The organism is Microbacterium sp. bgisy207, assembly GCF_057706855.1.
On sequence record NZ_JBYIPB010000011.1, the window covers coordinates 1 to 57,671 of the forward strand.

The 57,671-nt window shown below is 68.7% G+C and carries 53 protein-coding genes; 39 read left to right on the forward strand and 14 right to left on the reverse strand.

Going from position 1 to position 57,671, the window contains the following annotated elements; genetic code table 11:
- From AC3ENO_RS11245 to AC3ENO_RS11265, 5 genes are all read right to left on the reverse strand, one after another.
- Positions 1-987: zinc-binding metallopeptidase family protein (locus AC3ENO_RS11245; RefSeq protein ID WP_434970711.1), on the reverse strand; the 987-nt coding region annotated here is incomplete at its 3' end.
- A gap of 140 nt (positions 988-1,127) precedes the next feature.
- Positions 1,128-2,000, reverse strand: coding sequence for a transglutaminase family protein (locus tag AC3ENO_RS11250; RefSeq protein ID WP_488185776.1), 873 nt, complete (start codon positions 1,998-2,000; stop codon positions 1,128-1,130).
- 97 nt (positions 2,001-2,097) lie between these two features.
- Positions 2,098-4,614 carry a circularly permuted type 2 ATP-grasp protein gene (locus tag AC3ENO_RS11255; protein ID WP_434970713.1) on the reverse strand — a complete coding sequence of 839 codons (2,517 nt, stop codon included), beginning with the start codon at positions 4,612-4,614 and terminating at the stop codon, positions 2,098-2,100.
- Positions 4,611-7,883, reverse strand: coding sequence for a transglutaminase family protein (locus AC3ENO_RS11260; RefSeq protein ID WP_434970714.1), 3,273 nt, complete (start codon positions 7,881-7,883; stop codon positions 4,611-4,613). The genes AC3ENO_RS11255 and AC3ENO_RS11260 overlap by 4 nt, the downstream gene beginning before the upstream one ends.
- 72 nt (positions 7,884-7,955) lie before the next feature.
- Positions 7,956-8,612 (reverse strand): alpha/beta hydrolase, encoded by a 657-nt coding sequence (locus tag AC3ENO_RS11265; RefSeq protein WP_434970715.1) that lies wholly within the window; start codon positions 8,610-8,612, stop codon positions 7,956-7,958.
- Positions 8,613-8,634: 22 nt separating this feature from the next.
- Here AC3ENO_RS11265 and AC3ENO_RS11270 point away from each other — a divergent pair, with 22 nt between their 5' ends.
- Genes AC3ENO_RS11270 through AC3ENO_RS11285 form a run of 4 tightly spaced genes read left to right on the forward strand, consistent with a single transcriptional unit; the run spans position 8,635 to position 12,009 of the window.
- Positions 8,635-9,303 (forward strand): NUDIX hydrolase family protein, encoded by a 669-nt coding sequence (locus AC3ENO_RS11270; protein WP_434970716.1) that lies wholly within the window; start codon positions 8,635-8,637, stop codon positions 9,301-9,303.
- Positions 9,304-9,315: 12 nt separating this feature from the next.
- The gene (locus AC3ENO_RS11275; protein WP_434970717.1) at positions 9,316-10,158 is read left to right on the forward strand and encodes an AlbA family DNA-binding domain-containing protein; all 843 of its coding nucleotides are present in this window, start codon (positions 9,316-9,318) and stop codon (positions 10,156-10,158) included.
- Between the two features lie 49 nt (positions 10,159-10,207).
- A complete protein-coding gene (locus AC3ENO_RS11280) occupies positions 10,208-11,485 on the forward strand; it encodes a DivIVA domain-containing protein (RefSeq protein ID WP_488185777.1) in 1,278 nt (425 codons plus the stop codon).
- Between the two features lie 32 nt (positions 11,486-11,517).
- The gene (locus AC3ENO_RS11285; protein WP_434970719.1) at positions 11,518-12,009 is read left to right on the forward strand and encodes a bifunctional nuclease family protein; all 492 of its coding nucleotides are present in this window, start codon (positions 11,518-11,520) and stop codon (positions 12,007-12,009) included.
- Here the strand turns inward: AC3ENO_RS11285 and AC3ENO_RS11290 are convergent.
- A complete protein-coding gene (locus tag AC3ENO_RS11290; RefSeq protein WP_434970720.1) occupies positions 11,963-13,027 on the reverse strand; it encodes a LacI family DNA-binding transcriptional regulator in 1,065 nt (354 codons plus the stop codon). The two genes, AC3ENO_RS11285 and AC3ENO_RS11290, sit on opposite strands and share 47 nt — an antisense overlap.
- A gap of 91 nt (positions 13,028-13,118) precedes the next feature.
- On the opposite strand from AC3ENO_RS11290, the gene AC3ENO_RS11295 reads away from it, so the two are divergent.
- Genes AC3ENO_RS11295 through AC3ENO_RS11310 form a run of 4 tightly spaced genes read left to right on the forward strand, consistent with a single transcriptional unit; the run spans position 13,119 to position 17,584 of the window.
- Entirely contained in the window at positions 13,119-14,306 is a 1,188-nt protein-coding gene (locus AC3ENO_RS11295) for a Gfo/Idh/MocA family protein (protein ID WP_434970808.1), read from the forward strand.
- Positions 14,303-15,010: a ThuA domain-containing protein gene (locus tag AC3ENO_RS11300; RefSeq protein ID WP_434970721.1), complete on the forward strand. Its 708-nt coding sequence runs from the start codon at positions 14,303-14,305 to the stop codon at positions 15,008-15,010. The genes AC3ENO_RS11295 and AC3ENO_RS11300 overlap by 4 nt, the downstream gene beginning before the upstream one ends.
- Positions 14,983-16,065 (forward strand): Gfo/Idh/MocA family protein, encoded by a 1,083-nt coding sequence (locus tag AC3ENO_RS11305; protein ID WP_434970722.1) that lies wholly within the window; start codon positions 14,983-14,985, stop codon positions 16,063-16,065. The genes AC3ENO_RS11300 and AC3ENO_RS11305 overlap by 28 nt, the downstream gene beginning before the upstream one ends.
- Before the next feature lie 4 nt (positions 16,066-16,069).
- The gene (locus AC3ENO_RS11310) at positions 16,070-17,584 is read left to right on the forward strand and encodes an alpha-N-arabinofuranosidase (protein ID WP_434970723.1); all 1,515 of its coding nucleotides are present in this window, start codon (positions 16,070-16,072) and stop codon (positions 17,582-17,584) included.
- A gap of 30 nt (positions 17,585-17,614) precedes the next feature.
- Here AC3ENO_RS11310 and AC3ENO_RS11315 read toward each other — a convergent pair whose 3' ends face one another.
- Together AC3ENO_RS11315 and AC3ENO_RS11320 are read right to left on the reverse strand one after the other, a co-directional pair.
- Positions 17,615-18,679 (reverse strand): threonine aldolase family protein, encoded by a 1,065-nt coding sequence (locus AC3ENO_RS11315; protein WP_434970724.1) that lies wholly within the window; start codon positions 18,677-18,679, stop codon positions 17,615-17,617.
- Positions 18,680-18,754: 75 nt separating this feature from the next.
- Entirely contained in the window at positions 18,755-20,179 is a 1,425-nt protein-coding gene (locus AC3ENO_RS11320; protein ID WP_434970725.1) for a DUF6421 family protein, read from the reverse strand.
- A 109-nt stretch (positions 20,180-20,288) separates the two neighbouring features.
- Here AC3ENO_RS11320 and AC3ENO_RS11325 point away from each other — a divergent pair, with 109 nt between their 5' ends.
- The 6 genes from AC3ENO_RS11325 (at position 20,289) to AC3ENO_RS11350 (ending at position 26,678) form a co-directional block, all read left to right on the forward strand.
- Positions 20,289-20,780, forward strand: a complete 492-nt coding sequence (locus AC3ENO_RS11325; protein ID WP_434970726.1) for an Lrp/AsnC family transcriptional regulator — start codon at positions 20,289-20,291, stop codon at positions 20,778-20,780.
- A 54-nt stretch (positions 20,781-20,834) separates the two neighbouring features.
- Positions 20,835-22,373, forward strand: coding sequence for an MFS transporter (locus tag AC3ENO_RS11330; RefSeq protein WP_434970727.1), 1,539 nt, complete (start codon positions 20,835-20,837; stop codon positions 22,371-22,373).
- Positions 22,370-23,581: a sensor histidine kinase gene (locus AC3ENO_RS11335; protein WP_434970728.1), complete on the forward strand. Its 1,212-nt coding sequence runs from the start codon at positions 22,370-22,372 to the stop codon at positions 23,579-23,581. The genes AC3ENO_RS11330 and AC3ENO_RS11335 overlap by 4 nt, the downstream gene beginning before the upstream one ends.
- A gap of 38 nt (positions 23,582-23,619) precedes the next feature.
- Positions 23,620-24,258 (forward strand): response regulator, encoded by a 639-nt coding sequence (locus tag AC3ENO_RS11340; RefSeq protein ID WP_434970809.1) that lies wholly within the window; start codon positions 23,620-23,622, stop codon positions 24,256-24,258.
- Between the two features lie 138 nt (positions 24,259-24,396).
- Positions 24,397-25,209: an ABC transporter ATP-binding protein gene (locus AC3ENO_RS11345; RefSeq protein WP_434970729.1), complete on the forward strand. Its 813-nt coding sequence runs from the start codon at positions 24,397-24,399 to the stop codon at positions 25,207-25,209.
- Positions 25,206-26,678: an ABC transporter permease gene (locus AC3ENO_RS11350; RefSeq protein ID WP_434970730.1), complete on the forward strand. Its 1,473-nt coding sequence runs from the start codon at positions 25,206-25,208 to the stop codon at positions 26,676-26,678. Before AC3ENO_RS11345 ends, AC3ENO_RS11350 begins: the two co-directional genes overlap by 4 nt.
- Positions 26,679-26,711: 33 nt before the next feature.
- On the opposite strand, the gene AC3ENO_RS11355 is transcribed toward AC3ENO_RS11350, so the two are convergent.
- On the reverse strand, positions 26,712-27,236 hold the full coding sequence (locus AC3ENO_RS11355) for a hypothetical protein (RefSeq protein ID WP_434970731.1): 525 nt from the start codon (positions 27,234-27,236) through the stop codon (positions 26,712-26,714).
- A gap of 40 nt (positions 27,237-27,276) precedes the next feature.
- On the opposite strand from AC3ENO_RS11355, the gene AC3ENO_RS11360 reads away from it, so the two are divergent.
- Positions 27,277-27,813 carry a 2-phosphosulfolactate phosphatase gene (locus AC3ENO_RS11360; protein WP_434970732.1) on the forward strand — a complete coding sequence of 179 codons (537 nt, stop codon included), beginning with the start codon at positions 27,277-27,279 and terminating at the stop codon, positions 27,811-27,813.
- Here the strand turns inward: AC3ENO_RS11360 and AC3ENO_RS11365 are convergent.
- From AC3ENO_RS11365 to AC3ENO_RS11385, 5 genes are all read right to left on the reverse strand, one after another.
- On the reverse strand, positions 27,804-27,956 hold the full coding sequence (locus tag AC3ENO_RS11365; protein WP_434970733.1) for a hypothetical protein: 153 nt from the start codon (positions 27,954-27,956) through the stop codon (positions 27,804-27,806). The two genes, AC3ENO_RS11360 and AC3ENO_RS11365, sit on opposite strands and share 10 nt — an antisense overlap.
- A 25-nt stretch (positions 27,957-27,981) precedes the next feature.
- Positions 27,982-29,445 (reverse strand): NAD(P)/FAD-dependent oxidoreductase, encoded by a 1,464-nt coding sequence (locus tag AC3ENO_RS11370; protein ID WP_434970734.1) that lies wholly within the window; start codon positions 29,443-29,445, stop codon positions 27,982-27,984.
- Between the two features lie 94 nt (positions 29,446-29,539).
- Positions 29,540-30,028: a SprT-like domain-containing protein gene (locus AC3ENO_RS11375; protein WP_434970735.1), complete on the reverse strand. Its 489-nt coding sequence runs from the start codon at positions 30,026-30,028 to the stop codon at positions 29,540-29,542.
- 36 nt (positions 30,029-30,064) lie between these two features.
- Positions 30,065-30,598, reverse strand: coding sequence for a hypothetical protein (locus tag AC3ENO_RS11380; protein ID WP_434970810.1), 534 nt, complete (start codon positions 30,596-30,598; stop codon positions 30,065-30,067).
- Positions 30,599-30,730: 132 nt separating this feature from the next.
- Complete coding sequence (locus AC3ENO_RS11385) at positions 30,731-31,606, reverse strand: spermidine synthase (RefSeq protein WP_434970736.1); 876 nt, start codon at positions 31,604-31,606, stop codon at positions 30,731-30,733.
- Between the two features lie 33 nt (positions 31,607-31,639).
- Here AC3ENO_RS11385 and AC3ENO_RS11390 point away from each other — a divergent pair, with 33 nt between their 5' ends.
- From AC3ENO_RS11390 to rpmC, 24 genes are all read left to right on the forward strand, one after another.
- On the forward strand, positions 31,640-32,395 hold the full coding sequence (locus tag AC3ENO_RS11390; RefSeq protein ID WP_434970737.1) for a 5-oxoprolinase subunit PxpA: 756 nt from the start codon (positions 31,640-31,642) through the stop codon (positions 32,393-32,395).
- Positions 32,396-32,417: 22 nt separating this feature from the next.
- Positions 32,418-34,148, forward strand: a complete 1,731-nt coding sequence (locus AC3ENO_RS11395; RefSeq protein WP_434970738.1) for a 5-oxoprolinase subunit B/C family protein — start codon at positions 32,418-32,420, stop codon at positions 34,146-34,148.
- 297 nt (positions 34,149-34,445) lie between these two features.
- The gene (rpoB, locus tag AC3ENO_RS11400; RefSeq protein WP_434970739.1) at positions 34,446-37,940 is read left to right on the forward strand and encodes a DNA-directed RNA polymerase subunit beta; all 3,495 of its coding nucleotides are present in this window, start codon (positions 34,446-34,448) and stop codon (positions 37,938-37,940) included.
- A gap of 45 nt (positions 37,941-37,985) precedes the next feature.
- Entirely contained in the window at positions 37,986-41,858 is a 3,873-nt protein-coding gene (gene rpoC / locus AC3ENO_RS11405; protein WP_434970740.1) for a DNA-directed RNA polymerase subunit beta', read from the forward strand.
- A 329-nt stretch (positions 41,859-42,187) separates the two neighbouring features.
- Positions 42,188-42,805 (forward strand): hypothetical protein, encoded by a 618-nt coding sequence (locus AC3ENO_RS11410; RefSeq protein WP_434970741.1) that lies wholly within the window; start codon positions 42,188-42,190, stop codon positions 42,803-42,805.
- A 132-nt stretch (positions 42,806-42,937) separates the two neighbouring features.
- A complete protein-coding gene (locus tag AC3ENO_RS11415; RefSeq protein WP_434970742.1) occupies positions 42,938-43,879 on the forward strand; it encodes an ABC transporter in 942 nt (313 codons plus the stop codon).
- Between the two features lie 46 nt (positions 43,880-43,925).
- Positions 43,926-44,384, forward strand: coding sequence for a DUF6121 family protein (locus AC3ENO_RS11420; RefSeq protein WP_434970743.1), 459 nt, complete (start codon positions 43,926-43,928; stop codon positions 44,382-44,384).
- 66 nt (positions 44,385-44,450) lie between these two features.
- The gene (locus tag AC3ENO_RS11425) at positions 44,451-45,107 is read left to right on the forward strand and encodes a spermidine/putrescine ABC transporter substrate-binding protein (protein WP_434970744.1); all 657 of its coding nucleotides are present in this window, start codon (positions 44,451-44,453) and stop codon (positions 45,105-45,107) included.
- A gap of 56 nt (positions 45,108-45,163) precedes the next feature.
- Positions 45,164-46,630, forward strand: coding sequence for a DUF5684 domain-containing protein (locus tag AC3ENO_RS11430; RefSeq protein WP_434970745.1), 1,467 nt, complete (start codon positions 45,164-45,166; stop codon positions 46,628-46,630).
- 260 nt (positions 46,631-46,890) lie between these two features.
- A complete protein-coding gene (rpsL, locus tag AC3ENO_RS11435) occupies positions 46,891-47,259 on the forward strand; it encodes a 30S ribosomal protein S12 (protein WP_013584051.1) in 369 nt (122 codons plus the stop codon).
- Between the two features lie 5 nt (positions 47,260-47,264).
- Complete coding sequence (gene rpsG, locus AC3ENO_RS11440; protein ID WP_434970746.1) at positions 47,265-47,735, forward strand: 30S ribosomal protein S7; 471 nt, start codon at positions 47,265-47,267, stop codon at positions 47,733-47,735.
- A gap of 81 nt (positions 47,736-47,816) precedes the next feature.
- Positions 47,817-49,931, forward strand: a complete 2,115-nt coding sequence (gene fusA, locus AC3ENO_RS11445) for an elongation factor G (protein ID WP_434970747.1) — start codon at positions 47,817-47,819, stop codon at positions 49,929-49,931.
- A 162-nt stretch (positions 49,932-50,093) separates the two neighbouring features.
- The gene (gene tuf / locus AC3ENO_RS11450) at positions 50,094-51,287 is read left to right on the forward strand and encodes an elongation factor Tu (protein WP_434970748.1); all 1,194 of its coding nucleotides are present in this window, start codon (positions 50,094-50,096) and stop codon (positions 51,285-51,287) included.
- A 336-nt stretch (positions 51,288-51,623) separates the two neighbouring features.
- Positions 51,624-52,145: a hypothetical protein gene (locus tag AC3ENO_RS11455; protein WP_434970749.1), complete on the forward strand. Its 522-nt coding sequence runs from the start codon at positions 51,624-51,626 to the stop codon at positions 52,143-52,145.
- 468 nt (positions 52,146-52,613) lie between these two features.
- Positions 52,614-52,922 (forward strand): 30S ribosomal protein S10, encoded by a 309-nt coding sequence (rpsJ, locus tag AC3ENO_RS11460; RefSeq protein WP_013584016.1) that lies wholly within the window; start codon positions 52,614-52,616, stop codon positions 52,920-52,922.
- A gap of 11 nt (positions 52,923-52,933) precedes the next feature.
- Entirely contained in the window at positions 52,934-53,593 is a 660-nt protein-coding gene (gene rplC / locus AC3ENO_RS11465) for a 50S ribosomal protein L3 (RefSeq protein ID WP_434970750.1), read from the forward strand.
- A gap of 2 nt (positions 53,594-53,595) precedes the next feature.
- Entirely contained in the window at positions 53,596-54,258 is a 663-nt protein-coding gene (rplD, locus tag AC3ENO_RS11470) for a 50S ribosomal protein L4 (protein WP_434970751.1), read from the forward strand.
- The gene (rplW, locus tag AC3ENO_RS11475) at positions 54,255-54,554 is read left to right on the forward strand and encodes a 50S ribosomal protein L23 (protein WP_434970752.1); all 300 of its coding nucleotides are present in this window, start codon (positions 54,255-54,257) and stop codon (positions 54,552-54,554) included. The genes rplD and rplW overlap by 4 nt, the downstream gene beginning before the upstream one ends.
- A 24-nt stretch (positions 54,555-54,578) precedes the next feature.
- On the forward strand, positions 54,579-55,418 hold the full coding sequence (gene rplB / locus AC3ENO_RS11480) for a 50S ribosomal protein L2 (protein ID WP_434970753.1): 840 nt from the start codon (positions 54,579-54,581) through the stop codon (positions 55,416-55,418).
- 13 nt (positions 55,419-55,431) lie between these two features.
- Entirely contained in the window at positions 55,432-55,713 is a 282-nt protein-coding gene (gene rpsS, locus AC3ENO_RS11485) for a 30S ribosomal protein S19 (RefSeq protein WP_194423760.1), read from the forward strand.
- Positions 55,714-55,738: 25 nt separating this feature from the next.
- The gene (gene rplV, locus AC3ENO_RS11490) at positions 55,739-56,137 is read left to right on the forward strand and encodes a 50S ribosomal protein L22 (RefSeq protein ID WP_434970754.1); all 399 of its coding nucleotides are present in this window, start codon (positions 55,739-55,741) and stop codon (positions 56,135-56,137) included.
- Positions 56,137-56,895, forward strand: a complete 759-nt coding sequence (gene rpsC, locus AC3ENO_RS11495; protein ID WP_195692938.1) for a 30S ribosomal protein S3 — start codon at positions 56,137-56,139, stop codon at positions 56,893-56,895. The genes rplV and rpsC overlap by 1 nt, the downstream gene beginning before the upstream one ends.
- Positions 56,895-57,314 (forward strand): 50S ribosomal protein L16, encoded by a 420-nt coding sequence (gene rplP / locus AC3ENO_RS11500; protein ID WP_195692939.1) that lies wholly within the window; start codon positions 56,895-56,897, stop codon positions 57,312-57,314. Before rpsC ends, rplP begins: the two co-directional genes overlap by 1 nt.
- On the forward strand, positions 57,314-57,625 hold the full coding sequence (gene rpmC / locus AC3ENO_RS11505) for a 50S ribosomal protein L29 (RefSeq protein ID WP_434970755.1): 312 nt from the start codon (positions 57,314-57,316) through the stop codon (positions 57,623-57,625). The genes rplP and rpmC overlap by 1 nt, the downstream gene beginning before the upstream one ends.
- Positions 57,626-57,671: the final 46 nt, after the last annotated feature.

Consider the following 57,671-nt stretch of genomic DNA (forward strand, 5'->3'; position numbering starts at 1 on the left):
CGGCTCTCCCGAGGCAGCCGCGAGTTCGGCGACGAACTCGAGCTTGTCGAGCACGGGCGTCGACAGCAAGAACGGGTAGAGGTCGTCGTTGCCCATCGACCGGTTCATCATGTTGAGCGCGGTCGACAGCGGCATCCATGTCCCGGTCACCCGCTCGCGGAATGATGCGGCCGTCGCGGGGCGGAGCAGGCCGAACTCCTCGGCGGTCTGGATGCTGTCGCTGATATGCAGGTAGTGCGCCCAAGTCTCGGCGAAGTCCTCCCAGGGATGCATCGTCGCGTACCGGGAGATGTAGTGCTCCTGCCAGTCCGCCGGGGCACCTTCCGCGTAATGCCGGTCGATCGCTGCCTGGTAGTCCTCGGTCTCGTCACCGAAGAGCTCCCGGGCGCGGGCGCGAGTGTCGTCATCCGTGATGAGGAACGACTCGTAGTAGTGGCCGATCTCGTGCCGGAAATGGCCGAGCATCGTGCGGTAGGGCTCGTCGAGCATCGCCCGCACCTTCTCACGGTGCGCATCCTCGGATTCGGCCAGATCGATCGTGATGATCCCGTCGGCGTGCCCGATCGTGACGGGTTCGGCGACGCTCGAGAGCAGATCGAACGCGACCCCGCGCGGGTCGGCGCTCCGGTCGAGGATCGGGATGCCGAGCTCGTCGAGTTCCGCGACGAGGTGACGTTTGGCGCGCTCGGCGGGGGCGTAGTTCGAGATTCCCTCGAGATCCGTGTCGTTGGGGCGGGTGCGGGTCAGGCCGCAGCTGAAGCACAGCCCGCCGGATTCGGCGGTGAGCCAGGTGCAGCCCGACAGCCCGAGGTTCGCGCAGACGTGCCAGACCGTGCCGTCGGCATCCGTGTAGGTGCGATCGCCGCGGTCGAGCGGCACGAGATCGTGCTCGGCGCGGGAGTAGCCGAGCGGTGTGTCACACGCGACGCAGACGGAGTTCTCGAAGAACAGGCGATTGCCGCAGACCCGGCAGGTGTAGGACCTCACGCGCCGAATCTTCGCACACGAACGCGTCATCTCCGGAGGGGTTGCGCTCGCCGCATCCCCGTTCGTTTGCCGCAACACGCCGTGGCTGCGCGGGAAGATCGTCGTTCGGGGCAATCGAAGCCCCTCGCCCTGGTCTGCCGTCAGGATGCCGGGGCCGGGGCGACATCGACCGAGACGCGCAGGGTCGAACGTTTGGCCGTCGTGAAGATGATGCCCTTGACGGGGGAAACATCGCCGTAGTCGCGCCCCCAGGCGACGGTCACGTACCGGTCGTTCGCCCACTGGTCGTTAGTCGGATCGATCGCGAGCCACTCGTCGGACCCGGGCAGCCAGACCGCGAGCCACGCGTGGGAGGCGTCCGCGCCGACGACGCGCTCCCGGCCGGGTGGGGGCTGGGTCGCGAGGTAGCCGCTGACGTAGCGCGCCGCAACACCGTGGCTGCGCAGACACGCGAGGGCCAGGTGCGCGAAGTCCTGACACACGCCCGCGCGCGTGCGCAGGACCTCGGCCACAGAGCTCGTGACCGTCGTCGCCGTCTTGTCGTAGTCGAAGTCGGCCTTGATGCGGTGCATGAGATCGGTCGCGGCCTCGCCGATGGGGCGTCCCGGTGCGAGGGACGCCGCGGCATACTCGTGAGCTGCCGCGACGTGTTCGGCCTTGGGTGAGGCGACGGCGAACTCCGCGGCCGCCCACGCCCCGGGCATCTCAGGGTGATGCAGCGGGCGGGACTGCTCCCACGGCAGAGCCAGGGCGGCGTCGTCGTAGTGCGGCGCATCGACCGTGACATCCGTGCGTGCATCCACCACCAAGCGCGTGTGGGGCGCCGTGACGTGGAAGTAGGTCACGACGTTGCCGAACGCGTCGAGCTCGTGGCTCACGTCGTTCGGTTCCGGGTCGATCGTCACCGCGTGCGACGCGATCTGCTGCCACGCGACGGGACGCGGCGCGACGTGGGCGAGGCCGAGGCTGTTGCGGACGTCGTCACTGTATTCGTAGACCGTCCGGTGGGACACGAGGTACTTCATCGGGCGGCCTTTGCGACAGGACCTTTCACGACAGTGGACATGACGGGACCCCGTCCCACGACACTGCCATTCACGACAGTGCCATTCATGACAGGGCCCCCGTGAGCTCCGTCAGCGAGAGCGACGCGTAGGTCTGCGGCGGTGGTCCTGCGGAGAAGTGCAGTGCCTCGATCGCGCGCGCGATCTCCCGAAGCTGGGCGTCGGCATCCTCGAGCGTGTCCTGGAGCACTGACCGGTGGTTGTCGACCGCCATAGCGAGGTCGGCGACCTGCACCTGGGCCAGCTGTGCCTCGAGCTGGTCGAGCAACCGCTCCGGGCGCGTCGATCCGGTCGACAACGGCTGCGCGGTGAGGTGTTCCCGGATGCGGGCGACGGCGAATCGGAGCGAGCGCGGGTTCTCGGCGTCGCGCACCAACAGGTCGATGACGCCGCTCGCATAGAGTGCGCCGCGGTACCGGCGCCGATGCGTGACGACGCTCTCGCTTGCGCGCAGCACGGCGTCGAGCACTTCCTGTTCCACGTCGCCCACGAGCCGGTCGACCATCGTCGCGCGCAGCAGGATGCCGACCTGTAGCGCCCTCTCGATCGCTCGGCCGGTCTCGATCATGTGCCAGCCGGCGTCGCGGATCATGTTCGCCGAGGTGCCCTGCAGCGCCAGAAGCGCCGTGAGCATCTGGCCCGCGGACTCGCCGATCCCGTGGGCGTGCGGCGTGATCCGCAGCGAGGAGCCCGCCCGGTCGGTTGCGGCGAAGACGCGCCACGTGTCGGAGGAGAGCTGATCGCGCACACCCTCGAGGGTCGTGCGCAGGCGGGAGAGGGAATGGGCGACAGAACCGGGGCGCGTGGCATCGAGCAGGACGGATCGGAACTCGTCGTCGAGGTCACGCCACCGCGTACCGCACAGGCGCTGCACGGCCCCGACGAGCACGCGCGTGCTCTGCGTCGCCGTCGGGCCCGGCGCGGACAGCTGATCGGCATCCGAGCGGATCGCGAGCACGAGACGCAGAAGATCCTCGGCCCGCTCCGCGTAGCGGCCCGACCAGAACAGATCGTCCAGGGCGCGGGGTGCGACTTCGGGCACCGACTGGACGACGGTGACCGCCGTGCCATCCGGCAGTCCCTGGTCGAGCTCGGCCGGATCCGACTTGAGAACCCAGACGTCTTTCGAGGCGGTCGGCAGTGTGCCATCGGCGACGGCAGTGGCAAGCCCCCCGATGAAGGGTCGGTACGTCGACTGGTGGTGGACCGTGAAGGTGCGCAGCACGATGGCTCGGGCATCCACATATCCCGGCGCCCGCCACGTCGGAGCTTGCGAAAGCGCGAGCACCTCCTGCACGGCGAACCGATGGGGAGTCGTGCGGATGCGGTCCACCAGGCTCGCCGGATCGGATGCCTCCAGCGGCGTCCGCGGCCCGTCGATCGTTCTGACCACGAGGCTCGGGTCGGCCTCGAGCAGCCGCGGCGTGACCTCGCCCAGGGCGTCAGGGTCCCCGCACCACCACGTCGGCGTGGAGGCGAGGCGAAGCTGCTCGCCCAGGAGCCGTTCGCACAGCGCGGGCAGGAACGGCAGGAGCGCGGGGTTTTCGAGGACGCCCGCTCCCAGGCCGTTCACGAGTCTCACGCTGCCACGGCGAACCGCCTCGGTGAGCCCCGCGACGCCCAGCTGCGAGTCGCCGCGCAACTCGAGCGGATCGCACCATTCGGCATCCACGCGGCGCAGGATGACATCGACGCGTTCGCGGGGCGTTGCCTCGGGCCAGCCCGCCGGTTTCATCCACACCTTCCCGTCGCGCACGACCAGGTCCGCGCCCTGAACGAGCGGGAACCCGAGCATGCCGGCGAGGAACGCTTGGTCGTAGGCGGTCTCGGAGAAAGCGCCGGGGCTGAGCACGACGACGCGCGCGTCGGCTCGGGCATCCGGCGCCGCGGCGACCAGCGCCTCGCGGAGCGCGTCGACGTAGGGCTCGACGCGGTGCAGCGTCGCGCCGTGGAACAGCTCCGGAAGGACCTGCGACACGATCCGCCGATTCTCCATCGCGTAGCCGAGCCCGGAGGGGGCCTGCACGCGGTCGGAGATGACCCGCCATTCGCCGTCGGCGCCTCTCCCGAGATCCGTCGCGCTCAGCAGCAGCGGATGCCGGTCCGTCGCGCCGGTCCGCGCCACGGCACGGACGTACCCCGCGTGCCCCAGCACCGTGGCCGCCGGCAGGATGCCCTCGCGCAGCATCCGTCGCTCGCCGTACAGGTCGACCAGGAGCGCGTTGAGCAGCTCGGCCCGCTGCGCGAGGCCCACGTCGAGCTTCGTCCACGTGGCGCCCTCGAGTACGAGGGGCAGCGGGTCGAGTCGCCACGGCTGCGGATCGGTGCCCGCGGGGTTGTAGGTCACGCCCTCGTCGGCCAGGAGCGTCGAGACCTCACGGTCCAGACGCGAGAGGTCACCGACGGTGAGGGAGAGTGCGCCCGGCGCGATAGCGCGCCAGGCGGGGCGCAGGGTGCCATCCGGTGCGATGACCTCGTCGAAGCGCGCCGACGATCCCCGGGGTGAAGCGAAGGGCAGCGTGGGTTGGGTGACCGAAGCGGCGTAGTCGCGCAGGACGCTCACGCCGGGGCGGTCCTGCGCAGGTCGAGGGTGTGCGGGTAGTCGCCGGATGCGGCGCGTCGCCCTCGCTCACGGAGGGCGCCGACGTCGACGTGCCCGGCAGTGTGACCGTGGGTCTCGAAGCGGCTGGCGCGCCGCGCTTCGGCTTCGAAGGCGTTCACCGGCGGGCGGTCGTACGCGCGTCCGCCCGGATGCACGACGTGGTAGGTCGCACCGCCGAGGCTCGCCTCGGCCCGGGTGTCGATGACCTCGAACGTCAGCGGCGAGTGCACCGCGATCGACGGATGCAGCGCTGACCACGGCTGCCACGCGCGGTAGCGCACGCCCGCGTAGTACTGGCCGAGCGTGCCGGTCGAAGTGAGAGGCACAGGTACACCATTGCACGTCACGAGGTGTCGGCGCTCGTCGATGCCGCGCACGGTGACCTGCATCCGCTCGACGGAGGAGTCCACGTAGCGCGCGGTACCGGAGCCGGTCGCCTCCTCGCCGAGCACGTGCCAGGGCTCGATCGCCTGCCGTAACTCGAGTTCGATGCGGGCGCCGGGGGCCGAGATACGCGCGACGCCGACGCGGGGGAAGCGGAACTCCGCGAACGCATCGAGCCAGGACTGTTCGAACGGGATGCCTGCGCGTCCCAGGTCGTCGATGACGCCTTCGATGTCGAGAAGGGTGCCCTGGGGCAGGAGGAACTCGTCGTGCAGGCGGGTCCCCCACCGGATGAGGGGTTCGTCGTACGGGGTCTCCCAGAACCAGGCGATCAGGCTGCGCACCAGGAGCGCCTGGACGAGGGCGAGCTCCGGATGCGGGGGCATCTCGAACCCTCGCAGCTCGAGCAGTCCGAGCCGTCCCCGGCTGGAATCCGGGCTGTAGAGCTTGTCGATACAGAACTCCGCCCGGTGGGTGTTGCCGGTCATGTCGGTCAGGAGGTGCCGCAATGCCCGATCGACCGTCCAGGGACGCGCCGTGCCGCCGGATGCCGCGGCCTCGGCATCCATTCGGCGCAGCTCGCGCAGGGCGACCTCCATCTCGTGCACGGCCTCGGGTCTGCCCTCGTCGAACCTCGGTGCTTGACTGGTCGGACCGATGAATCGTCCCGAGAACAGGTAGGACAGGCTGGGGTGGCGCTGCCAGTAGGTGATGAGGCTTGCGAGCAGATCCGGTCGGCGCAGCAGCGGCGAGTCGATCGGTTGGATGCCCCCGATCGTGATGTGGTTGCCGCCGCCGGTGCCGGTGTGCACGCCGTCGAGGTCGAACTTCTCGGTGGCCAGCCGACTCCGTCGAGCCAGGTCGTAGAGGGTCATCGTCAGTTCCCGCTGCTGTGCCCAGGACGACACGGGCTGCACGTTCACCTCGATGACGCCCGGGTCGGGGGTGACCACGAGCTGCTCGAGGCGCGTGTCAGGCGGCGGGGGGTAACCCTCGATGACCAGACGGATGCCGCGCGCTGCTGCTGCCTGTTCCAGGACATAGAGCAGGTCGGCATAGTCCTCGAGGTAGGCGACCGGCGGAAGGAAGACGTGGACGTGACCGTCGCGGGCCTCGAACGCGATCGCGGTGGTCGCGGTCGCCGCGACCCCCTGCAGTGAGACGTCCGGAACCGCCGGCTCGCGCAGGGGGCCCTCTTCCAGGTACGACGGCTCCGCCGTCGGCTCCGGCGGGGTCCACGACACCGAGTCCAGCGGCAGTCGCAGCCCGATGGGACTCGTCCCGGGGGTGAGAACGAGTCGACCGCGACGGAACGTCCACACCGGGCTCGTCCAGTGCCCGTCGGTCGTGAGCGGAAGCACCCAGCCGCGGGGCGAGGAGAGATCACGATCGAGCGCGGCGAGGTCGTGTTCGTCGAAGCCTTCGACATCGGTCGGTTCGCCGACGGGCTTTCGGACCTCGGCGGCCAGCGCGGCAAGCGGATCTTCGTAGGCCGGGAGGAGCCGGCTGTGCGGGATGCCGAGGGTCTGCGTGACTCGACGCGCGAGCGTCTCGGCATCCGCGTGCGCGTGAGGGTTCGGCTCGTCTGACCACGGGTCGGCGAACAGCGACGGATCGTGCCACAGCGGCACGCCATCCTTACGCCACTGCAGTGCGATGTTCCAGCGGGGAAGTGGCTCGCCCGGGTACCACTTGCCCTGGCCGCGATGCACGATGCCGCCACCGGCATACTTCTCGCGTAGCTTGTGTGCGAGGGCATCTGCGAGTTCGCGCTTGTGCTCGCCGTCGGCATCCGTGTTCCACTCCGGCGCCGTGGCGTCATCCATCGAGACGAACGTCGGTTCCCCGCCCATCGTGAGTCGCACGTCGCCGGCGGCGAGCCGCTGATCGACGGCCTCGCCGAGCGCGTCGATCCGCTGCCACTGGGCATCCGTGTAGGGGCGGGTCGTCCGTGGGTCTTCGTGGATGCGGCGCACGGTGTTGTGGAACGAGAACTCCACCTCGACGGCCTCGGTCGCACCCGAGATCGGCGCGGCGGAGGAGGGCTCCGGTGTCGCGCTGAGGGGGATGTGACCTTCGCCGGCGAACAAGCCGCTCGTGGCATCCAGCCCGATCCATCCCGCTCCGGGAATGTACACCTCGGCCCACGCGTGGAGGTCCGTGAAGTCCGCGGCGGGTCCGCTCGGGCCATCGAGGGATTCCTGGTCGGGCGCGAGCTGGATCAGATAGCCCGAGACGAAGCGCGCCGCGAGGCCGTACTGGCGTAGCAGGCTCACCAGCAGCCACGCGCTGTCGCGGCACGATCCGATGCCGGTGCGCAGCGTGTGGTTCGGGGTCTGCACTCCCGCTTCCATCCGCACGCTGTAGGCCACACGCCGTTGCACGGCCCGGTTCAGGTCCGCGAGGAAGGTCACCGTGGGTACGCCCGCGTGCGGCAGCGGAGGCAGGCTCTCGCGCCACTTCCGGGCACGGCCGCTGCCGGGCACCGGTCGCAGGTACGGCGCGAGATCGGATGCCAGGTCGGGGCGGTACTCGAAGGGGAACCGCTCGGCGTACTCCTCGACGAAGAAGTCGAGCGGGTTGATCACCATCATGTCGGCGACCAGGCCGACGGTGATCTCCAGCCGCTCGACCTTGTCGGGGAACACGAGGCGTGCGACCCAGTTACCGAAGGGGTCCTGCTGCCAGTTGACGAAGTGGTTCTTCGGCGTGACCTCGAGGGAGTACGCCTCGATCGGGGTGCGCGAGTGCGGAGCCGGTCTCAGCCGTACCAGGTGGGGGGCGACCGAGATGGGCCGGGCGAACTCATACGCAGTGCGGTGTTCGAGAGCCACCTTGATCGACATGGACCCCAGCGTGTCGGATAACTGTTGCGTGCGGGTTACGGTTTTCCGACCAGGAAGACCCCGCCGTGACCGTTAGAGCGTGGCCAGCTGTGCGTCGAGGAAGTCGCGCACGTCGGCGAGCTCTTGCTCCGAGACGCTATGGGTGAGCCCGGGATACACGCGACCCGACAGTGCGGCGTGGCTGGGAAGCCACTGCGCCGTGTGCTCCACGAGCGTGCGCGGGATGACGTCGTCGTGCGACCCGCGGCCCCAGAACACAGGCGGCTTGCGTTCGGCCATCGCCGCGTCGCCGTCGAGGTCGCCGGGTGCGACGTAGCCGCTGAGGTTGACGGCGAAGGAGAATCGCTGCGGCGCGAGGCGCATCGCCTGCATAGAGACGGCTGCGCCCTGCGAAAACCCCAGCAGTCCCACCGGTTCGTCCCCGGGCAGGCCGTCGATCCACTCGATCAGCCTGGTCGCGGCATCCGTGACCCGCGAGGGATCGCGGCTTTCGAGACCTTCGATCGGGTACCAGGAGTAGCCCGGCGACGGCCAGGGAGGCGTGAGGGGAGCGCGGAGCGCGGCGACCGTGAGATCGGCGGGCAGATAGGGTCGCAGGCCGAAGAGGTCGCGCTCATCGGATCCGTACCCGTGCAGCAGCACGAGCAGCGGCCGCCCGGACCGGTCGTCGGGGGCGGTGGACCAGAGCACGGCGTCGTCAGCGAGCGCCGGCGTGTCGATCTCGCTCATGGCCTCAGGGTATACAAGAGACATGCCGGTACGGACCCCAGACCCCGACCCCAACGAGCGCGACGACGACGAGACGTCCCGCGATCCGCTCGGCGGAGTCGGGAGTTCCTTCGGTCGCGCGGGTCGACCCGTCGGTGACGGGAGCTTCGGTTCCCCCGTCCCCGGCAGCGCATCCAATCCCGGGTGGCTGACCGACATCGAACTCGCCGAGGCGCGCCGGCGTCTGCCGATGCTCTACGTCGAGGCCCTCCCGGTGCGCACCGACGGCGTGGGACTGGTCACCGAGGTCGGCATCCTGCTGCGGGCCACGCCCCTCGGCGAGATCACGCGTTCTCTCGTCTCGGGTCGGGTGCGCTACGGCGAAACCGTGCGCGACGCGCTGTTCCGCCACCTCGAGAACGACCTCGGGCCGATGGCGTTCCCCCTCCTGCCGCCCCAGCCCGTGCCGTTCACGGTCGCCGAGTACTTCCCGATTCCCGGGGTGAGTCCGTTCTTCGATGACCGCCAGCACGCCGTGTCGCTGGCCTTCGTCGTGCCCGTCACCGGCACCTGCGAGCCGCGCCAGGACGCGCTCGAGGTCACATGGATGTCGCCGGAGGAGGCGGCGTCCGACTCGCTGGCCGCCGAGATGGAGGGCGGTCGCGGCACGCTCGTGCGCCTCGCGCTCGCGAGCGTCGGCGCGCTTCGCTGATCCGTTCCCGCCATGCCTGCCAACATCCAACTCGTCGAGTTCGCGGTCGGGCTCCCGATCGCGCTGCTGATCTCGTACCTCATCGCGCTCGCGATGCGACGCGTGTTCCGCTCTCGTCTCCCGTTGTCTCTGCCGGTCATGATCCTCACCTCGGTCGTGGGGACCGCGATCGGGCTCTTCATCGCGGGCTGGTTCATCTCCGGACTACGGCTGTGGATGCCGACGACCCTGCTGATCGCGTTCGGATCCAGCATCCTGGTGACCTTCCTGGTCTCGACACTGTTCGCGGGTCTGCGCCGCGACCCGGGCGAGGTCGATGTCGCAGCACTGTTGGCCGCGGGCGAATCCGACCGCGTCGAGCTGAAAGAGACAGCGCGGTGGAACGTCCGCGAAGACAAGAAGGACCCGCGGATGGAGCAGGTGGTGGCCAAGACGGTCGCCGCGTTCCTCAACAGCGGTGGCGGGACGCTGGTGGTGGGGGCCAACGACGCCGGTGAGGCGCTGGGGCTTGACCGGGATCTCGCGACGCTCCGCGTCGCGGATGTCGATCGCTTCGAGCTCTGGCTGCGAGACCTGCTTTCGACGCTTCTCGGCCGGAATGCCGCCGCGTTGCCGATCGTCCGGTTCCCTGCCGCTCCCAACGGCAAGGTCGTCTGCGTGATCGTGTGTCCGCCGTCACCACGGCCGGTGTTCATGACGCATGCGAAGGACGGGTCATCGACCGAGTTGTGGGTTCGGGTGGGCAACTCCACCCGTTCCTTCGCCGTTGACGAGGCTGTCGAGTACGTTTCCCGCCACTGGGGTGGCCGGCGCACCTGGCAACGCTCGGCGGATCCCAAGCATCCGGCTACCTGATCGTCATCTGGGAGAGGTAGCGTGTGATCGCTCGGGGGAGTTTGCGACTATGCACGTCCCGGAGGAACGGATGCCAGAGAACGCCTCAGCCCCCCGCACGGAGGCCCCGCCGGCCTCGCCGTTCGATGAGCTGATGAGTGCGGCCGCGGTCGCCGAGGCGGTGCCGGCACGCGGCGTGGCATTCGCGACGGCGTTTCGCGGGTACGACCGTGACGACGTGGATGCTGCAGTCGCGCGCCTGAGTGCCGACCTCGCCGCCGAGTCCCACCGCGCGAACGAGAGCGCCGCGCGCGCCGACGCGGCCCACGAGCGGCTCGCGCGTGTCGAGGGCGAGCTCACCGCTGTGCGTGCACAGCTCGCTGAGGCCGAGAGTCGGATCGCCGTGCTGACCGAGGAGCTCGCGGACGGGACTGCCGCATCGCCGAACCGGCGCCACTTCGAAGAGGTGCTGCGTGTGGCGGAAGAGCAGTCGAGCACCATCATCCACAACGCCACCGTGCAAGCCGACAAGCTCTTGCAGGCAGCAAGCGCCGAGGGGGACCACCGGCGCGCCGAAGCCGAGGCCGAGGCCGCGCAGATCATCGCGCGGGCAGGCAGCGACGCCGAGCAGATCCGCCTCCGGATGCAGACGGAGTTGACCGCCCATACCGCTCGCCTCGAGCGGGAGGCCGCGGCATCGGCCGACGCCGTCGTGCAGGCCGAGCAGGAGGCCGCCGCGATCCGCACCGAGGCCGAGAAGGCAGCCGCGACCACCCGTGCCATCGTCGCGCGGGAGACGGAGCAGTCCCGAGCCGCTGCGGAGGAGGCGGTGCGCGAGCTGCGGATGCGTGCGGCGGAGTTCGAGGAGTCGCTCACCCGCCGTCAGGATGATGCGCAGCAGGAGTTCCTGGTGCTGCACAACCAGGCTGTCGCGCACGCGGAGCGCATCACGACGGATGCGAACGCGCAGGTCGCGGCCGCGCTCGAGCACGCACAGCGGATCACCGCGAAGGCCGACGACTTCGACAGGCTCATGCGGTCGCAGGCGCAGCAGATCGAGGCTGATGCGAGGATGCGCGCCGCCGAGCACCTCGACCGCGCTCGTGAGAAGGCGCAGCGCATCATCGATGCGGTCTCGACGCACGCGGACACGGTGCTGCGCGACGCGGAGGATCGCACGCGGCAGCTGCGCTGGCAGCAACACCAGCTGACGAGCTTCATGGCGGAGGTCCGGGAGATGATTCGGCCCGAGGGCGCGGTGGCGACGATCGAGGTATCCGACGCAGACTCCGCGACAGAGGATGCCGAAAGCGTCCCCGCCGAGGACGGTGGCCCCGAGCGCGCGTAATGTGGGCCACAGACCCGCGAGGGAGGCTCGGCATGGTTCAGGTACGCGTCGCCGGGGTGGCGATGGACTCGTTGGGGCAGCATGTCATCCTGCTCAAGCCCGTCGGGGAGGCTCCATCGAGCGGATCGGTCGTGCCGATCTGGATCGGGGCGCAGGAGGCGACATCGATACTCGTTGCCGTGGAGAACGCGGTGACTCCCAGGCCGCTGGCACATGACCTCATGAAGTCTTTGCTCGAGAGTCTTGACGCACAGGTGACGCGAGTCGAGGTGACCCGTATCGAGGACGGCACGTTCTACGCCGAAGTGACCGTCGTGCGGGCCGATGCGGTCCACGTCATCGATGCGCGACCCTCCGATGCGATTGCGCTCGCGTCACGGGTGGGTGCGGCCATGTGGGTCGCTGACGCCGTTGTCGCGGAGGCGGGAATGCCCGACATGATCGACACGGACGATGAGGAGGCCTCGGTCGACGAGTTCAAGCGCTTCCTCGACGAGGTCGATCCCGAGGATTTCCGCGGCTGACCCCGTTCTCGGGGGCGGGCGTTGCCCCGGTCGAACCGCGCACGACGAGGGTCGTGGGAAGCTCGATGATGCGGCGGGCCGGGTTCGCTCCGTGGGCGATCGCGGCGAGTTCATCGATCGCCGCGCCGGCCATTTCACGGATCGGCTGACGGATCGTCGTCAGTGCGGGGTGTACCCACCTCGCCGCCCGGACGTCGTCAAAACCGACCACCAGAATGTCGCGTCCCACGCGAAGCCCCAGGTCGGCGGCGGCGCGGTAGACGCCGATCGCCATCTCGTCTGACAGGGCGAAGACGCCGATCGGCGCCGTGTCGGAGGCTCCCGCCAGCGCGGGCAGACTCACGAGCCGTGCGGTCGGGGCAGTCCAGTCGGCGCGCACCCGGTCGACGGCGGCATCCGGATGCCGCGCGCGCACGGCTTTTTCGAACCCCTCCACGCGGCCGCGTCCGAAACGGTAGGAGGGTGCGGCGTCGACGATGAGGAACCGCTCGGCGCCCGCGTCCATGAGGTGCTCGGCGGCGGCGGCGCCGCCGGCGACGTCTGTCGTGCGCACGCTCGTGAGCGGGACGTCGGCATCGGCGCGAGGATCCATCAGCACGATGGGGATCCCGGCGTTGTGCAGCATCGCGATCTGTGCGGCCGTCGGCAGGATCAGTCCCAGGACGACTCCCGCCGAGCCCCGTGCCCGAATCCGTGTCGGCCAGTCATCGTCGGGAGTGTCGCTCTCGGCGGTGAGGACGAGATCGAAGCGGTGTCGCGCGGCGGCAAGGTGCGCGCCCGCCGTGACTTCATCGGCGTACGGGTCGTGGAAGCGCCCGAGCACGAGGTCGAACAGGCGCGAGGTCCCCGAGCGGGGGCGACCACGTCGCACCCCGGTGGCCGAGTACCCGTGTCGCTGAGCGGCGGCGAGGACGCGAGCACGGGTCTCCGGGGCCATCTCGCCGCGTCCGCGTAGCGCACGCGACGCGGTCGAGACACTCACACCGCTCTCCGCGGCGATCTGAGCGAGGGAGGTCACGACGTCGAGTTTTGCGCAAAAACTGATGGGCCCGCCAGTCGGGGTGGCATCCTGGTGCGCGGATCGCAAGAGAAAGGCGATGTCGATGGTGATGTCCAGTCGCCCCGCGCTGCGGGTGGCCCTCATCGGGACCGGGTTCATGGGCAGGATGCACGCCCACGCGTGGCGCACTGCCCACCGCTTCTTCCGCCTGGACGTCGCTCCGCAGATCGCCGTCGTCGTGGGGCGGGATGCCGAGCGCACCGACGCGGCAGCGCAGGAGTTCGGGGCCGGTGCCGCGGCCACGGACTGGCGAGAGGTCGTGCAGCGCCCCGACATCGATGTGATCGACATCTGTACCCCGGGGGACACACATGCCGAGATCACTCTGGCATCGCTGGCCGCGGGAAAGCACGTGCTGTGCGAGAAGCCGCTGGCCAACAGTGTCGCGGAGGCCGAGCGCATGGTGGCTGCGGCGCAGGCCGCCCCCGAACTGGTCGCGATGTGCGGGTTCAGCTACCGCCGCACTCCTGCCCTCTCGCTCGCGCGCGAGATGATCGCGGACGGACGCCTGGGCGAGATCCGGCATGTCCGGGCCCAGTATCTGCAGGACTGGCTGAGCGATCCGGACGCGCCGTTCACGTGGCGGCTCGACAAGACGCGCGCGGGCTCCGGCACGCTCGGCGACATCGGCGCGCACAGCATCGACACGGCGCAGTGGCTCACCGGTGACCTCATCACGACGGTCTCGGCCGTCTTGCGCACGTTCGTCGCGGATCGGCCCGACTCCGAGGGGCGCGGTGTGGGCCTGGGCGGCAGTGCGGTCCACGGTGCCCCGCGTCGCGAGGTCACGGTCGACGACGCCGCCGCGTTCACCGCGACTTTTGCCGGAGGAGCGCTGGGGGTGTTCGACGCCACGCGCATGGCCACCGGCCGACGCAACGCCAACCGCGTCGAGATCAACGGGACGCGTGGATCGATCGCCTTCGACTTCGAGCGCATGAACGAGGTGGAGTTCTACGACGCCACCGATCCCGCAGGCGCACAGGGGTTCCGCCGCATCCAGGTGACGGAGCCGGAGCATCCCTACGCGGGTGCCTGGTGGCCCGCGGGCCACGGACTGGGGTACGAGCACGGCTTCACGCATCAGATCGTCGATTTCGTCCGGGCGATCAGCGAGGGCGCGCCGGTCTCGCCCTCGTTCGCGGAGGCGGCGCAGGTCCAGCGGGTCCTCGAGGCCGTCGGCGACAGCGCCGCACACGACAGCGTGTCGACCCCGGTGAAAGGAACCGAGTCATGAGAACCAGGCAGGCTCTGGTGGTGCGCGGCGGGTGGGACGGGCACCATCCGATCGAGGCCACCGATCTGTTCGTCCCGTTCCTGGAGGCGAGCGGATTCACAGTGAGGATCGAAGGGTCCAACGAGATCTACGCCGACGACGCCGTCATGGCCGACACCGATCTGGTCGTGCAGTGCGTCACGATGTCGGAGATCTCGAGCGAGGCCTTCGCCGGGCTGCAGGCGGCGGTGCGCGCCGGGACGGGGTTGGCCGGCTGGCACGGGGGAATCGCCGATTCCTATCGCAACAACTCGGACTACCTGCAGCTGATCGGCGGGCAGTTCGCGACGCATCCGTCCAAGAGTCCCGATCGCTGCAGCGGAGATCAGAGTGATAACTACCTGCCCCACACGATCGAGATGACCGAGCTGGGGCGCACACACGAGATCACGGCGGGCATCGGCGACGTCGAGCTGACCACCGAGCAGTACTGGGTTCTCCACGACGACCTCAACGATGTGCTGGCGACGACGACCCACCCGACCCAGCCCTACCACCCGTGGCATCGCCCGATCACCTCGCCGGCGATCTGGACCCGGCTGTGGGGACAAGGGCGCATCTTCGTCGCCACGCCCGGTCACAGTCTCGACGTGCTCGAGAACCCCGCCGTACGCACCATCATCGAGAGGGGGATGCTGTGGGCAGCACGCACGGCGTCGGAGTAGTCGGACTCGGCGTCATCTTCGGGCAGTACCGGGAGACCCTCCGGGATCAGAAGGACGTCACGATCGTCGCGGTGGCCGATCTCGACCACGCGCGTGCCGAGGCGGTCGCTGCCACGCTTCCCGGATGCCGCGCCCTCAGTGTCTCCGAGCTGACGGCAGACCCGGCGGTCGACACCGTGCTGAACCTCACGATCCCCGCGGCGCACGCCGAGATCGCGCTCGCTGCGCTCGAGCGCGGCAAGAACGTCTTCGGCGAGAAACCCCTCGCGGCAACGCTCCCCGCGGCCGAGGCGGTCATGGCGGCGCGCGGACAGTCGTGGGTCGGAGGCGCGCCCGACACGGTGCTCGGCACCGGCGTCCAGACCGCCCGCGCCGTCGTGGACTCCGGCCGCATCGGTCGGCCGCGTGCCGCAGTAGCCACCTGGGTGTCCCCTGGGCACGAATCGTGGCATCCGAACCCGGACTTCTACTACCGCGAAGGCGGCGGCCCCCTGATGGATATGGGACCGTACTACCTCACGGCCCTCGTCCACCTGCTCGGTCCCGTCACGGGCGTCAGCGGTGCCGCGTCGCGCAGTCGCGACACGCGGACGATCGCGTCGGGTCCGCGGGCCGGTGAGCACATCCCGGTCGAGGTCGACACCTACGTGACGGGCATCCTGCACCACGCGGGCGGTGCCATCTCGACCGTCGTGTTCAGCTTCGACAGCGTCGCCACCCATGCCTCCCCCATCGAGGTGCACGGCGACACCGGCTCTCTCGAGGTCCCCGACCCGAACATGTTCGACGGCGACGTCCTGATCCGCGCGCTCGGATCGACCGAGTGGGAGCGCGTTCCCCCGTCGGCCGGCTACGTCGACGCCGGGCGCGGGATCGGCCTCGTCGATCACGTGCGCACCGGTGCCGGTCGCGCAAGCGGAGCACTCGCTCTGCACGTCCTCGAGATCATGACCGCCCTGTTGCGCTCGGCCCACGAGAACACCCACGTCGCCCTCACGACGACAGTGCAGCGTCCGAGCCTCGTCCCCCTGACACCCGCATCCGACTGGAGATGATCCCATGACCGCAACCGCACGCGCCGTCGTCGACCTCGACGTGACCGGACCCGTCATCAGCCGCCACCTCTACGGGCACTTCGCCGAGCACCTCGGCCGCTGCATCTACGACGGCTTCTGGGTCGGAGAGGACTCGCCGATCCCCCACGAGCGCGGCATCCGTCTCGACATCGTCGAGGCCCTCCGCGCCGTGAACATCCCGAACCTGCGGTGGCCGGGCGGATGCTTCGCCGACGAGTACCACTGGCGAGACGGCATCGGCCCCCGCGACCAGCGCCCGCGCATGGCCAACACCCACTGGGGCGACGTGATCGAGAACAACCACTTCGGCACGCACGAATTCATGGATCTCTGCGAGATGCTCGGAGCCGAGCCCTATGTCAACGGCAACCTCGGCAGCGGGACCGTTCAGGAGATGGCGGACTGGGTCGAATACCTCACCCGCGACGACGACAGCCCGATGGCGAGGCTTCGCCGGGAGAACGGACGGGATGAGCCGTGGCGCGTTCCATTCTGGGGTCTCGGAAACGAGGCATGGGGGTGTGGCGGCAACATGTCGCCCGAACACTACGCCCAGGAGGCGCGACGGTACGCGACCTTCTGCCGCAACCACGGGGGCAACCAGCTGACCCGGATCGCCGCCGGCGCCAACGAGGGAGACCTGCGCTGGACGCGCGCGCTCATGGAAGCCGTGAACTGTCTCGGGTGCACGAAGGACGACAACCCGGTCTACCAGGCCATCTCGTTCCACTACTACACGCACTCCGGAACGGGCATCAACACCGAGGATGCGACCGGCTTCACCGACGAGCAGTACTACCGCACGCTGGCGTACGCGGCCGACATCGAACGGATCCTGAAGGCCCACATCGCGGTCATGGATGCCTACGACCCGCGCGGGCGCATCGATCTCGTCTGCGACGAGTGGGGAACCTGGTGGAACGTGGAGGAGGGCACCAACCCGGGCTTCCTGTTCCAGCAGAACACGGTGCGCGATGCCCTGGTGGCCGGCCTCCACTTCGACATCTTCCACCGCCACGCTCGCCGGCTCACGATGGCGAACATCGCGCAGACCGTGAATGTGCTGCAGGCGATGGTGCTCACCGACGGGGAGAGTCTCGTGCTCACGCCGACGTACCATGTCTTCGAGATGAACAAGGGGCACCAGGATGCGTTGCAGCTGGCGGCCCACATCCTCGAGGCACCGTCCGAGAGCGTCGGCGGAGAGGACCTGCCGTTGCTGTCGTTCTCGGCATCGACCACGGGCCAGCGGGCGCTCGTCTCCCTCACGCACCTCTCGGCCCACGATGATCTCGATGTCACCATCGATCTGCGCGGTCGCGCCGCGACGGTCGCCGGTGCGCGCGTGCTCAGCGGCGAAAGCGCCTCGGCGTTCAACGACCCGACGTCGCCCGATCGCGTGGCGCCGGTGGCGCTGGACGCGCAGATCGTCGACGGAGTGCTGTCGGTGTGCCTTCCCGCTCACTCCTTCGCGACGGTCGAGCTCGACCTCGTCTGAGCTCGACCTCGCCTGAGCTCGAGCTCGAGCTCAGGCCTGTGTCGCGCGGGTGACCGCGTCGATGAGCGCGTCGATGTCGGCTTCCGTCGTATCGAAGCTGCACACCCACCGGACCTCGCCGATCGAGGCGTCCCAGTCATAGAACCGGAAGCTCTCGCGTACCTTGTCGGCGACCCCGGGCGGGAGAGTCGCAAAGATCCCGTTGGCCTGCGTCTGCTGGCTGAACCCCACACCGCGGATGCGGCCCTCGGCGATCACGGCCTCCAGTCCCTGCCGCAGACGAGCCGCCATGGCGTTGGCGTGGCGGGCGTTGCGCAGGTACAGATCCCCCTCGTAGAGGGCGACGAGCTGCGCGGAGACGAATCGCATCTTGGAGGCCAGTTGCATGTTGACCTTGCGCAGGTAGTGCAATCCGACCGATGCCGAGTCCTCGAGCACGACGATCGCTTCGGCGGCGAGCGCGCCGTTCTTGGTTCCCCCGACGCTCACGACATCCACGCCGACATCCGTCGTGAACGCGTGTAGGGGCAGGTCCAGGGCTGCGGCGGCGTTCGAGATGCGGGCGCCGTCCATGTAGAGCAGCATCCCGCGCTCGTGGACGTGGTCGGCGATCGCGCGGATCTCGGCTGGCGTGTAGAGGGTGCCGAGTTCGGTCGACTGCGTGATGGCCACGACCAGGGGCTGCGCGCGGTGCTCGTCGCCCCAGCCCCACGCTTCCGTGTCGATCAGGTCGGGGGTCAGCTTGCCGTCCGGGGTCGCCACTGTCAGGAGCTTGATGCCGCCGACCTTCTCGGGCGCGCCGCCTTCATCGCTGTTGACGTGGGCCGTGGATGCGGCGATCACCGCTCCCCATCGAGGCAGCATCGACTGCAGCGCCGTCACGTTCGCGCCCGTGCCGTTGAAGACCGGGAAGACCTCTACGGGCTTTCCGAAGTGGCCGGCGAACACCTCGCGGAGCCGACCGGTGACGGTGTCGGCGCCGTACGCCGGTTCGTGACCGACATTCGCCGCGGCGATCGCCGCGAGGACGTCGGGGTGGATGCCGGAGTAGTTGTCGGATGCGAATCCGCGGGCGCGATCGGGAGAGCTGCTCACCGTCTCAGCCTACGGTTCGCCGGTGTGCCGGGCCGCGCCGGGAGAGCCCCGCGCCGGCGGGGTGGGAGCGCGCTCTCATGCGTCGGAGGCGCGGATGCCGGTGGTCGAGGCGATGATCGGGCGCATCTTCTTCTCGAGGGCTTCGTAGAACATCGAGAGGGGGAACTCGTCGTCCAGTACCGCATCCGTGTAGCCCGACAGCGGACCGGCCAGCACCTCGTCCGGCAGACCCCGGTTCCACCGCGAGGCCGGATGCGGTTCGAGCGTCTCGCGCACGAGGTCGTACGCGGCCAGCCAGTGCACGGGCTTGGGCCTGTCGATCGAGGCCCAGTACAGCTCGTCGATGCGGTCGGCCAGCGCGACGACGGCGGCGGGGACGTCGTCCCAATCGACCGCGAGCGCCGTATCCGTCCAATGGAGGACGCCGCGCCGGTGCAACCACGCGAACAGCAGCTGGCCACCCAGACCGTCGTAGTTGCGCACCCGGGACCCGGTGATCGCGAACCGGAAGATCCGATCGAACACGACGGCATACTGCACGAGCTTCGCGTGCTGGAGCGTCTCCTCATCGAGGACGCTCAGCGATTCTCCGGCCTCCCGACGGCGTCGCAGCTGCTCGTGGATCCGAACGCTCTCACGGAACGCCGTCAGGTCGCACCGCAACTCCTCGAGGGAGTAGAGGAAGTACGGCATCCGCTGCTTGATCATGAAGGGGTCGAACGGCAGGTCCCCTCGCATGTGGGTGCGATCGTGGATGAGGTCCCACATGACGAAGGTCCGCTCGGCGAGAGTCAGGTCATCGATCATCCGGGCGGCCTCAGGGGGCAGCTCGAGCTTCGTGATCTCGGCAGCTGCCCGCACGACGCGACGGTACCGGGCGGCCTCTCGGTCCTGGAAGATCGCTCCCCACGTGAGGGTGGGGACCTCTCGCATCGCGACGGTCTCGGGAAACAGGACAGCTGAGTTCGTGTCGTAGCCGGACGTGAAGTCGATCAGGCGGAGCGAAACGAACAGGGGGTTGCCGAAATCGCCTGCCTCGAGCTCCGCCACGAAGTCGGGCCAGATCACCTCGGCCAGCACGGCCTCGACGTGACGCCGGTTCGATCCGTTCTGCGTGTACATCGGGAAGACCACCAGATGACGGATGCCGTCCACGCGATGCTGCTGCGGCTGGAACTGCACCAGCGAATCGAGGAAGTCGGGCACGCCGAAGCCCTCGTCGCTCCAGCGGCGGAAGTCGCCCGGCAGCGCCTCGAGGTACGCGGCATCGTGCGGGAACGCCGGCGCGAGCTCCTCGATCGCGTCCACGATCGCCGCGACGTGCGCCCGGGCGGTCTCATGATGCGCGGCATCCGGGATGGAGCCATCTGCCGCCTGCAACGGATGCAGCGCCTCAGCGGCCGCCTTCAGCGACCGCCAGGCGGGTGTGGTCTCGGCTGACGCGGCGGTCGAGGTGGCCGCGGTGGGGGCGAGGGGTGCGGGGGACGACAGGGTAGACATGAGGCCTCCGAACGTGTACTGGTTCGAAAGTCTAGATATTCTCCGGGCCGCTCGCTGTTTGGTAGGAATTTTTCCGGCCATCGAGGGTTGCTCTCGCTAGGCTCGGGGCATGACGACGGATGCGCTGACCCCTCGCCTCGACGACGACATGGATGCTCGCATCCTGCGGGCACTGTCTACGAACGCCCGGGCGACTCTCGCCGACCTGTCGGCGGCGGTGGGTCTGTCGGTGTCCGCCGTGCAGGCGCGGGTGCGGCGTCTGGAGAGCCGGGGGATCATCACGGGGTACCGCGTCGTCGTCGATCCCGAGGCCGTCGGCAAGCCGCTCGCCGCGTTCGTGGAGATCACCCCGCTGGATCCGGCGCAACCCGATACGGCGCCCGAGATGCTCGCTCACCTGGAGGAGATCGAGGCGTGCCACTCGATCGCCGGCGCCGCCAGCTACCTGCTGCTCGTGCGTGTCGCGACCCCTCGTCACTTGGAGGCGCTGCTGCGTGACATCCGGGCCGCCGCGGGCGTGAGTACGCGAACGACGATCGTGCTTCAGACCTTCTATGAGAACCGCACCGTGGCACCCGCGTCGGTTCCGCCGCGATCCTGAGCGCGACTCCGGAGCGCAGTGTCGGATGTCGGTCCCCGCGGCTACGCTCACCATATGAGCGCACCCGCTCCGACGGATTCCTCAGCCGAGCCGGCACGGACCAGACTGTGGCGCACCCCTGCGGAACGGACGTTCATCCACGTGCTCGTGAACACCGCCGCAGCGAACATCACGACGAGCTACCTGTGGTTCGCCCTCACCTTTTGGGTCTACCTCGAGACCCGCTCGGTCCTGGCCACGGGCATCATCGGCGGCACCTACATGCTGCTGCTCGCCGTGTTCGCGATGTGGTTCGGTACGCTCGTCGACCGGCACCGTAAGCACCGGGTCATGGTTTTCTCGGCGGCCGCCACTCTCGTGGCGTTCCTCATCGCCGGCGCGCTCTCCCTCGCGCAGCCCGAATCCGCCCTCGTCGACATCACCGGTCCGTGGTTCTGGCTGTTCGCCGGCATCATCCTGCTGGGTTCGATCGTCGAGAACATGCGCAACATCGCGCTGTCGACCACGGTCACGCTCCTCGTCCCCGAAGAGCGGCACGCGAACGCCAACGGGCTGGTCGGGACGGTGCAGGGCATTGCGTTCATCATCACGAGCGTCTTCAGCGGGCTCTCCGTCGGTCTGCTCGGGATGGGGTGGACGCTGCTGATCGCGATCGTCGCGACCGCACTCGCCGGAGTCCATCTCCTCCTGCTGCGGATCCCCGAGGATCAGCCGACGGGATCGGTCGGGCGCGGTGTCGACCTGCGCGGTGCGATCGCGGCCGTGAGGCTGGCGCCGGGGCTGTTCGCACTCATCATCTTCTCCACCTTCAACAACCTGATCGGCGGTGTCTACATCGCCCTCATGGACCCGTACGGTCTCACGCTGTTCTCGGTCGAGGCCTGGGGGATCGTGTTCGGTGTCGCGGCGACGGGTTTCATCGTGGGGGGCCTCGTGATCGCCAGGTTCGGCCTCGGCCGCAACCCCATTCGCACGATGCTGCTCGTGGTCGCCGGGATGGGGCTGCTCGGCGCGCTCTTCACGATCCGGGAGTGGTGGTTGCTCTACGCCGTCGGGATCTGGCTCTATATGGCTCTTGTCCCGGCGGTCGAGGCGGCCGAGCAGACGGTCATCCAGAAGGTCGTGCCCTACGGCTCGCAGGGTCGGGTCTTCGGTTTCGCCGCCGCGTTCGAATCGGCAGCGGCACCCGTCACGGCGTTCCTGATCGCCCCGATCGCCGAGTTCTGGATCATCCCGTACATGGAGTCTCCCGGCGGGCAGCAGACCTGGGGCTGGCTGCTCGGCGACGGGGACGCGCGCGGGATCGCGCTCGTCTTCGTGTTCGCAGGGCTCGCGATGGTCGCGATCTCGCTCCTCGCGTTCGCGACCCGGTCGTATCGGCTCATCACCGCGCAGTACCGGGCGGCGCCCGAAGCCGCGGCGACGGACGTGGATCCCGGTGCGAGCCCCGCGCCCGACCCCACCTCGGCCCCCGGCGGGCCCGTCGACCCCCGGGCTGCCACGCACCCGCCGGCCTCGCCCGAGTCGTCCGGGCGAATACATCTGGAGGCGGACGCGGGAGGGGACAGCCACTCCGTACCGTGGTCTGAATGAGAAGCTCCGGGATCTTTCGGCCACTGCTGCCCTACCAGGTCGCCGTCGATGTGACCGTCGCGGGGGTCTTCGGCCTGTTGTGCATCCCGGTCGAGCTGACGGTCGTCGGATGGGGCCGGGATGACGTACTGGGGACCGTCATCATGTGTCTGCTGTTCGCGGCAGCGCTCGCGTTGCGTCGCCTGTCCCCGCTTCTTGCGCTGGGCACCGCATGGGTCGCGGCGATCACGCAGATGGCGCTCGTCCGGCCGCCCTCGATCGTGGACATCGCCATCTTCGCTGTGCTATACGCCACCGCGGCCTACGGGTCGGTGCGGGTGTACTGGCTCGGCTTCGCCTCGGCGATCGTGGGAGCGGGCGTCATCACCGCGTACCTGTTCGGCGAGCAGCTGCTCTCCGTCTCGTCGTGGGCGCTGCTGCCGCTGGCGGCTGCGGTGCTCGTTGCCGCCGGATTCGCGCTGTTGCTGGCGTGGACCGTCGGCGCCCTCGTACGGACGTCGTTGCGCGCTCGGCAGACCCAGCGCGATCGCGAGCGCGCGGAGCGGGAACGCGTCCAGGAGCAGGAGCGCGGCCGGATCGCGCGCGACATGCATGACGTCGTCGGGCATTCGCTCGCGGTCATCATCGCGCAGGCCGATGGCGCCCGCTACGCCGCACGCGGCGAACCTGAAGCGACGCAGGCTGCGCTCGCGACGATCTCGGCGACCGCCCGCAGCGCGCTCGCCGACGTGCGGCTGCTGCTCGCGCAGTTGCGGCACAGCGAGAGCAGCGCGCCGCAGCCCATGCTCGCCGATCTCGAAGGGCTGTACGCGCAGGTGCGTGCGGCCGGGCTCGCGCTTCGTGTGGATGTCGACCCGATGCCGCCGGCCGATGTCCCCGCCGCGCTGCAGCTGGCCGTCTACCGCGTGCTGCAGGAGGCTCTGACCAACGCGATCCGCCACGGCAGCGGGGGAGTGGATGTCACGATGCGGTGGCTTCCCGACCGGCTCCACCTGTGGGTGTCGAACCCGGTTGCCGGGCCCGCGGCGCCCTCTGTTGAGCCTTGGGACGCGGGGCAGGCCGCGGAAGGCGCGCTCGGAGCCGGCCACGGTATCGTCGGGATGCGCGAGCGGGCACGACTGGTCGGCGGTGCGTTGGAGGCGGGGATGGTCGGCGAGGCCTGGATCGTTCGCGCCACGTTCCCCTTCGCGATGGAGCCATCCGCGTGACCGGCGGTCTCGGTGCTGCCGGAACGTTCGACCCGGCGATCATCCGGGTCGCGCTCGTCGATGATCAGGCACTGTTTCGCGCCGGCATCCGCATGGTGATCGATTCGCAGGACGACATGGCGGTCGTGGGCGAGGCCGGGGACGGACTGGCCGCCCTGTCGATGGTGCGGGAGGTGCACCCCGACGTCGTGCTGATGGACATCCGGATGCCGGTCATGGACGGAATCGAGGCGACCGCGCGACTGCTGCAGGAGCCTGCCGCGCCCCGCATCGTGATGCTCACGACGTTCGACCTCGACGAGGCTGCCGCCCGCGCCATCCGGGGCGGAGCGAGCGGATTCCTGCTCAAGGACGCCGAACCGGAGTTCGTGCTCGCCGCGATCCGCAGTGTCCACTCCGGCTCCGCGGTCATCGCCGCGACGGCGACAGCTCACCTCTTCGCCCACTTCAGTGATGCGCAGGCCCGTCCGGTCCCGCCCGCCTTCGCCGAGCTCACCGAGCGCGAGCGGGAGATCTTCGCCCTGGCCGCGCGCGGCCTCTCCAACGCCGAGATCGCCGCGCGCGAGTACCTCTCGGAGGCGACAGTGAAGACGCACGTGAGCCGTATCCTCGGCAAGCTCGGGCTGCGCGATCGCGTCCAGCTCGTCGTCTTCGCTTACGAGCACGGTCTCGTCTGATATCGCGGTGACCGCTCTCGCGCACCGATGCCGACCACGGGGCGCTGAAGGGCGATGGCGAAGATCATCCTTCGGATGTACGCGAGCGGGCCTGGGGGCTGACGCGGCGGCGGGGGTCATGTTCCTAGCGTCGAAGGCATGAAGATCACCACGACACAGATGGGCCTGGCTGCCCGCGTAGAGAACCTCGGCAAGACCTACGGCACGGGTAGCGGCGCCGTGAGCGCCTTGGAGAACGTGACCGTCGGCATCCGTCGGGGGGAGTTCACCGCGATCATGGGGCCCTCCGGCTCGGGGAAGTCGACCCTCATGCACATCATGGCCGGGCTGGATGCGCCGACCTCGGGTCGCGCGTGGATCGGCGATACCGAGATCACCGGGTTGCGAGACCTCGACCTGACGATCCTGCGCCGCCGCCGCGTCGGGTTCGTTTTCCAGTCGTTCAATCTCGTCCCGACTCTCGACGCGCTCGGCAACATCCTCCTTCCCTTCAGCCTGGACGGTCGCGAGCCCACCGTCTTGGAGCGCGCTCGCATCGATGGGCTCATCGACACGCTCGGCCTGCGCGCCCGTCTGAGCCACCGCCCCCATGAGCTCTCAGGCGGGCAGCAGCAGCGCGTCGCGATCGCCCGGGCACTGGCGACCGCTCCCGACCTGCTCTTTGCCGACGAACCCACCGGCAACCTCGACTCGCGCTCCGGCCGCGAAGTGCTCGCGCTCCTGGCAGATGCCAGCAAGACACGAGGTCAGTCCATCGCCATGGTCACGCACGACCCGGTCGCCGCCAGCCACGCCGATCGCGTCCTGTTCCTCGGCGACGGTCGCCTGGTCGCCGACAAGCCGGCCCAGACGGCGGAGCAGATCGCGGCCCACATGCTCGCCGCCGACGGTGGCGACCCCGTGTCCACCCGCGCGGCGGCCTCGGTTGTCGGTGCGGAGGCACGCGCATGAGCGCCGTACCTGCCACGCTCGATTCTCCCGCCATGCGGATGCCGCGGGTCAGCGCGCGGCTGGGGTGGCTCCGCGAGCGCGGCATGGGGGCGAGTATTCTCGTCGCGGCCATCTCGACCGCCTTCGGCGTCGTGCTCATCGCCACGACCGACTTCCTCGCCGCGATGCTGCGCGCCGACCCCTACATCGGCGACAGCGGGACTCTCGCGTTCGTCCTCGGCTTCCTGACCCTCCTGCTCGTCGGAGTCGCGGTCTATGTCGCAGGCATCGTCACCGCGAACACCTTCGCAACGGTCGTCGCGGGCCGCTCGCGTCAGATCGCGCTGCTGCGGCTGATCGGTGCGTCGGCCCGCTCGCAGCGGGCTCGGGTGGCGTCGCAGGGGCTCATCGTCGGTGTCCTCGGCGCGGCGATCGGCGGGCTCCTCGGTGTCGTCGTCTCGGCTGCGGGGGCCCAGATCGCGATCGTCCGGTTCGACCTGGCAGATGTCCCGGTCGCTCCCGTGGCGCTGACGATGCTGCTGCCCGCCGCAATCGTTGCGCTCACGACCTGGCTCGCGGCCTGGATCGGGTCTCGCCGCGTGCTCGAGGTCACCCCCCTGCAGGCGATCTCCGGATCGGTCGCGCTGGCTCCCGACGAAGTTGCCGCCCGCCGGGGCCGACACGTCGTGGCCGGCATCCTGTTCGCCCTCGGTGCCGTGGCCCTGGCCGTCGGCATCCTGCTGGGCCTTGTCACACCGCTGGGCGTCGTCGTGGCCTTCTTCGGCGGTGTGCTCTCGTTCACGGGTATCACGATGGCCGCAGCTCTCATCATGCCGCCGGCGCTGCGCCTGGTCGGCAGGGCATTCGGCCGTTCGGCTCCCGCTCGCCTGGCGGTGCAGAACGCCGAGCGTCACCCCGAGCGGTCCGCCCGCACGACCATCGGGATCGTCATCGGGGTGACGCTCGTGACGATGTTCGCCGTCGCCATCGAGTCGGTGAAGGCGGTCATGACCGCGAACGCAGGAGGACGGCTGGAGCCCGAGCTGTCGAGCATCCTGGACACGTTCGCGGCGATCATGATGGGGCTCGTCGCGATCTCGGCGGTCATCGCCGGGGTCGGGCTCGTCAACCTGCTGACCCTCGGCATCATCCAGCGCACCCGCGAGCTGGGGCTGCTCCGCGCCCTCGGGGTGTCCATCTCGCAGATTCGGCGGATGGTGCTGCTCGAGGCGGTGCACGTCACGGTCACCGCGACCCTGCTGGGTGTGCTGCTGGGCATCGCCTACGGATGGGCAGGCGCCCAGTCTCTCCTCGGTAGCGTCCCCACCAATCCCGACGGGATCGCCCGCGCGGGCGTCGTGTGGCCTGCCGTCCCGCTCGGGCCGCTCCTGGTGATCGCTGCGGCCACCGCTCTGCTCACGGTGATCGCGTCGCTCGCGCCGACGCGGCTGGCCACTCGTGTTGCACCGGTGGCCGCGCTCAGCGAGTAGCCGATCGCGCACCGTGCCCGCGGCGCGGACGCGTCACGCGGTGGCGGTCGAGTCGGAATCTGACGGCTCGGCCGCCGCCTCCGTGTCGTGTGCCCAGGAGGGCGCGATCTGACGGATGCGAGCGGCCCGCCACTGCCACACCGCCCAGAGCCCCGGCCAGATCAGCGGTGCCGCGGTTCCACCGATCACGAGGCGCTCACGCCAGAGCGTCCGGCCGTCCGGGAGGGGCGAGACAGCCATCTGGTGGTCCCAGACATCGAGAATCGCGAGCGGACCGGTCAGCGGCATCCCCGAATCCCGGATGATCCGCACCCGCACTCCGTTGAGCTCGCGCTCCGCATCCGTGATCGAGATGAGTTGTCGGCCGAGTGGGATGAGCCCGCCGAGACTCAGCCCGACGGCGGCGTTGTGCCCGTGCTCCCACTGCGTCGGGATCGCCTCGAGCGGCTGCATGTCCAGGAACGGGCCGTAGACCTCGGCGAGCACGCGCGGGGAGTGCAGGGCGCGCCAGGCGGCGTCGGTGTCGCAGTCGATGACGAATTTGCTGAGCACGCGCATGCGGCAAGTCTGACATCCGGTCTCGATCTACGCTGGACGGATGCCGACACCACTGGACCAGAGCCGCTATCAGGTGCGTTTCGACTGGGGTTCGACCGGCCTGGCGCGGCTCGCGCCCGGTGATGTCACCGTGGTCGTCGATGTGCTCGTGGACACCGACACGGATGCCGACCGCATCGGCGCCGAGGCTTCCGGCGCGGGCAGTACGGTTCTGCGCGGCGGTCTTCGCTGCGCAGGAGCACTGGCGGAGGCTGTCATCGCAGAGCAGCACCGACGTCAGGCGCGCACCAGCGTCGTCGTGATCGCCTGCGGCGCCGCGGACGCCGGGGGCGGCACGCGGTTCGCGGTGGAGGATCTGCTGGGTGCCGGCGCCGTGATCGACGCGCTCGCCGCACGCGGCATCGACCATACCTCGCCCGAGGCCGCGGCAGCGTGCGAGGCGTTCCGCGGGCTTCGGCCGGCACTGCGGCACCTGCTGACGGCGAGCGGGACCGGCCAGACCTGGGCGGAGGCCGGCCGGCGGGAGGACGTCCTCGCCGCCGCGTCGGTGGACGCCGACTCCTCGGCTCAGTGCTGAGCGAGTCGGAACATCCCCCAGCCGAGCACGATGAAGCGGAAGAACTGCACGAAGAGGTTCTTGCGGCGCCGCAACTCGGCGTCGGTCGGCAGTGGGGCGGCATCGACCTTCCGCTGGGCGGAGGAGTCCACGGGTGCGCTCATCGCGATGCTCCTTTCAGGTGAGTGATCATTCCGGGATGAGGTACCAGAGCGGATACGCCTTGGCCTTGTAGAGGAATGCCGTGTGGAGCATGCGCTTGAGCCAGTGTGCGGCCAGTCCCACTTCTCCGCTGGTGTGGTCGGGGTCGCGGCCGTGGGTAGCGGGCCGGGCGTCGAAGTCCGGGACGATCGGAGTCATCGTCATGGCGACGGCGCTCCCGCGCGCGAAACCCGTGCCGGTCGAGGCGATGCACGCGGCCGGAAGCTCGGCCATCGAAGCGGAGTGCCGCGCCGCATCCGTCCCGGTGCGCACCATCTCGGCGATGTTCATCGCGGCAGCCTTGCCCATCGCACCCGAGGGCATGCCGGTGCGGGGCGGGGCGGGAGCGATCGCAACGCCGTCCGGTGTGGCAAGCGGTTCGGAGATCGCGTGGGGCGGGGCGAACGCGATGCCGACGGCGAACATGTTCGGGTACCCGGGGACCTGATAGGTGGTCGGCCAATCCTTGGCCGACCACTGGGCGTACGGCTTGGGGGAGTAGTCCGCATCGACCCACATGAACCCATTGGGCGCGAAGAACCGGTCCGACACGTCATTGCCGGCGCGGTCGTACGCGGTCAGTGCGACGCCGCGGAACGGCGGCAGCAGCATTGCGAAGTCGAACTCGAGTACCTGAGGGGAACCGTCCTCCTGGACGAAGTGAATCGTGCCCGGCTCGATCGCGGTGACGGCAGCCCGCGTGATGGCGCGGATGCGGCGCTCGTGGAACAGGCTCGACATCCACTGCTCACCAGAGACGTCGCCGTGTTTCGTGCGGAACGACATCCCGCCGACACCGAAGTCCCCCAATTCGGGCTCGTTGCTCAGGTACACGAGCTCCACGTTCTCGCGCACTCCCGCCTGCTCGAGCTTCTGCTCGACGTTGAAGGCATATTCGAAGGCGGCGCCCTCGCAGGTGCACTGGCCATGGCCGACGCCGACGACGAACCGCAGCTTCTCGCCCGCGCGGGCGCGCTCGATCGCGGTGTCCAGCCGCGCGGCGGCGTCGACAGCATGCCCGGGTGTGCAGACGGATGCCGTGTACCCGCCGTCGGGTCCGAGCCCGGGGGTGGCCGCGAAGTTCAGTGCGGGACCGGTCGCGTTGATCAGGTAGTCGTAGCGGAGACGTGCGGTCTGGCCCGCTCGACCCGGCTCCGTGTACTCGATGTCCACGGCGCCACGGGAGGACTCGGCATCGCCGTCGGGCCAGATCGTCGTCGCCTTCGCCTGATGGAAGTCGACCCTCTTGCGGGCGTAGACCGGCGCGAGGGGGAAGACGACATCCTCCCGTGTCATCCGTCCGACGCCGACCCAGATGTTCGACGGGATCCAGTTCCACGTCGAGTTGGGGGAGACGACGACGACCTCGTGTTCCCTGCCGAGCTTGCGGCGCAGTGTCAACGCGGCAGTGTGCCCCGCGACGCCTGCGCCGAGAACGATGACACGTGACATCCCTCTCCTCGCTTCCTGGCCGCTCTGGCCTCACGTCGCACGATACCCCCGGGGGTACGGCGCGGTAGGGACTAAAGACCGTGGGGAAACGGGGTCAGCGGGGGGTCATAGCCGCGAGTCGGACCGATGCCGTGATCTCCCGGCGCGACCAGGTGAGCAGATACCGCTCGTCGAAGCGCGGGGCGCAGCGGGCGCAGGAGGTCTGACGGCTCGCGCGGCGATGCCGGTAGGCCACGTGACCGGCCGGACACACGCCGACCCAGGGCGCGAGCTCGGTCGCCGTCTCGCCATGGTGGGTCGTGCCCCCGACGTAGCCGAGGTCCCGCGCGATCGCTTTCCACCGCGGGCCGTGCCCTGCCGCCGCCCCCGCCAGGGCATGAGCCACTTCGTGGAGGAGCGTCTGGTGGTTGCTGTCGTCGTCATGGCGGGCGGCGAGGTATCTCGAGACGGTGATGCGCTTGCGCGTGAAGTCACACAGGCCGACGCGCCGCTTCGCGTTGTCGAACCCGAAGCTCCACTCGGGGCTCAGGTGTGTCGCAAGGAGGGCCTCGGCCCAGTGGCGAACGCGGTGAAGCTCGGACATGACGACAGCGTAAGAGGGGCTCCCGACACCGGCCGGTCAGCTCGCGACGGCAGCGCCGGCCTCCGCCCGGCGGCGCTCCGCTGCGTCGATCGCGAGGAGCGTCGACTCGAGCTGGTCGTCGGGTGCGGCGATGCTCTGCCGGGCGAACAGTGCGCGCTTGAAGTCCGCGCGCGCCGCGTCGAAGTCTTCGGCGTCATAGTGGACCTTGCCGCGGTGCTGATAGGCGAATGCGGCGATCGAGGCCCAGCCCGCCCCCTCGGCCTCAAGAGCGCACGTCGTCAGTTCCTGCTCGGCGGCTGCGAGAGAGCCGCGGAACTGCAGCACGGTCGCGTGCAGGATGCGGGCGCGCAGCAGATCCTTCCGCGTACCGGCCATCCGCGCCGTTCGCACCGTCAGATCCGCGACCTCGAGTGCGTCGTCGAGGCGGCCGAGGACCTTGAGGAGCCAGACCCGCTCGAGCAACGCCGGGAGCGAGCGCTGGTCGCCCAGTTCCTCGAGCCGGTCGCGGCACTCGCGCTCGACGACCACTTCACGCAGCGTCACGGGGTCGTAGCCGTGGATGTAGCTCACTCGCACTCCTTCCCGCTCGAGGTGGTCGGCGCGCAGTCCCGCCGCGATCGCCACCTGGTCGCTGCACGCGCCCCACACGCGATGCGGTCCTATTGTGGCCGCGAACCCGTCGCGTCCCGCTCTCCCACGCCGTCAGCGTTCGAACAGCGATGCCGACGGTGCCGGGGAGGGGAGAGCATCGGCATCCGTCACGATGCGCGCGCCCGCGACGAAGGCCTCGACCTCGGCGCCCTGGGCGACCTTCGCCGGATGCGGTCCGGCTGCCATGAGGCGCGGCAGCCAGGACGTCGGCAGGGGGGTGCGGGATGCCGCGATCACGATGTTGCCGAAGCGTCGGCCCTTGAGAACCTGCACCTCTGCAAGAAGCGCGACGTGGGCGAGCTCGCTACGCACGGTCGCTGCCTGGCGACGTGCAAAGGCGAGGCCGGCGCCGTCGGCGACGTTCACCAGGAGCACGCCGTCCTCGGCGAGATACTGAGCCGCGAGGCGATAGAACTCGACGCTCGTGACATGCGCCGGGGTGCGGGCCCCGTGGAAGATGTCCGAGATCAGGAGGTCCGCCCGACCGCGGATTCCCGCCGGCATCCGCTCGAGCACGGCACGCGCGTCTCCGGTGCGCGTGCGGATCGATCCGCCGGCTCGCGACCCCGAGGGCAGGGGCAGATGCTCGCGCACGAGTGCGACCAGCGCCGGCTCCAGCTCGATGACCTGCTGACGAGAGCCCGGCCGCGTCGCGTCGACGTAGCGCGGGAGCGTGTAGGCGCCCGCGCCCAGATGGATCGCCGTGAGCGGCGCTTCCGGCGAGGCGAGCTGGTCGATCACGGCGCCCATCCGCGCGACGTACTCGAAGTGGAGGTGGGTGGGGTCATCGAGGTCCACGTGGGACTGCGGAGTGCCGTCCACCTCGAGTTCCCAACCGCTCGCGAACGCCGACGGTACGATCCGCGCCAGCGATCCGTCCGACAGGCGTGCCTGCGGCGGTGGGGCTTCGACATGCGCGCGGGCCACGCTTCCACCGTAGACCGGGCGTACCGTGGGTGCATGACCACCATCGACCTCAACGCCGACCTCGGCGAGACGGTCGACGGTGTGCCGACGGCGGATGATGAGGCGCTGTTCGCGGTCATTTCCAGCGCGAATGTCGCCTGCGGCGGGCACGCCGGCGACGCGAGATCGATGGGCCAGGCCGTCGAACGGGCCGCACGGTTCGGCGTCGCGATCGGCGCCCACCCCTCCTATCCCGACCGGTCGGGATTCGGCCGACGGGCCGTTGCGATGTCGGGGGCGGACCTGCGTGCCGCGGTGGGCGCGCAGCTGCACGCTCTCGCAGACGTCGGCGCTGACATCCGCTACGTCAAGCCCCACGGTGCGCTGTACCACGCCGTCAGGACGGATGCCGCGCACGCGGATGCGCTCGCGGCCGCGGTGTCCGATCTCGCACGTCGGCTCGGCCGCGCCCTGCCGATCCTCGGGATGTCCGGTGCGATCACGACGGCCGCGGCGGGGCACGGTCTCGAGGTCGTGGAAGAGGCGTTCTTGGACCGCGGGTACGCGGCGGATGGCACGCTCGTTCCCCGAGACCGCCCGGGCGCGCTCATCGAGGATCCCGAGGCCGCGGCGTCACGGGCCGTGCAGCTGGCCCACGAGGGCACGGTTGTCGCGATCGACGGCGCGACCGTCCCCGTGCGGGCGGCATCGCTGTGCGTGCACGGGGACTCGCCCGCCTCTGTGGCCGCGGCCCGAGCGGTGCGCGCGGCGCTGGCGGCGGCATCCGTGACGGTCCGCGCTCCGTGGTGAGGGCGATGGCTCCGGGGGCGTTGTGAGAGAAGCTGCAGCCCACACAGATGCTCCAGCCGGCCGCATCCGCCCCTTCGGCGACACCGGCCTGCTCGTCGAGGTTCCCGTCGATCTCGACGCGACAGCTGCGCTGCGGGCGGTCGTATGGCTGCGGGAGCGGTGGGAGCGCTCGCTCTCTGAGCAGTCGGACATCTCGCTTCGCGAGGGCGTGACCGACCTCGTTCCCGCCGCCCGTACGGTGCTCGTGCGGTTCGATCCGCAGCGTGTGCCGCCTTCGGCCGTGCGCGCGTGGCTCGACCGGGACCTGGCCGATCCGCTCGACCCGTTGCGTCGCGGCGCTGCCATCCCGACACGTGTGGCGCCGGCCGAGCCGGATGTCGAGATCGGCATCCGCTACGACGGGCCGGACCTCCGCGAGACGGCGGATCTGCTCGGCATCCCTCCTGAACGCCTGGTGTCTGCGCATCTGGCCGCGACGTGGACCGTCGCGTTCACGGGGTTCGCGCCCGGGTTCGGCTACCTCGTGAGCGAGGACTGGCCGTTCGATGTCCCCCGCCTGCCGAGCCCCCGCACCCGCGTTCCGGCGGGGTCCGTCGGTGTTGCCGGCGTCTTCTCGGGCGCTTATCCGCGCTCGACCCCGGGCGGATGGCGGCTCATCGGTTCGACGTCCGCGCCCCTGTTCGACCCGGATGCGGTGTCTCCCGCGCTGCTGCGCCCCGGTATGCGGGTGAGGTTCCGTGAGGAAGGGGACCTCTCCGATGCCGGCGGGGTTCTCGGCCGCGATCGCCGCGAGGGCGGCGACGTCGTGCGCGGGCGGCACGAGAGGGCGCGGCTCCCGCACGACACCGGCGCCGCGAGAGGGCGCGAGGCGCCGCGTGCCCGGAGCGCCCCCGTGCTGCGGGTGGCGTCTCCAGGGCTGCTCACGACGATCCAGGATGCCGGCCGGCTCGGAGCCGCGTCGCTCGGCGTATCGGTCTCGGGCGCGCTCGACCGGGGCGCGCTGCGGACGGCGAACCGCCTCGTCGGCAACGAGGAGTCCGCTGCTGCGCTGGAAATCACCGCGGGTGGTTTCGAGGCCGACGCGCGGGCGGACGCGTGGATCGCGGTGACCGGCGCGTGGGGCGTCCTCTCTGTCGACGGACGCGAGATCGATCATGGCGTCGCTCACCGCTGGCGGCGCGGGGAACGTCTGCGGGTCGACTGGTTCTCGGCCGGCGCCCGCGCGTACCTGGCCATCCGGGGTGGCCTGGAGGCGCCGCGCGTCCTCGGCTCGGCGGCCACCGACACGCTCGCCGGTCTCGGACCGGCACCGCTGCGGACCGGAGACCTCCTCACGCTCGCGTCCGCCGAGGCCGGTGAGGTCCCGCCCTCCGATCTTGCGCCGTGGAGTCCGCCCCCGTCCGAGATCGAGGTGCGCCTGGTTCCCGGTCCGCGCACGGATGCCTTCACCGACGCGTCCGTCGAGGTGCTGTTCGAGGCTGCGTGGCGGGTCGGCGCGGCGGCCGACCGGGTCGGCATCCGTCTCGACGGTCCAGCCCTCGAGCGTGCGAATACCGCGGAGCTGGCCAGTGAGGGGATGGTTCCGGGAGCCATCCAAGTGCCGCCGGACGGGTCCCCGACGATCCTGCTCGCCGACGGTCCGGTCACGGGCGGATATCCCGTCATCGCGACGGTTCTGAGCGGCGACCTGGACCTGCTGGGTCAAGCCGGGCCCGGCACCGGGGTGCGCTTCCGGCACGCGCGGACGCGGTGAGCGCGACGTTATACCGCACGGATTTCGCGTCGTCAAGAATCCCACTGGACACGGCGTGCCGCGGCGCGTATAGTTGGTGGTTGCGCTCTTGGATTCCCCCTGCCCTCATATGGTGGTCGGCGGGCCCACGCGCCCAAAGGCTCCGGTCGACGCGTCAGCGGCGAGCGGAGGGGGGCGTGGGGAGGCTCGCGTGTCCCCGCTCGATGCGGTGCGAGACGCGCGGGTGATCGGCGAGGACCGAACGCTTCACCTGACGACAAGGATAAAGCCCCGCCCGGGCCCACGGAGGTTATCCCCTTGGCTGCTGCGCGCAACGCAACCACCACCACATCCCCCAAGAACGGCCGCGGAGCATCCCGCCTCTCGTTCGCCAAGATCTCCGACACGCTGACGGTCCCCGACCTGCTGGCGTTGCAGACCGAGTCATTCGATTGGCTTGTCGGAAACGAGGCCTGGAAGGCGCGCCTCGCCGAGGCGCAGGCCGCCGGACGCACCGACATCTCGGTCAAGAGCGGACTCGAGGAGATCTTCGAGGAGATCTCGCCGATCGAAGACCTCAGCGAGACGATGCAGCTCTCGTTCACGAACCCCTACCTCGAGCCGGAGAAGTACTCGATCGAGGAGTGCAAGGAGCGCGGCAAGACCTACGCCGCCCCGCTGTACGTCGAAGCCGAGTTCATGAACCACCAGACCGGTGAGATCAAGACGCAGACGGTCTTCATGGGCGACTTCCCGCTCCAGACCGACAAGGGCACGTTCATCATCAACGGCACCGAGCGTGTCGTCGTGTCGCAGCTCGTGCGCTCGCCCGGTGTCTACTTCGACAAGACGCCCGACAAGACCTCCGACAAGGACATCGTCTCGGCGCGTATCATCCCGAGCCGCGGCGCCTGGCTCGAGTTCGAGGTCGACAAGCGTGACCAGGTCGGCGTCCGTATCGACCGCAAGCGCAAGCAGTCCGTCACGGTGTTCCTCAAGGCCCTGGGCCTGACGAGCGAGCAGATCCTCGAGGAGTTCGCGGGCTTCGAGTCCATCGAAGAGACCCTCTCGAAGGACACGATCCTCACGAAGGAGGACGCGCTTCGCGACATCTACCGCAAGCTGCGTCCGGGCGAGCAGGTCGCTGCCGAGGCCGCGCGCGCACTGCTGGACAACTTCTACTTCAACCCGAAGCGCTATGACCTCGCCAAGGTCGGTCGCTACAAGATCAACCAGAAGCTGGGGCTGTCGGGTCCGCTCACCGATTCGGTGCTCACGGTCGAGGACATCGTCGCGACGATCAAGTACCTCGTGCGTCTGCACCGCGGCGACGAGAGCTTCGAAGGCTCGCGATCGGGCAAGCCCGCGACGATCCGCCTGGACGTCGACGACATCGACAACTTCGGCAACCGCCGCATCCGTGCCGTCGGTGAGCTCATCCAGAACCAGGTCCGTACCGGTCTGTCGCGCATGGAGCGCGTCGTCCGTGAGCGGATGACGACGCAGGACATCGAGGCGATCACGCCGCAGACCCTGATCAACGTCCGACCGGTCGTGGCGGCGATCAAGGAGTTCTTCGGGACCTCGCAGCTGTCGCAGTTCATGGACCAGAACAACCCGCTTGCGGGCCTGACGCACAAGCGCCGCCTGTCGGCGCTGGGTCCCGGCGGTCTGTCGCGTGAGCGCGCAGGCGTCGAGGTCCGTGACGTCCACCCGTCGCACTACGGCCGGATGTGCCCCATCGAGACCCCGGAAGGCCCGAACATCGGCCTCATCGGTTCGCTCGCCTCGTTCGCCCGCATCAACGCGTTCGGGTTCATCGAGACCCCGTACCGCAAGGTCGTCGACGGCCGGGTCACCGACCAGATCGACTACCTCACCGCCGCGGAGGAGGACGACTTCATCGTCGCCCAGGCCAACGCGCCGCTGAAGGCCGACGGCCACTTCCAGGAGACCCGCGTGCTCGCCCGCAAGAAGGGCGGCGAGGTCGACCTGTTCCCGGCCGAGGACATCGGCTACATGGATGTCTCGCCGCGCCAGATGGTGTCGGTGGCGACCTCGCTCATCCCGTTCCTCGAGCACGACGACGCCAACCGCGCCCTCATGGGTGCGAACATGCAGCGTCAGGCCGTGCCGCTGCTGCGCAGCGACTCGCCCGTGGTCGGAACCGGTATGGAGGGCTTCGCCGCGATCGACGCCGGTGACGTGGTCACGGCCAAGCGTTCCGGCGTCGTCATCGAGGTCTCGGCGGACGTCGTGGCCGTGCAGACGGATGAGGGCGGGATCGACGAGTACTTCCTGCGCAAGTTCGACCGCTCCAACCAGGGCACGTCCTACAACCAGCGCGTCATCGTCTCGGCGGGCGAGCGGATCGAGGCCGGCGAGGTCATCGCCGACGGTCCCGCCACCGAGAACGGCGAGCTGGCCCTGGGCAAGAACCTCCTCGTGGCGTTCATGACGTGGGAGGGGCACAACTTCGAGGATGCGATCATCCTCAGCCAGGAACTCGTGAAGGACGACACTCTCTCCTCGATCCACATCGAGGAGTACGAGGTCGACGCGCGCGACACCAAGCTGGGCAAGGAGGAGATCACGCGTGATCTTCCCAACGTCAGCCCCGACCTGCTGAAGGACCTCGACGAGCGCGGCATCATCCGCATCGGTGCCGAGGTTCGCCCCGGCGACATCCTCGTCGGCAAGGTCACGCCCAAGGGTGAGACCGAGCTGTCGGCCGAGGAGCGACTGCTGCGCGCCATCTTCAACGAGAAGAGCCGCGAAGTCCGTGACACGTCGCTGAAGGTGCCCCACGGTGAGCAGGGCACGATCATCGCGGTCAAGGAGTTCAACGCCGAGGACGGCGACGACGAGCTCGGCTCGGGCGTCAACCGTCGCGTCGTGGTCTACATCGCCCAGAAGCGCAAGATCACCGAAGGTGACAAGCTCGCTGGCCGTCACGGCAACAAGGGTGTCATCGCGAAGATCCTCCCCGTCGAAGACATGCCCTTCCTCGCGGACGGCACGCCGGTCGACGTCATCCTGAACCCGCTCGGCATCCCGGGCCGAATGAACTTCGGTCAGGTGCTCGAGTTGCACCTCGGATGGATCGCCAAGCAGGGCTGGAAGGTCGAGGGCAACCCGGAGTGGGCCGCGCGCCTGCCCGAGGAGGCCCGTGAGGCCGCGCCCGGCACGAAGGTCGCGACCCCCGTGTTCGACGGTGCCTACGAGTCGGAGCTCGCGGGTCTGCTCGACTCGACGCTGCCCAACCGAGACGGCATCCGCCTGATCGACTCGACGGGTAAGACGCAGCTGTTCGACGGCCGCTCCGGAGAGCCGTTCCCGGCTCCGATCTCGGTCGGCTACATGTACATCCTGAAGCTGCACCACCTCGTCGACGACAAGATCCACGCTCGCTCGACCGGCCCGTACTCGATGATCACGCAGCAGCCGCTGGGTGGGAAGGCGCAGTTCGGTGGCCAGCGCTTCGGTGAGATGGAGGTGTGGGCCCTCGAGGCCTACGGCGCTGCGTACGCACTGCAGGAGCTCCTCACGATCAAGTCCGACGACATCCTCGGCCGCGTCAAGGTCTACGAGGCGATCGTCAAGGGCGAGAACATCCAGGAGCCCGGCATCCCGGAGTCGTTCAAGGTGCTCATGAAGGAGATGCAGTCGCTCTGCCTGAACGTCGAGGTGCTCTCGGCTGACGGCACGGCAGTGAACCTCCGCGACACCGATGACGATGCCTTCCGCGCTGCGGAAGAGCTCGGCATCAACATCTCCACCCGGTTCGAGTCCTCGTCGATCGACGAGATCTGAACCCGGCCAGGCACCCTTTTCTAAGAATTCGACACAGGAGAACTCGTGCTCGACGCAACAACTTTCGATGAGCTTCGCATCGGCCTGGCCACTGCTGACGACATCCGTCGCTGGTCCTTCGGCGAGGTCAAGAAGCCCGAAACCATCAATTACCGCACCCTGAAGCCCGAGAAGGACGGTCTGTTCGGTGAGCAGATCTTCGGCCCCTCGCGCGACTGGGAGTGCGCGTGCGGCAAGTACAAGCGCGTGCGCTTCAAGGGCATCGTGTGTGAGCGCTGCGGCGTGGAGGTCACCAAGTCCTCCGTCCGCCGTGAGCGCATGGGGCACATCGAGCTGGCCGCCCCGGTCACGCACATCTGGTACTTCAAGGGCGTGCCTTCGCGCCTCGGATACCTGCTGGACATGGCGCCCAAGGACCTCGAGAAGGTCATCTACTTCGCCGCGTACATGGTCATCTCGGTCGACGAGGACGCTCGTCACCGCGACCTCGCGACGCAGGAGAACAACATCCGTCTCGAGCTGAAGACGCTCGCCGACCGTCGCGACGCTCGGATCGCCGCCCGCCTGGCGAAGCTGGAGGAGGAGCTGGCCGCGCTCGAGGCCGAAGGCGCGAAGGCCGACCAGAAGAAGAAGGTCAAGGACGCCGCCGAGAAGGACATGGCCTCCGCTCGCAAGAACGCCGACGAGCAGATCGCCAAGCTCGAGCGCGTGTGGGAGGAGTTCCGCACGCTCGAGGTCGGTTCGCTCAAGGCCGAGGACGAGATCTTCCAGGAGCTGCAGGACCGGTTCGGTCAGTACTTCGAGGCCCACATGGGCGCCGAGGCGATCCAGCGTCGCCTGGCGGCGTTCGACCTGGCAGCCGAGGCCGAGAACCTGCACCTGCAGATCGCCGAGGGCAAGGGCCAGCGCAAGATCCGTGCGATCAAGCGCCTGAAGGTCGTCAACTCGTTCCTGCAGACCGGCATGAGCCCGGCATCCATGGTGCTCGACGTCGTTCCGGTGATCCCGCCGGAGCTGCGCCCGATGGTGCAGCTGGACGGTGGCCGCTTCGCGACCTCCGACCTCAACGACCTGTACCGCCGCGTGATCAACCGCAACAACCGCCTCCGTCGCCTGATCGACCTCGGTGCGCCCGAGATCATCGTCAACAACGAGAAGCGGATGCTGCAGGAGGCCGTCGACGCCCTGTTCGACAACGGTCGCCGTGGCCGCCCCGTCACCGGCACCGGCAACCGTGCCCTGAAGTCCCTCAGCGACATGCTGAAGGGTAAGCAGGGTCGGTTCCGTCAGAACCTGCTCGGCAAGCGCGTGGACTACTCGGGCCGTTCGGTCATCGTCGTGGGTCCGCAGCTCAAGCTCCACCAGTGTGGCCTCCCCAAGCAGATGGCCCTCGAGCTGTTCAAGCCGTTCGTCATCAAGCGCCTCATTGACCTCGGTCACTCGCAGAACATCAAGGCCGCCAAGCGCGCCGTCGAGCGCACCCGTCCCGAGGTGTGGGACGTGCTCGAAGAGATCATCCGCGAGCGGCCCGTGCTGCTCAACCGCGCGCCGACCCTTCACCGCCTGGGCATCCAGGCGTTCGAGCCGCAGCTCGTGGAGGGCAAGGCCATCCAGCTTCACCCGCTCGTGTGTGCCGCCTTCAACGCGGACTTCGACGGTGACCAGATGGCCGTGCACCTGCCGCTGTCGGTCGAGGCGCAGGCCGAGGCCCGCATCCTCATGCTCGCGTCGAACAACATCCTGAAGCCCTCGGACGGCCGCCCCGTGACCCTGCCCTCGCAGGACATGATCATCGGCCTGCACCACCTGACCACGGTCAAGAAGGGTGCACTCGGTGAGGGCCGCGTGTTCGGCTCGGTGTCGGAGGCGATCCTCGCCAAGGACGAGGGCACCCTCGACCTGCAGGCCAAGGTCCGCATCCGTGTCCCCGGTCTGACGTTCCTCGAGGGCGACGCCCCCGAGGGCTACGAGCGCCACGGGCTGCTGGATGCCTCGCTGGGCCAGGCGATCTTCAACGACGCGCTGCCCAAGGGCTACCCGTTCGTGCGTGAGCAGGCCGACAAGGGCAAGCTGTCGCAGATCGTCAACAAGCTCGCCGAGGAGTACCCGAAGGTCGAGGTCGCGGCGACGCTGGACCGCATCAAGGACGCCGGCTTCTACTGGGCCACGCGTTCGGGTGTGACCGTTGCGCTCAGCGACATCCTGACCCCGCCGAGCAAGAAGGAGATCGTCGCCGGCTACGAGAAGCAGGCCGCGAAGGTCCAGGCACAGTTCGAGAAGGGTCTCACGACCGACGCCGAGCGTCGCCAGGAGCTCATCAAGATCTGGACCGAGGCCACCGACGAGGTCCAGAAGGCGATGCGCGCCCACTTCCCGGAGGACAACACCATCAACCGCATGGTGAGCTCGGGTGCTCGTGGTAACTGGCTGCAGATCCGGAACATCGCCGGTATGCGAGGCCTGGTGAACAACCCGAAGGGTGAAATCATTCCGCGCCCCATCATCTCCTCGTATCGCGAGGGGCTGTCGGTCGCGGAGTACTTCATCGCGACGCACGGTGCCCGTAAGGGTCTGGCCGACACGGCTCTCCGTACCGCCGACTCGGGGTACCTGACCCGACGCCTCGTGGACGTCTCGCAGGATGTCATCATCCGCGAGGAGGACTGCGGCACGTCGAAGGGGCTGGAGTTCACGATCGCTGCGGCTGGTTCCGACGGCAAGCTCGTTCGCGACGCGAACGTCGAGAACTCGGTCTTCGCCCGCACCCTTGCTGCGGATGTCGTGGGCGAGAACGGCGAGGTCGTGGCACAGGCGGGCGACGACGTGGGGGACGTGCTCATCGACAAGCTCGTCGCCGACGGCGTCACCTCCATCAAGGTGCGCTCGGTCCTGACCTGCGACTCCGCCGTCGGCGTCTGCGCGACCTGCTACGGCCGGTCGCTGGCCACCGGCAAGATCGTCGACATCGGCGAGGCGGTCGGCATCATCGCCGCCCAGTCGATCGGTGAGCCCGGTACCCAGCTGACGATGCGTACCTTCCACACCGGTGGTTCGGCATCCGCGGAGGACATCACGCAGGGTCTGCCCCGTGTGCAGGAGCTCTTCGAAGCGCGTACCCCGAAGGGTGCGTCGCCGATCGCCGAGGCCGATGGCCGGATCACGATCGACGAGACCGAGAAGTCCAAGAAGATCATCCTCACGCCCGACAACGGCGACGAGCCCGTCGTCTACCCGGTCCTCAAGCGCGCGACGCTGCTGGTCGAGGACGGCCAGCACGTCACGGTCGGCCAGCCGCTGCAGGTCGGCACGCTCGACCCCAAGGAGGTCATGCGCGTCCAGGGCGCCCGCGAGGTGCAGAAGTACCTCGTGAACGGCGTCCAAGGTGTGTACCGCTCGCAGGGTGTGCCGATCCACGACAAGCACATCGAGGTCATCGTGCGCCAGATGCTGCGCAAGGTCACGGTCGTCGACCACGGCGACACGACCCTGCTGCCCGGTGAGCTGGTCGACTTCCGTCGCTACCAGGACATCAACCGCCAGGCGGTCGCCGAGGGCAAGCGCCCGGCATCCGGTCGCCCGGAGCTGATGGGTATCACCAAGGCGTCGCTGGCGACCGAGTCGTGGCTGTCGGCCGCCTCCTTCCAGGAGACGACCCGCGTGCTCACGCAGGCCGCGATGGAGGGCAAGAGCGACCCGCTGGTCGGCCTCAAGGAGAACGTCATCATCGGAAAGCTCATCCCCGCCGGAACGGGACTTGCGAAGTATCGCAACGTCGCGGTCGAGGCGACGGAGGAGGCCAAGAGCGAGCGGTACCCCAACCGCATCTTCGCCTCGGACGGCGCCTACAGCGACGCCGACCTGAGCTTCGTCGACTTCGACAGCTTCTCGACGGACGACTTCACCGGCAACTACAACTGACGCTCGTCACGGTACGCAGGGCCCCGGGATTGCCGGGGCCCTGCGTCGTTTCCGGTGTCGGGCGGATGCTGACCGTTCGGCCACCGGAGCACCGGACTGCCTAGGAAAGCCGGACTTCGTGAGAGTCCGGCTCCGCGGGATGCCCCGCTCGGGGACATGCCCTCGCCGGCTTCGCCGGCTCCCGCCAGACCCGGTGCCAGCCCCGAGCGGGGCATCCCGCTGCGCCTTCCGGTGTCGGGGAACGTGCCCTCGCCGGCGATCCGCGCGGGATCGGCGGTGTCGTGCGCGGGAGACCCGTCGGGCGGCGTACGGTTGCTCCGGAGGTGATCATGGCCCGCGTTCCCGGTCGCGACAACCGCATCGCCATCCCCGTGATGGTGCTCTGCCTGGGTGTCGTCGGCGCGCTCGTCTGGTTCGCCATCCCCGGGATGCCGATGGTGTTGGCCTGGGCGGGTGGAACAGCCGGAAACGCCGCGACGATGCTCGCAGCGACCCCGACGCCGCGCGCCGTCGTCGCCGACGGACTCGACGTCGCGGCCACCGACTGCCGGGAGTTGTACCCCGACGACCTGTGGAACGAACTCACCTGGACCTCGGATGCGATCCTGAACCAGTCCACCGGCGCCTCCGCGACCGCCGCCACCGACCTCGTCGCCGCGCTCGCGCCCACCGCCGCCCGCACATGCGCCTGGACCGACAGTGCGGGGCAGAGTGTCGTGACGACCTTCGCGACCGTCGCTGACGACGCCGCCGGCATCGCCGAAGCTGCCCTCCGCGGGCAGGGCTTCGCGTGCACGACGACCGATGGCACGCTCTCCTGTACGGCTGACACGGCCGCCGGTGACGAGCACCAGGCGGTCCACGGAGCACTCTGGGTGACCACGGTTGCCGGCTCGTGGTATCCGGAGGACTACGACGACCGGATCGCCGTTCATCTGTGGCAGTGACATGCGCCGACGGCGAGCGCGCCGGGACGGATGTCGACAGCGTTGTCGGCATCCCCGCGGCCTCGCTCCCCGGATCTCGGCCCCTCTCGGGGTAGTCTGCGAGCCGAGGACCTACCTCGGGAGGAGTTTCGGATGAGTGACGACAAGCCCACCCCCGGCGAGGCCGTGGAGGAACCGGTCGGCGAACCCGTCGCCGAAGAACCGCCCGTCGACGACGTCGTCGGCAGCGCCCGCGAGAGCCTCGCTGACGCCGAGGCCGCCGGCCAGCCTGCAGCGCCCGATGCGGATGCCGCCGCCCAGCCCGCCCCGGGGGAGCCTGTCGTGGTCGACCCCGTCGTCGCCGCTCCTGCACCCGCAGAGGCCGCCGCTGCAGCCGAGCCGGCCAGCACCGCGCCCGCCGTCGGCGAGCCCGCCGCGGAGTCGCCCGCCGCCGCGACGGATGTCTACGAACCGACGGTCATCACCCCGGTCGTGACAGCCAGTGAACCCGCGGGCGCGTACGGCCCGCAGCCGATCTTCGTGCAGGCGCCGGAACCGCCGCGGCCCCGGGGCAACCGCGCCGCCGCGGGCGCGATCGGCCTGCTTGCCGCGCTGTCGTTCGGCGTTCTCTATCTCGCGGTGTGGGTGGGGCTGGGCCTCATCGACGGCTCGGTCACGGTCGGGAGCATCGGGACGGCGCTGCTCGCGGCGCTTTCCACGTGGGCGCTGTGGGTTCCCGTGGTGGTCTTCTTCGTCGCCTTCTGGCTGCTCGGGGCGATCATCAACCGCGGCCGGTGGGGCGCATGGGTGATCTTCGGCCTCCTCGTCGGTGTCGCGGCCTATGGCGGCCACCTGCTCGGACAGCTGTTCCAGGCTCCGTTCTGGAACCTGACGGCGCAGGAGGGTGCGCAACTGGTCGAGGGCCAGCTTCTCGCGCCGCTCGCGATCGGCGCGTTCATCATCGGTCGAGAGCTGACGATCTGGTTCGGATCGTGGGTCGCCGCCCGCGGCAAGCGCATGACCGAGCTGAACATCGAGGCGCGCCGCGAGTACGAGCGCACCCTCGAGGCCGGTCCCCAGCTGCACCAGCTCTGAGCGAGCCCGCAGGCAATGGGCCCGTACCCGAGCGCATGAGCCGTCCGTGAGCCAGGCGCGACGGGCCGCGGCGACGGCGGCCGGGGCGGTGCTGTTCGCCGCTGTGCTCATCGCGGCGTTCGGCATCGTCAGTCTTCTGCTGGACGAGAACGTGATCCTCACGCCCGGGCTGGGGCAGATTCCCGGCGCCGTCGCGGTGGCTGCCTCCCTTGCGGCCCTCGCGGGAACGCTGTGGACACGGATGCCGGTGCCGGGCGTGTGGGGCACTCTCGCGTGGAGTGCACTGGCGGCGTTCCTCGGGTACATCGGCGGCCTGGGAGCAGCATCCGTCATCGTCTCGGCCGATCTCGCGCTCGCACTGTCCGCCGTCGGACGTGCGGCGACGACGTGGCCGGGCCTGGTCGTAGCCGGTGCGGCTGTCGTGGCCGCCGCGATGGCGATCGCGGTGGCCCGTGGCGTCGACGCCAACGCGCGGTGGCCATGGGAACACGGCGACGCGGAGTGAGGCGCCGACACGCGCATGCGGCGACCGAGCCTCGGCCCGCGCGGACGTCGGCGCTACCGTAGAGACGTGGAGCGCTCGCTCGAGACGGAGGTGAGCCAGGCCGTCGACGCCTGGCTCCGCTGGCTTCCGCGCTGGGAGCCGGCGACTCATCGCGGGCGGGTTGCCCCGTGCCGTCGGTGCTTCGGCTCGCCGATACTCTCGGCGGCAGGCCTCGGCTCCGACGTGCCGCACGGCGTGCAGCACGGCCTCTCGACTCGTATCAAGACGATCGTCGACCACGCCGTCGCCGATTACACGGCGCAGAACCTTCCCATGTTGCAGGCCGAGCTCGACCAGCAGGCGGCACGCAATCGCGCCCGGAGCTACCGACCGGCCGAGGGCCTCGAGCCGGAGTTCGAGGGGCTGCCCCTCGATCCCGAACCCGTGCCCGGCGCTCCCTTCCTGTTCACGATCTCGGGGCTCGCAGACGAAGCGGACGCCGATGTTCCCGCCCTCCCCCCGCTCAGCCCCGAGGCGAAAGCAGCGCTGCGTCAGGAGGTCGGGCTCGCCGACGACTACGCCAACATGATCGGTCGCGACGTGTGCACGATCCTGCTGCACCATCGGTTGCGCATCCAACAGGGGGTGAGTCAGTACGTCGAACCGCAGATCACGGCGATGCTCGATGACCTCGCCCGCTCGCTGGATGCCCCGTTCGATCCCCGCGACGTCATCGGCGACTGACCCGCCGGGGGAGCCGTTCGTGTCGCCGCGGAACGCAGCCGCCTAGGGTGGATGCCATGAGCGACGCCATCGCGTGGAACCAGGCGCTGATCCTGTTCATCCCCGTCACGGTGACGGTGATCGCGCTGTACCTGTGGTGCGCCGTGGCGCTCGCCGCCGTGTTCGCGAAGTCCGGCGAACCGCGCTGGAAGGCCTGGGTCCCGTTCGTCAACGTCTACGCACTGCTCGTGCTCGGCGGGATCCCCGGGTGGTGGGTCCTCCTGGTGCTCGTTCCGGGGCTGGGCGCACTCATCGTCGCGATTCTCGTGATCGTCGCGGCGCACCGCATCAACCTGTCGTTCGGATACGGGGGAGGGATGACAGTGCTCGCCGCCGTGCTCCTGCCGGTGTGGGCGACCGTGCTCGGGTTCGGGTCCGCGCGGTGGATCGGCCGAGAGGGCCGACGCCGCAGGGGCAGCCCGCCGGATGGTGCCGTCGCTGCTGTGGGCGAAACGGCGGTTCGTTCGTCATCCGTCTCGGCCCCTCCACCACCGGCCCCGCCCGCGGTCTCGCCGTTCGCGCCGCCGGTCACAGAACCGGCCGCATCGTCCTCCGGCCCCGCGCCGGCGCCGCCCGCCGGTACGCCGGTGGATGCACAAGGGTGGGACCTGCTGGCGGAGTTCACCGAGGCGGAGCCTGCGGAGCCTGCGCCGCCGGCGCCCTCGCCGGTGTGGTCCGAGCCTGCCCCCGCCGTGCAGGCGCCCGTCACTGCCGACACCCCGTCCGCCGTGGACGACTCGCCAGCCCCCACCGCGTCCGACGCAGACGCGTCCGCCGAGGAGCCGGCGCCAGCGCCGGAGCCGTTTGCGCCGCCCGCCCGTGCGGCGCGGCCCGCCGAGACCGGGGCCACGGGATTGCTTCCCTCGGGGGAGCCGATCGATGACGTGACGGATGCCGTCCCCGGCGCCCCGGCGCCCGTCTCAGCCGTCAGCGGTCGGTCCCCGTATGACGACGCGCCGCTGTTCCCGCCGGTCGCCGACGGCGAGCACTGGGCGACCGGACCCGAGGCTGATGCGTTTCCGGAGACATCGGGCGCCGTCTCGGCGATCGCCGGATCCCCCGCGGCGGGGTCGCCACGGATGGCGCGGTCGGCTGTTTCGGCATCCGCGGACGACGACGGAGATTTCGACGCGACACTGTTGGCGCACCGCAACCGCCCGCGCTGGTCGCTGGTGACAGCCGGCGGCGACGAGGTCGAATTGCGATCGCAGGTCGTGATCGTGGGGCGCCGACCGTCACCCGACCCGGCGTACTCCGGCGCGCAGCTGGTGGCGCTCGATGACGTGACGGTATCCAAGACGCACGCTCGCCTGGAACTCCGCGGCGACGAGTGGCACATCGTCGACCTCGGCTCCACGAACGGCGTCGTTGTCGTCTCGATCACCGGTACCGAGCTCGAACTCGCGCCCGGAGGCCACGCCCCCGTGGCCGATCGGGTTCTTCTGGGCGACCTGGAGTTGCGGCTGGTCCGCGCGTCGCGTTGACAGCGGGCGCGGCATCCGTCTGCGTTTGACCGCCCTCTCAAAACCCGCGTATCATTGATCGGGTGTGCGCCTGCGCGCCCCTTGTGTTGTGCCTCGGCATGTCACCGGGGGAGCACGGTCCGCACACCTCAGGGATCGGCCTGCGAACAGGCCACCCCCACGGCATATCCACCACACGACTCGCGACGGACTTCTGGCGCGCCGGTGGATCTGTGGTGAAACCACGAGCTGTCACCGTGCAGCACAATCAAGGAGAGAACGTGCCAACCATTCAGCAGTTGGTTCGCAAGGGCCGGTCGCCGAAGGTCTCCAAGACCAAGGCTCCCGCACTGAAGTCGAACCCGCAGCAGGCCGGGGTCTGCACCCGCGTCTACACCACCACCCCGAAGAAGCCGAACTCGGCGATGCGCAAGGTCGCTCGTGTGAAGCTGCGCAACGGCACCGAGGTCACCGCCTACATCCCCGGCGAGGGCCACAACCTGCAGGAGCACTCGCTCGTGCTCGTCCGCGGCGGCCGTGTCAAGGACCTTCCCGGTGTTCGCTACAAGATCGTTCGCGGCGCCCTGGACACCCAGGCCGTCAAGAACCGCAAGCAGGCCCGTAGTCGCTACGGCGCGAAGAAGGGCTGAGAACAATGCCTCGTAAGGGTCCCGCCCCCAAGCGCCCCGTCGTCAACGACCCCGTTTACGGCGCACCGATCGTCACCCAGTTGGTCAACAAGATCCTCGTCGACGGCAAGAAGTCGCTGGCCGAGTCGATCGTCTACGGCGCCCTGCAGGGCGTCGAGGCCAAGAACGGTCAGGATGCCGTCGCCACCCTCAAGAAGGCGCTCGACAACGTGCGCCCCACCCTCGAGGTCAAGAGCCGCCGCGTCGGTGGCTCCACCTACCAGGTTCCCGTCGAGGTCAAGCCGCACCGTGCGAACACGCTCGCGCTGCGCTGGCTCGTCAGCTACGCGAAGGGCCGTCGTGAGAAGACGATGACCGAGCGTCTGCAGAACGAGATCCTGGACGCCTCGAATGGCCTCGGTGCCGCGGTCAAGCGCCGCGAAGACACCCACAAGATGGCCGAGTCGAACCGCGCGTTCGCCCACTACCGCTGGTAATCCCCTCTGCTGTTCCCGCAGGCCACGAACCTGCGGGAACAGCAGGTCCGCGACATCCCTCACCACACGTAAGGACACCCCGTGGCACAAGAAGTGCTCACCGACCTGAACAAGGTCCGCAACATCGGCATCATGGCTCACATCGACGCCGGCAAGACGACGACGACCGAGCGCATCCTGTTCTACACGGGTGTCAACCACAAGATCGGCGAAACCCACGACGGCGCTGCCACCACCGACTGGATGGAGCAGGAGCAGGAGCGCGGCATCACGATCACCTCCGCGGCAGTCACCTGCTTCTGGGAGGGCAACCAGATCAACATCATCGACACCCCGGGTCACGTTGACTTCACGGTCGAGGTCGAGCGCTCGCTTCGCGTGCTCGACGGCGCCGTCGCGGTCTTCGACGGCAAGGAGGGGGTCGAGCCCCAGTCCGAGACGGTGTGGCGTCAGGCCGACAAGTACAACGTGCCCCGCATCTGCTTCGTCAACAAGATGGACAAGCTGGGCGCCGACTTCTACTTCACCGTCGACACGATCGTCAGCCGGCTGAAGGCCAAGCCCCTCGTGCTGCAGATCCCGATCGGTGTCGAGAACGACTTCGTCGGTGTCGTGGACCTCATCTACAAGCGTGCGCTGGTGTGGCCCGGTGACGCCAAGGGTGACGTGACGATGGGCGCGAAGTACGAGATCCAGGACATTCCCGCCGACCTCGTCGAGAAGGCCGAGGAGTACCGCGAGAAGCTGCTCGAAGCCGTCGCCGAGAGCGACGAGGCGCTGCTGGAGAAGTACTTCGGTGGCGAGGAGCTCACCCCCGAAGAGATCAAGGGCGCCGTCCGCAAACTCACGATCGCCGGTGAGGCCTACCCCGTGCTGTGTGGGTCGGCGTTCAAGAACCGCGGTGTGCAGCCGATGCTGGACGCTGTCGTCGACTATCTCCCCTCGCCCCTGGATGTCCCCTCGATCGAGGCGCACGACCCCAAGGACGAAGAGAAGATCATCGAGCGCCACGCTGACCGCGAGGAGCCGTTCGCGGCTCTCGCGTTCAAGGTCGTCTCGCACCCGTTCTTCGGTCGCCTCACCTACATCCGCGTCTACTCGGGTCACCTGGACTCCGGTTCTGCGGTCGTCAACTCGACCAAGGGCAAGAAGGAGCGCGTCGGCAAGATCTTCCAGATGCACGCCAACAAGGAGAACCCGGTCGACTCCGTCACCGCCGGCCACATCTACGCCGTCATCGGTCTCAAGGACACGACGACCGGCGACACGCTCTCGGATGCCGACCACCAGGTCGTGCTCGAGTCGATGACCTTCCCCGAGCCGGTCATCGAGGTTGCCATCGAGCCCAAGACCAAGGCCGACCAGGAGAAGCTGGGTCTGGCGATCCAGAAGCTGGCCGAAGAGGACCCGACGTTCCGTGTCGAGCAGAATGCCGAGACCGGTCAGACGGTCATCAAGGGCATGGGCGAGCTGCACCTGGACATCCTCGTGGACCGCATGAAGCGCGAGTTCAAGGTCGAGGCGAACGTCGGCAAGCCGCAGGTGGCGTACCGCGAGACGATCAAGAAGGCCGTCGAGCGGCACGACTACACGCACAAGAAGCAGACCGGTGGGTCCGGCCAGTTCGCGAAGATCCAGTTCGCGATCGAGCCCCTCGAGGTCACGGCCGAGAAGATCTACGAGTTCGAGAACAAGGTCACCGGTGGCCGGATCCCGCGCGAGTACATCGAGCCGACCAACCAGGGCTTCCAGGACGCGATGAACGTCGGCGTCCTCGCGGGCTACCCCATGGTCGGCGTCAAGGCGACGCTGATCGATGGCGCCTCGCACGACGTCGATTCCTCCGAAATGGCGTTCAAGATCGCCGGTTCGATGGGCTTCAAGGAGGCTGTCCGCAAGGCCAACCCGGTCATCCTCGAACCGCTCATGGCGGTCGAGGTGCGTACTCCCGAGGAGTACATGGGTGACGTCATCGGCGACCTGAACTCCCGCCGCGGGCAGATCCAGTCGATGGAGGACGCTGCCGGCGTCAAGGTCGTGCGCGCCCTCGTCCCGCTGTCGGAGATGTTCGGCTACATCGGCGACCTGCGCTCGAAGACCTCGGGCCGTGCGGTCTACTCGATGGAGTTCGACAGCTACGCCGAGGTCCCCAAGGCCGTCGCCGACGAGATCGTCCAGAAGAACAAGGGCGAGTAATCGCCACGGATGCCGGACCTCCGGCATCCGGTTCTTCGGGGTTTACAACTTCACACCAGAAAACACACACACCCTCTCGCCTAGACTGAGAGACATCCCCGTAGAGAGCCGGTCGCAATCCAGCGCCCGGAGCTTCTACACGACCGTCCTGAGGAGGACCCAGTGGCTAAGGCCAAGTTCGAGCGGACCAAGCCGCACGTGAACATCGGAACGATCGGTCACGTTGACCACGGCAAGACGACGCTCACCGCGGCGATCTCGAAGGTGCTCGCCGACAAGTACCCGTCGGCCACCAACGTGCAGCGTGACTTCGCGTCGATCGACTCGGCTCCCGAGGAGCGTCAGCGCGGTATCACGATCAACATCTCGCACGTCGAGTACGAGACCCCGAAGCGTCACTACGCGCACGTCGACGCCCCGGGTCACGCCGACTACATCAAGAACATGATCACCGGTGCTGCCCAGATGGACGGCGCGATCCTCGTGGTCGCCGCCACCGACGGTCCGATGGCGCAGACCCGTGAGCACGTTCTGCTCGCCAAGCAGGTCGGTGTTCCCTACCTGCTCGTCGCGCTGAACAAGGCCGACATGGTCGACGACGAGGAGATCCTGGAGCTCGTCGAGCTCGAGGTCCGCGAGCTGCTTTCCAGCCAGGACTTCGACGGCGACAACGCTCCCGTCGTCCGCGTCTCGGGCCTGAAGGCTCTCGAGGGTGACGAGAAGTGGACGCAGTCGATCCTCGACCTCATGGAGGCCGTCGACGAGTCCATCCCCGACCCGGTGCGTGACAAGGACAAGCCGTTCCTCATGCCCATCGAGGACGTGTTCACGATCACCGGTCGTGGCACCGTCGTCACGGGCCGTGCCGAGCGTGGCACCCTGGCCATCAACTCCGAGGTCGAGATCGTGGGTCTGCGCCCGACGCAGAAGACGACCGTCACCGGTATCGAGATGTTCCACAAGCAGCTCGACGAGGCGTGGGCCGGTGAGAACTGTGGTCTGCTGCTTCGTGGCACCAAGCGTGAGGACGTGGAGCGCGGCCAGGTCGTCGTCAAGCCCGGCTCGGTCACCCCGCACACCAACTTCGAGGGCACGGCGTACATCCTGTCCAAGGACGAGGGTGGGCGTCACAACCCGTTCTTCACGAACTACCGCCCGCAGTTCTACTTCCGCACCACCGACGTCACCGGCGTCATCACGCTGCCCGAGGGCACCGAGATGGTCATGCCCGGCGACACCACCGACATGACGGTCGAGCTCATCCAGCCGATCGCCATGGAAGAGGGTCTCGGATTCGCGATCCGTGAGGGTGGCCGCACCGTCGGCGCCGGCACGGTCACGAAGATCCTGAAGTAATCTTCGAAACCTTGAGAAGAGGGTCGTCCGCTGTGCGGGCGGCCCTCTTCGCATGCCATGAGAGAGTCCTCATCCGAGCCGGCAGCGGGCTTCGGATTGCCGTCTGTGCGCGACGAACACGGCGCCCGGAGGCCGATCGCGATGTTTCGGGTTGGTGAACATTGCGTCCCGTGATGGCCGTCGGATTGTGGTATTGGCGAAACTGTGGGTAGCCTGGGAGCACTCGGGGAGGACGAGGGCTGTTCCAGGCAGCTGCTGCCTCCGCGCACAACGCCCCCCACGCCGCATGTCGGTACACACCACAAACGCAGACTTATCAATCTTCGGGGAGACACCATGAAGAGCCTTCGCACCAAGATCGCCGCGGTAGCCATCGCAGCTGCCGCCATCATCGCTGCGCCCGCGGCTGCCTCCGCCTACACACCGACGCCGATCAGTGGTCCCACCACGATCGCACCGGGCGGTTCGGGGACGTTCAGCTTCAGCGGCTTCGCGCCGAACGAAAGCGTCCTCTTCACGCTCACGGGTGAGAACGGCGCCGGCGCAACCCTCGCAATGGTCAAGTTCGCGGTCAGCTCGGCCTCGATCACCAAGGCGGCCAGTGGCACCGGGGCTGCCTCCGTCGAGGTCACGCTGCCGTCCAACGCCACCGGAACCTACACGCTCCTCGCAGCGGGCCAGTCGTCCGGTGACAGCACCTCCGTCTCCATCACGGCGTCTTCGTCGGGCGGTTCGATGGCCGAGACCGGTTTCGACGCGGGCTCGATGCTCGGGGTCTGGATCGGTGGTGGCGTGCTGCTGCTGGGTGGCGTGCTCGTCACGGTCTTCGCGGCTCGTCGCGAGCGCCAGGACGCCTGAGCGCCCACGCACGATCTCATCGAGAGCCCCCGCTTCGGCGGGGGCTCTCGTCGTGTCGCGGGGCATTCGCCGCACCTCCTGCGTGAGTTTGCGACACGCCCGGGATGCACGTAGACTAGTCAGGTTCCACATTCCGGTGCGCATTGACGTGTGCCCGGATCACTGCCAGGGCAGTGCATAGAACGTGCGAGAGCGCAGAGTCTAGGCCGCGGGCAGCAGAACACGTTTCCCACACAGCATTCCTGTGAACCCGACATCCGGAGCGATCCGGCATGGGGGAGAAGCAGGATGGCGCGCGTGCGGGACCGGATGCGAGAGCCTCCGGGTTGACATCAGAACAGCGGTGCAGCATCCGCACTATGCGGAGTGAAGTGCCACGGCGCGCGAGCGCCACGGTGCGTCCAATGCCCGTGCCCCGAACCGATCGGGGCCCAGAGGTACGACGCGAGAAAAGAGAGTGAGCAGACAATGGCGGGACAGAAGATCCGCATTCGCCTGAAGTCGTACGACCACGCGGGGCTTGACAGCTCGGCGCGCAAGATCGTCGACACCGTTACCCGAGCGGGCGCGACGGTGGTAGGACCCGTGCCGCTTCCGACCGAGAAGAACGTCGTGTGCGTCATCCGGTCGCCCCACAAGTACAAGGACAGCCGCGAGCACTTCGAGATGCGCACCCACAAGCGTCTGATCGACATCATCGACCCGACGCCCAAGGCCGTCGACTCGCTGATGCGCCTTGACCTGCCGGCCGACGTCAACATCGAGATCAAGCTCTGAGGACCTCGACCATGGCACACATCAACGAAAAGGTTTCCAAGGGCCTGCTGGGCACCAAGCTCGGCATGACCCAGGTCTGGGACGAGAACGGCAAGCTCGTTCCCGTCACGGTCATCGAGGTGGCCCCCAACGTGGTCACCCAGGTTCGCACGCCCGAGAAGGACGGCTACAACGCCGTGCAGATCGCGTACGGCCAGATCGACCCCCGCAAGGTGAACAAGCCGCTCTCGGCTCACTTCGAGGCCGCCGGCGTCACCCCGCGCCGCCACCTCGCCGAGGTGCGCACGGCGGATGCTGCTGACTACTCACTCGGTCAGGAGCTCACCGTCGACGGCGTGTTCGAGGCGGGCCAGCTCGTCGACGTCGTCGGCACGAGCAAGGGCAAGGGCACCGCGGGTGTCATGAAGCGTCACAACTTCAAGGGCGTCTCGGCCTCGCACGGTGCGCACCGCAACCACCGCAAGCCCGGCTCGATCGGTGCGTCCTCGACGCCCAGCCGTGTCTTCAAGGGCATGCGCATGGCCGGTCGCATGGGTGGCGAGCGTGTCACCGTCCTCAACCTCACGGTGCACGCCGTCGACGCCGAGAAGGGACTGCTGCTCGTCAAGGGCGCTGTTCCCGGTGCGCGCGGTCGCATCGTCTACGTCCGCAACGCAGTGAAGGGTGCCTGATCATGGCTGACTCGACTCTCGCGCTCGACGTCCACAAGGCGGACGGCAAGAAGGCAGGCTCCGTGGAGCTGCCCGCCGCCCTGTTCGACGTCAAGACGAACATCCCCCTCATCCACCAGGTCGTCGTGGCACAGCGCGCCGCGGCGCGCCAGGGCACGCACTCGACCAAGCGTCGCGGCGAGGTCTCCGGTGCCGGCCGCAAGCCCTTCAAGCAGAAGGGCACGGGTAACGCCCGTCAGGGTTCCATCCGTGCGCCCCACATGACCGGCGGTGGCATCGTCCACGGACCCAAGCCCCGTGACTACGGCCAGCGCACCCCCAAGAAGATGATCGCCGCGGCTCTGCTCGGTGCGCTCAGCGACCGTGCGCGCGGTGAGCGTCTGCACATCGTCGACTCGTTCGGCATCGAGGGTGCACCGTCGACCAAGGCCGCGGTCGCGGTCCTCGGCAACCTTGCGCCGGCCAAGAACGTGCTCGTGGTCGTCACGCGCGACGACGAAACCAGCATCCTGAGCGTGCGCAACCTCGCGTACGTGCACGTGCTCTACGTCGACCAGCTCAACGCCTACGACGTGCTCGTCTCGGACGACATCGTCTTCACCAAGGCCGCTTACGACGCGTTCGTCGCGTCGAAGACGGGCGCTACCTCGGAGGTCTCGGCATGACCGCTGTCAACAAGGACCCGCGCGACATCATCCTCAAGCCGGTGGTGTCGGAGAAGAGCTACGGGCTCATCGACGAGGGCAAGTACACCTTCCTCGTGGACCCCCGCGCGACCAAGACCGAGATCAAGCTCGCGATCGAGAAGATCTTCGGCGTCAAGGTGGCCTCGGTCAACACGATCAACCGCGTCGGCAAGGCCCGTCGCACCCGTTTCGGCATGGGCAAGCGCAAGGACACCAAGCGCGCCATCGTCACGCTGAAGTCGGGCTCCATCGACATCTTCACGGCCGTCGGCTGACAGTCGGGATAGAGGACTAGAGACATGGCAATTCGCAAGTACAAGCCCACGACCCCCGGTCGCCGCGGCTCGTCGGTGGCGGACTTCGCTGAGATCACCCGATCGACGCCCGAGAAGTCGCTCCTTCGCCCCATCGCCAAGACCGGCGGCCGCAACAACCAGGGCCGCATCACCACGCGTCACATCGGTGGCGGACACAAGCGTCAGTACCGCGTCATCGACTTCCGTCGCAATGACAAGGACGGCATCGACGCCAAGGTCGCCCACATCGAGTACGACCCCAACCGCACCGCGCGCATCGCGCTGCTGCACTACGTCGACGGCGAGAAGCGGTACATCCTCGCGCCGAACAAGCTGCAGCAGGGTGACATCGTCGAGTCCGGCCCGGCCGCTGACATCAAGCCCGGCAACAACCTGCCGCTGCGCAACATCCCCACCGGTACCGTGGTGCACGCCATCGAGCTGCGTCCCGGCGGCGGTGCGAAGATGGCCCGCTCGGCAGGCGCCGCGGTGCGTCTTGTCGCCAAGGACGGTCCCTACGCGCAGCTTCGTCTGCCCTCAGGTGAGATCCGCAACGTGGATGCCCGCTGCCGCGCGACGATCGGTGAGGTCGGCAACGCCGAGCAGTCGAACATCAACTGGGGTAAGGCCGGTCGCAAGCGCTGGAAGGGCGTTCGCCCCACCGTCCGCGGTGTCGCGATGAACCCGGTCGACCACCCGCACGGTGGTGGTGAGGGCAAGACATCCGGTGGACGTCACCCCGTGACCCCGTGGGGTCAGGCGGAGGGCCGTACGCGCCACGCCAACAAGGAAAGCGACAAGCTCATCGTCCGCCGCCGTACGGCCGGCAAGAAGCGCAAGTAGGTAGGAACAGAAGATGCCACGCAGTCTCAAGAAGGGCCCCTTCGTCGACGAGCACCTGCTTCGCAAGGTCGTCTCCCAGAACGAATCCGGCTCCAAGAACGTGATCAAGACCTGGTCGCGTCGCTCGATGATCATCCCGGCCATGCTCGGACACACGATCGCCGTGCACGACGGTCGCAAGCACATCCCCGTGTTCGTGACCGAGACCATGGTCGGCCACAAGCTGGGCGAGTTCGCGCCCACCCGCACCTTCCGCGGCCACGAGAAGGACGACAAGAAGGGCCGCCGCCGCTGACGCGGGGGCGCAAGAGGAGAGAGAAATGGTGGAGTCCATCGCACGCGTGCGACACATCCGCGTGACCCCTCAGAAGGCTCGTCGTGTCGTCGCTCTCATCAAGGGCAAGCAGGCCGAAGAGGCCCTCGCGATCCTGAAGTTCGCGCCGCAGGGCGCCAGCGAGCCGATCTACAAGCTCGTCGCTTCGGCGATCGCGAACGCTCGCGTGAAGGCCGACAACGACGGCTCGTACTTCGACGAGGGTGCGCTGTTCGTCAAGAACGCGTATGTCGACGAGGGCACGACGCTCAAGCGGTTCCAGCCGCGGGCGCAGGGTCGTGCATTCCAGATCAAGAAGCGCACCAGCCACATCACGGTCGTCCTCGCGACGCCCGAGGTGGCCGAGACCGCGCCCGCTTCCCAGACCAAGAAGGCGAGCAAGTAATGGGACAGAAAGTCAACCCGTACGGCTTCCGCCTGGGCATCACCACCGACCACGTGTCGCGGTGGTTCTCGGATTCGACGAAGCCGGGCCAGCGGTACGCCGACTACGTGGCCGAGGACATCAAGATCCGTCGTCTGCTCAAGACGCAGCTCGACCGCGCCGGCGTCAGCAACATCGAGATCGAGCGCACGCGTGACCGCGTCCGCGTCGACATCCACACCGCGCGCCCCGGCATCGTGATCGGCCGCCGCGGAGCCGAGGCCGAGCGCATCCGCGCCGACCTCGAAAAGCTCACCGGTAAGCAGATCCAGCTGAACATCCTCGAGGTCAAGAACCCCGAGGCCGACGCTCAGCTGGTCGCGCAGGGCATCGCCGAGCAGCTGTCTGCTCGTGTGGCGTTCCGCCGTGCGATGCGCAAGGGTCTGCAGGGTGCGCAGCGTGCCGGCGCCAAGGGTGTCCGCATCCAGGTCTCCGGTCGCCTCGGTGGCGCGGAGATGAGCCGGTCGGAGTTCTACCGCGAAGGCCGTGTGCCCCTGCACACGCTGCGCGCGAACATCGACTACGGCTTCTACGAAGCCAAGACCACCTTCGGTCGCATCGGCGTGAAGGTCTGGATCTACAAGGGCGACCTCACCAACAAGGAACTGGCCCGCGAGCAGGCGAACCAGAAGCCTGCGCGCGAGCGTGGCGACCGTCGCGGCCCCCGTCGTGACAACCGCGCCGCTGAGGCCCCGGTCGCAGAAGGAGCGTCGGCATAATGCTCATCCCCCGCAAGGTCAAGTACCGCAAGCAGCACCACCCGGGCCGCGATGGTCAGGCCACCGGTGGCACGAAGGTGTCGTTCGGTGAGTTCGGCATTCAGGCCCTGACCCCCGCTTACGTGACCAACCGTCAGATCGAGTCCGCTCGTATCGCGATGACCCGTCACATCAAGCGTGGTGGAAAGGTGTGGATCAACATCTACCCCGACCGTCCGCTCACCAAGAAGCCCGCAGAAACCCGCATGGGTTCGGGTAAGGGCTCGCCGGAGTGGTGGGTCGCAAACGTCAAGCCGGGTCGCGTCCTGTTCGAGGTCGCCGGCGTCAACGAGCAGCTCGCTCGTGAGGCCCTGACCCGTGCCATCCACAAGCTGCCCCTGAAGGCACGCATCATCAAGCGCGAGGAGGGCGACGCGTAATGGCGATCGGCACCAAGACGCTCGCCCCGAGCGAGCTGGACACGTTCGAAGACCAGCGCCTGGTCGAGGAGCTGCGCAAGGCCAAGGAAGAGCTGTTCAACCTGCGCTTCCAGTCGGCCACGGGTCAGCTCGACAGCCACGGCCGCATCCGTGCGGTCAAGCGCGACATCGCGCGGCTGTACACCGTCATCCGCGAGCGCGAGCTCGGCATCCGTGCCACGCCCACGCCCGTCGAGAAGGCGACCAAGGCTCGCAAGACGAATGCCGCGAAGTCGGATGACGACGCCGCCGCCAAGGAGGAGGCTGAGTGATGGCCACCACAGAGAACACCACCGAGAAGGCTCCGGCCAAGAAGGC

Coding starts and splice junctions, on each gene's coding strand:
- AC3ENO_RS11260 (WP_434970714.1), bottom strand. CDS start 7,883: ATGTCGATCAAGGTGGCTCTCGAACACCGCACTGCGTATGAGTTCGCC.
- AC3ENO_RS11265 (WP_434970715.1), bottom strand. CDS start 8,612: ATGAGCGAGATCGACACGCCGGCGCTCGCTGACGACGCCGTGCTCTGG.
- AC3ENO_RS11270 (WP_434970716.1), top strand. CDS start 8,635: ATGCCGGTACGGACCCCAGACCCCGACCCCAACGAGCGCGACGACGAC.
- AC3ENO_RS11275 (WP_434970717.1), top strand. CDS start 9,316: ATGCCTGCCAACATCCAACTCGTCGAGTTCGCGGTCGGGCTCCCGATC.
- AC3ENO_RS11280 (WP_488185777.1), top strand. CDS start 10,208: ATGCACGTCCCGGAGGAACGGATGCCAGAGAACGCCTCAGCCCCCCGC.
- AC3ENO_RS11285 (WP_434970719.1), top strand. CDS start 11,518: ATGGTTCAGGTACGCGTCGCCGGGGTGGCGATGGACTCGTTGGGGCAG.
- AC3ENO_RS11295 (WP_434970808.1), top strand. CDS start 13,119: ATGTCCAGTCGCCCCGCGCTGCGGGTGGCCCTCATCGGGACCGGGTTC.
- AC3ENO_RS11300 (WP_434970721.1), top strand. CDS start 14,303: ATGAGAACCAGGCAGGCTCTGGTGGTGCGCGGCGGGTGGGACGGGCAC.
- AC3ENO_RS11310 (WP_434970723.1), top strand. CDS start 16,070: ATGACCGCAACCGCACGCGCCGTCGTCGACCTCGACGTGACCGGACCC.
- AC3ENO_RS11320 (WP_434970725.1), bottom strand. CDS start 20,179: ATGTCTACCCTGTCGTCCCCCGCACCCCTCGCCCCCACCGCGGCCACC.
- AC3ENO_RS11325 (WP_434970726.1), top strand. CDS start 20,289: ATGACGACGGATGCGCTGACCCCTCGCCTCGACGACGACATGGATGCT.
- AC3ENO_RS11330 (WP_434970727.1), top strand. CDS start 20,835: ATGAGCGCACCCGCTCCGACGGATTCCTCAGCCGAGCCGGCACGGACC.
- AC3ENO_RS11335 (WP_434970728.1), top strand. CDS start 22,370: ATGAGAAGCTCCGGGATCTTTCGGCCACTGCTGCCCTACCAGGTCGCC.
- AC3ENO_RS11345 (WP_434970729.1), top strand. CDS start 24,397: ATGAAGATCACCACGACACAGATGGGCCTGGCTGCCCGCGTAGAGAAC.
- AC3ENO_RS11350 (WP_434970730.1), top strand. CDS start 25,206: ATGAGCGCCGTACCTGCCACGCTCGATTCTCCCGCCATGCGGATGCCG.
- AC3ENO_RS11355 (WP_434970731.1), bottom strand. CDS start 27,236: ATGCGCGTGCTCAGCAAATTCGTCATCGACTGCGACACCGACGCCGCC.
- AC3ENO_RS11360 (WP_434970732.1), top strand. CDS start 27,277: ATGCCGACACCACTGGACCAGAGCCGCTATCAGGTGCGTTTCGACTGG.
- AC3ENO_RS11365 (WP_434970733.1), bottom strand. CDS start 27,956: ATGAGCGCACCCGTGGACTCCTCCGCCCAGCGGAAGGTCGATGCCGCC.
- AC3ENO_RS11370 (WP_434970734.1), bottom strand. CDS start 29,445: ATGTCACGTGTCATCGTTCTCGGCGCAGGCGTCGCGGGGCACACTGCC.
- AC3ENO_RS11375 (WP_434970735.1), bottom strand. CDS start 30,028: ATGTCCGAGCTTCACCGCGTTCGCCACTGGGCCGAGGCCCTCCTTGCG.
- AC3ENO_RS11390 (WP_434970737.1), top strand. CDS start 31,640: ATGACCACCATCGACCTCAACGCCGACCTCGGCGAGACGGTCGACGGT.
- AC3ENO_RS11410 (WP_434970741.1), top strand. CDS start 42,188: ATGGCCCGCGTTCCCGGTCGCGACAACCGCATCGCCATCCCCGTGATG.
- AC3ENO_RS11415 (WP_434970742.1), top strand. CDS start 42,938: ATGAGTGACGACAAGCCCACCCCCGGCGAGGCCGTGGAGGAACCGGTC.
- AC3ENO_RS11430 (WP_434970745.1), top strand. CDS start 45,164: ATGAGCGACGCCATCGCGTGGAACCAGGCGCTGATCCTGTTCATCCCC.
- rpsG (WP_434970746.1), top strand. CDS start 47,265: ATGCCTCGTAAGGGTCCCGCCCCCAAGCGCCCCGTCGTCAACGACCCC.
- AC3ENO_RS11455 (WP_434970749.1), top strand. CDS start 51,624: ATGAAGAGCCTTCGCACCAAGATCGCCGCGGTAGCCATCGCAGCTGCC.
- rpsJ (WP_013584016.1), top strand. CDS start 52,614: ATGGCGGGACAGAAGATCCGCATTCGCCTGAAGTCGTACGACCACGCG.
- rplC (WP_434970750.1), top strand. CDS start 52,934: ATGGCACACATCAACGAAAAGGTTTCCAAGGGCCTGCTGGGCACCAAG.
- rplD (WP_434970751.1), top strand. CDS start 53,596: ATGGCTGACTCGACTCTCGCGCTCGACGTCCACAAGGCGGACGGCAAG.
- rplW (WP_434970752.1), top strand. CDS start 54,255: ATGACCGCTGTCAACAAGGACCCGCGCGACATCATCCTCAAGCCGGTG.
- rplB (WP_434970753.1), top strand. CDS start 54,579: ATGGCAATTCGCAAGTACAAGCCCACGACCCCCGGTCGCCGCGGCTCG.
- rpsS (WP_194423760.1), top strand. CDS start 55,432: ATGCCACGCAGTCTCAAGAAGGGCCCCTTCGTCGACGAGCACCTGCTT.
- rplV (WP_434970754.1), top strand. CDS start 55,739: ATGGTGGAGTCCATCGCACGCGTGCGACACATCCGCGTGACCCCTCAG.
- rpsC (WP_195692938.1), top strand. CDS start 56,137: ATGGGACAGAAAGTCAACCCGTACGGCTTCCGCCTGGGCATCACCACC.
- rplP (WP_195692939.1), top strand. CDS start 56,895: ATGCTCATCCCCCGCAAGGTCAAGTACCGCAAGCAGCACCACCCGGGC.
- rpmC (WP_434970755.1), top strand. CDS start 57,314: ATGGCGATCGGCACCAAGACGCTCGCCCCGAGCGAGCTGGACACGTTC.